At 67.7% G+C, this 57671-nt stretch carries 47 protein-coding genes and 1 tRNA gene (2 of these 48 cut by a window edge); 4 read left to right on the forward strand and 44 right to left on the reverse strand.

The window, feature by feature from the left end; all coding sequences use genetic code 11:
- The 12 genes from gap to polA all read right to left on the reverse strand — a co-directional run.
- Nucleotides 1–141 carry the beginning of a type I glyceraldehyde-3-phosphate dehydrogenase gene (gene gap, locus E3O60_RS13625; RefSeq protein WP_088456248.1) on the reverse strand. Its footprint begins 864 nt before the window's first position, so 141 of the gene's 1005 nt are visible here — the first part of the coding sequence; it begins with the start codon at nt 139–141; the stop codon falls past the left edge of the window.
- A 78-nt stretch (nt 142–219) separates the two neighbouring features.
- Nucleotides 220–846 (reverse strand): superoxide dismutase, encoded by a 627-nt coding sequence (locus E3O60_RS13630; protein WP_088456249.1) that lies wholly within the window; start codon nt 844–846, stop codon nt 220–222.
- A gap of 139 nt (nt 847–985) precedes the next feature.
- Complete coding sequence (whiA, locus tag E3O60_RS13635) at nt 986–1966, reverse strand: DNA-binding protein WhiA (protein ID WP_088456250.1); 981 nt, start codon at nt 1964–1966, stop codon at nt 986–988.
- Between the two features lie 58 nt (nt 1967–2024).
- A complete protein-coding gene (gene rapZ, locus E3O60_RS13640; protein ID WP_088456251.1) occupies nt 2025–2900 on the reverse strand; it encodes an RNase adapter RapZ in 876 nt (291 codons plus the stop codon).
- 60 nt (nt 2901–2960) lie between these two features.
- Nucleotides 2961–4919 carry an excinuclease ABC subunit UvrC gene (gene uvrC / locus E3O60_RS13645; protein ID WP_134498394.1) on the reverse strand — a complete coding sequence of 653 codons (1959 nt, stop codon included), beginning with the start codon at nt 4917–4919 and terminating at the stop codon, nt 2961–2963.
- A 12-nt stretch (nt 4920–4931) separates the two neighbouring features.
- A complete protein-coding gene (uvrA, locus tag E3O60_RS13650) occupies nt 4932–7799 on the reverse strand; it encodes an excinuclease ABC subunit UvrA (RefSeq protein ID WP_241993277.1) in 2868 nt (955 codons plus the stop codon).
- 65 nt (nt 7800–7864) lie between these two features.
- Nucleotides 7865–9928 (reverse strand): excinuclease ABC subunit UvrB, encoded by a 2064-nt coding sequence (gene uvrB, locus E3O60_RS13655; protein ID WP_134498396.1) that lies wholly within the window; start codon nt 9926–9928, stop codon nt 7865–7867.
- A gap of 9 nt (nt 9929–9937) precedes the next feature.
- Nucleotides 9938–10582, reverse strand: coding sequence for a dephospho-CoA kinase (coaE, locus tag E3O60_RS13660; protein WP_088456255.1), 645 nt, complete (start codon nt 10580–10582; stop codon nt 9938–9940).
- Between the two features lie 121 nt (nt 10583–10703).
- Complete coding sequence (rpsA, locus tag E3O60_RS13665) at nt 10704–12161, reverse strand: 30S ribosomal protein S1 (protein ID WP_088456256.1); 1458 nt, start codon at nt 12159–12161, stop codon at nt 10704–10706.
- 168 nt (nt 12162–12329) lie between these two features.
- Nucleotides 12330–12929 carry a DUF4166 domain-containing protein gene (locus tag E3O60_RS13670; protein ID WP_134498398.1) on the reverse strand — a complete coding sequence of 200 codons (600 nt, stop codon included), beginning with the start codon at nt 12927–12929 and terminating at the stop codon, nt 12330–12332.
- A gap of 10 nt (nt 12930–12939) precedes the next feature.
- Nucleotides 12940–14616: a DUF885 domain-containing protein gene (locus tag E3O60_RS13675; protein WP_134408251.1), complete on the reverse strand. Its 1677-nt coding sequence runs from the start codon at nt 14614–14616 to the stop codon at nt 12940–12942.
- Between the two features lie 26 nt (nt 14617–14642).
- Nucleotides 14643–17339: a DNA polymerase I gene (gene polA / locus E3O60_RS13680; RefSeq protein WP_088456259.1), complete on the reverse strand. Its 2697-nt coding sequence runs from the start codon at nt 17337–17339 to the stop codon at nt 14643–14645.
- A 54-nt stretch (nt 17340–17393) separates the two neighbouring features.
- On the opposite strand from polA, the gene E3O60_RS13685 reads away from it, so the two are divergent.
- Nucleotides 17394–17834, forward strand: a complete 441-nt coding sequence (locus tag E3O60_RS13685; RefSeq protein ID WP_088456260.1) for a PaaI family thioesterase — start codon at nt 17394–17396, stop codon at nt 17832–17834.
- A 90-nt stretch (nt 17835–17924) separates the two neighbouring features.
- Here the strand turns inward: E3O60_RS13685 and E3O60_RS13690 are convergent, their stop codons facing one another.
- Entirely contained in the window at nt 17925–18530 is a 606-nt protein-coding gene (locus tag E3O60_RS13690; protein WP_066595563.1) for an ANTAR domain-containing response regulator, read from the reverse strand.
- Nucleotides 18531–18568: 38 nt separating this feature from the next.
- On the opposite strand from E3O60_RS13690, the gene E3O60_RS13695 reads away from it, so the two are divergent.
- Nucleotides 18569–18654 (forward strand) — tRNA-Leu (locus E3O60_RS13695).
- Between the two features lie 261 nt (nt 18655–18915).
- On the opposite strand, the gene pyk is transcribed toward E3O60_RS13695, so the two are convergent.
- From pyk to pyrR, 29 genes are all read right to left on the reverse strand, one after another.
- Entirely contained in the window at nt 18916–20361 is a 1446-nt protein-coding gene (gene pyk, locus E3O60_RS13700; RefSeq protein ID WP_088456261.1) for a pyruvate kinase, read from the reverse strand.
- Nucleotides 20362–20450: 89 nt separating this feature from the next.
- Entirely contained in the window at nt 20451–21908 is a 1458-nt protein-coding gene (locus tag E3O60_RS13705; protein WP_088456262.1) for a glutamate synthase subunit beta, read from the reverse strand.
- Nucleotides 21901–26478: a glutamate synthase large subunit gene (gltB, locus tag E3O60_RS13710; RefSeq protein ID WP_088456263.1), complete on the reverse strand. Its 4578-nt coding sequence runs from the start codon at nt 26476–26478 to the stop codon at nt 21901–21903. The genes E3O60_RS13705 and gltB overlap by 8 nt, the downstream gene beginning before the upstream one ends.
- Before the next feature lie 117 nt (nt 26479–26595).
- Nucleotides 26596–27570: a prolipoprotein diacylglyceryl transferase gene (gene lgt, locus E3O60_RS13715; protein WP_370448654.1), complete on the reverse strand. Its 975-nt coding sequence runs from the start codon at nt 27568–27570 to the stop codon at nt 26596–26598.
- Between the two features lie 146 nt (nt 27571–27716).
- Nucleotides 27717–28538: a tryptophan synthase subunit alpha gene (trpA, locus tag E3O60_RS13720; RefSeq protein WP_088456264.1), complete on the reverse strand. Its 822-nt coding sequence runs from the start codon at nt 28536–28538 to the stop codon at nt 27717–27719.
- A complete protein-coding gene (gene trpB, locus E3O60_RS13725) occupies nt 28535–29761 on the reverse strand; it encodes a tryptophan synthase subunit beta (protein WP_088456265.1) in 1227 nt (408 codons plus the stop codon). The genes trpA and trpB overlap by 4 nt, the downstream gene beginning before the upstream one ends.
- Nucleotides 29762–30544, reverse strand: coding sequence for an indole-3-glycerol phosphate synthase TrpC (gene trpC / locus E3O60_RS13730; protein WP_088456266.1), 783 nt, complete (start codon nt 30542–30544; stop codon nt 29762–29764). It abuts the gene before it with no gap.
- A 4-nt stretch (nt 30545–30548) separates the two neighbouring features.
- Nucleotides 30549–30770 carry a DUF6704 family protein gene (locus E3O60_RS13735; RefSeq protein ID WP_134498402.1) on the reverse strand — a complete coding sequence of 74 codons (222 nt, stop codon included), beginning with the start codon at nt 30768–30770 and terminating at the stop codon, nt 30549–30551.
- A 58-nt stretch (nt 30771–30828) separates the two neighbouring features.
- Nucleotides 30829–31440: a Trp biosynthesis-associated membrane protein gene (locus tag E3O60_RS13740; protein WP_134498404.1), complete on the reverse strand. Its 612-nt coding sequence runs from the start codon at nt 31438–31440 to the stop codon at nt 30829–30831.
- Nucleotides 31441–32964: an anthranilate synthase component I gene (locus tag E3O60_RS13745; RefSeq protein WP_103431878.1), complete on the reverse strand. Its 1524-nt coding sequence runs from the start codon at nt 32962–32964 to the stop codon at nt 31441–31443.
- Nucleotides 32961–33323 (reverse strand): phosphoribosyl-AMP cyclohydrolase, encoded by a 363-nt coding sequence (gene hisI, locus E3O60_RS13750; RefSeq protein ID WP_088456270.1) that lies wholly within the window; start codon nt 33321–33323, stop codon nt 32961–32963. The genes E3O60_RS13745 and hisI overlap by 4 nt, the downstream gene beginning before the upstream one ends.
- Nucleotides 33320–34084, reverse strand: coding sequence for an imidazole glycerol phosphate synthase subunit HisF (gene hisF / locus E3O60_RS13755; RefSeq protein ID WP_088456271.1), 765 nt, complete (start codon nt 34082–34084; stop codon nt 33320–33322). The genes hisI and hisF overlap by 4 nt, the downstream gene beginning before the upstream one ends.
- Nucleotides 34085–34086: 2 nt before the next feature.
- A complete protein-coding gene (gene hisG, locus E3O60_RS13760; RefSeq protein WP_088456272.1) occupies nt 34087–34926 on the reverse strand; it encodes an ATP phosphoribosyltransferase in 840 nt (279 codons plus the stop codon).
- Nucleotides 34927–34985: 59 nt separating this feature from the next.
- On the reverse strand, nt 34986–35249 hold the full coding sequence (locus E3O60_RS13765) for a phosphoribosyl-ATP diphosphatase (RefSeq protein WP_088456273.1): 264 nt from the start codon (nt 35247–35249) through the stop codon (nt 34986–34988).
- A gap of 25 nt (nt 35250–35274) precedes the next feature.
- Nucleotides 35275–35940 (reverse strand): ribulose-phosphate 3-epimerase, encoded by a 666-nt coding sequence (rpe, locus tag E3O60_RS13770; RefSeq protein ID WP_088456274.1) that lies wholly within the window; start codon nt 35938–35940, stop codon nt 35275–35277.
- Nucleotides 35941–36001: 61 nt separating this feature from the next.
- On the reverse strand, nt 36002–37462 hold the full coding sequence (locus E3O60_RS13775; protein ID WP_134408255.1) for an RsmB/NOP family class I SAM-dependent RNA methyltransferase: 1461 nt from the start codon (nt 37460–37462) through the stop codon (nt 36002–36004).
- Nucleotides 37459–38376: a methionyl-tRNA formyltransferase gene (gene fmt, locus E3O60_RS13780; protein WP_088456276.1), complete on the reverse strand. Its 918-nt coding sequence runs from the start codon at nt 38374–38376 to the stop codon at nt 37459–37461. The genes E3O60_RS13775 and fmt overlap by 4 nt, the downstream gene beginning before the upstream one ends.
- Complete coding sequence (locus E3O60_RS13785) at nt 38377–40467, reverse strand: primosomal protein N' (protein WP_134408256.1); 2091 nt, start codon at nt 40465–40467, stop codon at nt 38377–38379. It abuts the gene before it with no gap.
- A 16-nt stretch (nt 40468–40483) separates the two neighbouring features.
- Complete coding sequence (gene metK, locus E3O60_RS13790) at nt 40484–41677, reverse strand: methionine adenosyltransferase (protein WP_088456278.1); 1194 nt, start codon at nt 41675–41677, stop codon at nt 40484–40486.
- Nucleotides 41678–41786: 109 nt separating this feature from the next.
- Nucleotides 41787–43052: a bifunctional phosphopantothenoylcysteine decarboxylase/phosphopantothenate--cysteine ligase CoaBC gene (gene coaBC, locus E3O60_RS13795; protein WP_088456279.1), complete on the reverse strand. Its 1266-nt coding sequence runs from the start codon at nt 43050–43052 to the stop codon at nt 41787–41789.
- 30 nt (nt 43053–43082) lie between these two features.
- Nucleotides 43083–43358: a DNA-directed RNA polymerase subunit omega gene (gene rpoZ / locus E3O60_RS13800; RefSeq protein ID WP_174776231.1), complete on the reverse strand. Its 276-nt coding sequence runs from the start codon at nt 43356–43358 to the stop codon at nt 43083–43085.
- A gap of 118 nt (nt 43359–43476) precedes the next feature.
- Nucleotides 43477–44397, reverse strand: coding sequence for a guanylate kinase (gmk, locus tag E3O60_RS13805; protein WP_103431888.1), 921 nt, complete (start codon nt 44395–44397; stop codon nt 43477–43479).
- On the reverse strand, nt 44390–45298 hold the full coding sequence (gene pyrF, locus E3O60_RS13810) for an orotidine-5'-phosphate decarboxylase (protein WP_241993278.1): 909 nt from the start codon (nt 45296–45298) through the stop codon (nt 44390–44392). Before pyrF ends, gmk begins: the two co-directional genes overlap by 8 nt.
- Nucleotides 45295–48582, reverse strand: a complete 3288-nt coding sequence (carB, locus tag E3O60_RS13815; protein ID WP_088456281.1) for a carbamoyl-phosphate synthase large subunit — start codon at nt 48580–48582, stop codon at nt 45295–45297. Before carB ends, pyrF begins: the two co-directional genes overlap by 4 nt.
- The gene (gene carA / locus E3O60_RS13820; RefSeq protein WP_088456282.1) at nt 48582–49748 is read right to left on the reverse strand and encodes a glutamine-hydrolyzing carbamoyl-phosphate synthase small subunit; all 1167 of its coding nucleotides are present in this window, start codon (nt 49746–49748) and stop codon (nt 48582–48584) included. Before carA ends, carB begins: the two co-directional genes overlap by 1 nt.
- Nucleotides 49749–49751: 3 nt before the next feature.
- Nucleotides 49752–50360 carry a hypothetical protein gene (locus E3O60_RS13825; RefSeq protein ID WP_134498405.1) on the reverse strand — a complete coding sequence of 203 codons (609 nt, stop codon included), beginning with the start codon at nt 50358–50360 and terminating at the stop codon, nt 49752–49754.
- A complete protein-coding gene (locus tag E3O60_RS13830; RefSeq protein ID WP_134498407.1) occupies nt 50353–51699 on the reverse strand; it encodes a dihydroorotase in 1347 nt (448 codons plus the stop codon). The genes E3O60_RS13825 and E3O60_RS13830 overlap by 8 nt, the downstream gene beginning before the upstream one ends.
- Before the next feature lies 1 nt (nt 51700).
- Nucleotides 51701–52651, reverse strand: a complete 951-nt coding sequence (locus tag E3O60_RS13835) for an aspartate carbamoyltransferase catalytic subunit (RefSeq protein ID WP_088456285.1) — start codon at nt 52649–52651, stop codon at nt 51701–51703.
- On the reverse strand, nt 52648–53193 hold the full coding sequence (pyrR, locus tag E3O60_RS13840; RefSeq protein WP_088456286.1) for a bifunctional pyr operon transcriptional regulator/uracil phosphoribosyltransferase PyrR: 546 nt from the start codon (nt 53191–53193) through the stop codon (nt 52648–52650). Before pyrR ends, E3O60_RS13835 begins: the two co-directional genes overlap by 4 nt.
- 120 nt (nt 53194–53313) lie before the next feature.
- Here pyrR and E3O60_RS13845 point away from each other — a divergent pair, with 120 nt between their 5' ends.
- Nucleotides 53314–54933, forward strand: coding sequence for an HNH endonuclease signature motif containing protein (locus E3O60_RS13845; protein WP_134498409.1), 1620 nt, complete (start codon nt 53314–53316; stop codon nt 54931–54933).
- Nucleotides 54934–55075: 142 nt separating this feature from the next.
- Entirely contained in the window at nt 55076–56167 is a 1092-nt protein-coding gene (locus E3O60_RS13850; protein ID WP_088456288.1) for a hypothetical protein, read from the forward strand.
- Between the two features lie 8 nt (nt 56168–56175).
- Here the strand turns inward: E3O60_RS13850 and E3O60_RS13855 are convergent, their stop codons facing one another.
- Nucleotides 56176–57174, reverse strand: coding sequence for a DUF4190 domain-containing protein (locus E3O60_RS13855; RefSeq protein ID WP_134498411.1), 999 nt, complete (start codon nt 57172–57174; stop codon nt 56176–56178).
- Between the two features lie 82 nt (nt 57175–57256).
- Nucleotides 57257–57671 carry the 3' portion of a transcription antitermination factor NusB gene (gene nusB / locus E3O60_RS13860; protein WP_088456290.1) on the reverse strand. Its footprint extends 5 nt past the window's final position, so 415 of the gene's 420 nt are visible here — the last part of the coding sequence; its start codon lies beyond the right edge, outside the window — the gene reads right to left on this strand; the stop codon is at nt 57257–57259.

Genomic DNA, 57671 nt, shown 5'->3' on the forward strand with positions numbered 1-57671 from the left:
TTTGAGGAGGTGCGCCAGGGTCTTGGTGTCGGTGAGGTCGTTGACGGCGACAATTTCGATGTCGCTGCCCTGGGCCAGTGCGGCGCGCAGGTAGTTGCGGCCAATGCGGCCAAATCCGTTAATGCCAATCTTTACAGACAAAATAGCTCCTGTTATTGATGACGCGTGTGGCGCCGGGTGGTGGGAAGGAAAAGAACTGAAGGTGTGAGTGGGGAGACTCTAGGAGAGCAGCAGGAGTCCGCTGGTCTTCTCGCGAGCGGCGACGAATCGCGCCTGGACGTTCTCCCAGTCGACGATGTTCCAGAACGCCTTGACGTAGTCGGCGCGCACGTTCTGGTAGTCGAGGTAGTAGGCGTGCTCCCAGACATCGAGCATGAGGATCGGTACCGTGCCGGCCGCGAAGTTGGCCTGCTGGTCGAAGAACTGCTGGATGATCAGGCGCTGACCGACGGAGTCCCAGGCCAGCACTGACCAGCCGGAACCCTGCACGCCCATCGCGGTGGCCGCGAAGTGCGCCTGGAACTTATCAAAGGAACCGAAGAAGTCATCGATTGCGCTGGCGAGTTCACCGACCGGCTTGTCGCCACCGTTCGGGGACATGTTGGTCCAGAAGATCGAGTGGTTGACGTGGCCGCCGAGGTTGAACGCGAGGTCCTTCTCGAGCTTGTTGACGTACACGAGACTGCCTGAGTCGCGAGCCTCCGCCAGCTGGGCGAGGGCGGTGTTGGCGCCGGTCACGTAGGCCTGGTGGTGCTTGCTGTGGTGGAGTTCCATAATGGTGCCGCTGATACTCGGCGCGAGCGCAGAGTAGTCGTAAGCCAGTTCAGGCAGGGTGTATTCGGCCATAGCTCGTATCTCCTCATTGTGTGGCAGCGACGCGATTTCTCTCGTCATCTGCACTGTAAGTGACCTTTTTAGTCTACTCAGGTGAATAGGGGACGTTAGTCCCCTCTTACCGGTGTGCAGGCCGTCAGCAGAGGGGTGATCAGACGTCGTCGAGATCGGCCGGCAGGTTGGCGTCGGTGCCGGGGATGCCCAGGTCGACGGCCTTCTTGTCTGCCATCGCCAGGAGGCGCCGGATCCGGCCGGCCACCGCGTCCTTGGTCATGGGCGGGTCGGCGTGGTGGCCGAGTTCGTCGAGGCTGGAGTCCCGGAAGGACAGGCGCAGCTCCCCCGCATATCGCAGGTGTTCCGGGATGTCGTCGCCGAGGATCTCCATCGCCCTGTCGACCCGGGCGCACGCCGCGACCGCGGCCTGGGCGGAGCGGCGCAGGTTGGCGTCGTCGAAGTTCACCAGGCGGTTGGCCGTGGCACGCACCTCGCGGCGTTGGCGCAGCGCTTCCCAGTTGAGCACGGTTTCCGCGGCGCCCATCTGCACGAGCATCGCGCCGATGGCGTCACCGTCACGGATGACGACGCGGTGGACGCCGCGTACCTCGCGGGCCTTCGCGACGATGCCGAGGCGCCCGGCGGCACCCACGATGGCCATGGCGGCCTCGTTGCCCGGGCAGACGACTTCGAGGGCGGCGGAGCGACCGGGGTCGGTCAGCGAGCCGGCCGCGAGGAACGCACCACGCCAGACCGCGGCGATCTCTTCCTTCGAACCCGTCGTCAGACGGTTGGGCAGTCCACGGATGGGGCGGCGGCGGGCGTCGAGCAGTCCCGTCTGCCTGGCCAGTGTTTCGCCGCCGTCGAGCACCCGCACGAGGTAGTGGTTGGTGCGGCGGAGCCCGGACGCCGTGATCACAGACACGTCGCTGCGCACGCCGTACAGTTCGGCGAGGTCCTTCCGCACCCGGCGGGCCAACAGCGGGGTATCGAGTTCCGACTCGATGGCGATTCGACCGGAGATCATGTGCAGACCGCCGGAGAAACGCAGGATCGTCGCCAGTTCGGCCGCGCGAACCGTGGTCTTCGAAACCTCGACGCGGGATAGTTCATCTTTGACGTCGATGGTGAGTGCCAATCGTCATTTCCATTCTGTTGTTCGGGCCGGCCGTCACGTTGGACGGCAGACCGTGTCGTTATTCTCGTCCGAGGTCGCGGTGCTTGAGGCTTACCGCGACGCCGGGAAATTCTTGGAGCAGGCCGGCGAGTTCCCTCGCCATGGCCACCGAGCGGTGCTTGCCTCCGGTGCAGCCGATGGCGATGGTGGCGTGACGCTTGTTCTCGCGCTGGTAGCCGGCGAGCACCGGTCGGACGGCGGCCGCGTAGCTGGTGATGAACTCACGCGCACCGTCCTGGCCGAGCACGTATTCGCTGACCTCGGGGTCGAGGCCGGTGTGCGAGCGAAGTTCGGGGATCCAAAACGGATTCGGCAGGAACCGGGCGTCGGCGACCATGTCGACATCGGTGGGTAACCCGTACTTGAACCCGAAACTCATCACGGTGAGGTGCAGCCCGGCCGCGTTCTCCGCAGCGAAGCGCTCGGTGATCGTGGTGGCGAGCTGGTGGATGTTGAGATCCGACGTGTCGATGACGATGTCGCAGGATTCCCGCACGACGGCCAGCCGGGTGCGCTCGGCGGAGATGCCGTCCAGGATCGTCCCCTCACCCTGTAGCGGGTGGGGGCGCCGAACCGCTTCGAATCGGCGGACGAGCACATCGTCACGCGCTTCGAGGAAGATCACCCGGACCTGGGTGCCGCTGCGGAGCGCCTGGACGAGTTCCTGGAAATCGCCGAAGAAGTCCCGGCCACGGATGTCGACGACGGCCGCGATCTTGGGCAGGCTGGTGCCCGCCCGTCCGACGAGCTCGACCAGTGGGCGCAGCATCTGCGGCGGCAGGTTGTCGACCACGTACCAGCCGAGGTCCTCCAGCGCGTTGGCGACGGTCGATCGACCGGCGCCGGACATGCCGGTAACGATCAGCATTTCCTGCTTTTCGGTGTCCGTGCTCATGCTGGATTACGCCTTCGGTCGAAGTTAGTGAATGTCCAGCCTACCGACCGGGGGGCGTCTCTAGGCGCGCAGGTGCCGGTGAATGCCCTCGGCGAGGGCAGGTCCGATCCCCCGGATCTCGGCGATCGAGTCGACCGACGCCTCTCTGAGGCGGGCGACCGACCCGAAGTGCACCAACAGCACTTTGATGCGGGCGGGGCCCAAGCCGGGAATTTCGCCGAGGATGGTGTTGATGTCCCGCTTGCGTCTGGCGCGCTGATGAGTGATGGCGAAGCGGTGCGCTTCGTCGCGGATGCGTTGGATGAGGAACAAGGCGTCGCTGTTGCGCGGCAGGATCACCGGGTACTCGGAATCCGGCAGCCAGATTTCCTCCAGCCGTTTCGCGATGCCGCACAGGGTGATGCCCTGGACTCCGGACTCCCGCAGGGCGCGTGCCGCTGCCGCGACCTGCGGTTGCCCGCCGTCGACGATGAGCAGGTTCGGTTGGTAGCGGAATTTCGCTCGTTTCGCTGTTGGGTCCGCCTGGTCCGCGGCGGGCTCGTCCGCGCCGGAGGCCTCCGCGACGATCATGCCGTCAAGCGGGTTGGCCGGCACCGCGATGACGCCGCCCTTCGGTAGAGCCTCCGGGGTGGCGTCGTCGGGAACCAGGTAGGCCAGCCGCCGGGTGAGGACCCGATACAGGGAATCGGTGTCGTCGGTGGACTCCGGGACACCGAACCGGCGGTACTCGTCCTTCCGCGGCAGCCCGTCCTCGAAGACCACCATGGAGGCCACGATGTTGGTCCCGCCGAGATGCGACACGTCGTAGCACTCCATCCGGAGCGGGGCGGATTCCATGCCCAGTGCCTCCTGGAGGTCCTCGAGGGCCTTCGATCTGGCGACGAAGTCGGAGCTGCGCCGGGTCTTGTAGAGCATCAGCGCCTGCTTGGCGTTCTGGGTGGCCGTGACCAGCAGGGCGGCCTTCTCGCCGCGCTGGGCCGCGACGAGCCGCACCTTGCGGTGCGCGATCTCGCCGAGCCAGCCTTCGAGGGCGTCGGCGTCGTCCGGCAGCTCCGGCAGCACGATTTCCCGGGGCGGCACGGCGTCGCCGGTGTACGCGGTCTGCATGATCGAGTCGATCAGTTCACTGATGCTCAGGTCGAGTTCCTTGTCGACGACCCAGCCGCGCACACCGCGGATGCGCCCGCCGCGGACGATGAACAGCTGAACGGCCGCGGCGAGCTCGTCCTGTTCGATCGCGAACAGGTCGATGTCGACGTTGTCGCGCAGCACGACGGCGCTCTTCTCCAGCACGGCGTTGAGCGCCTTCACCTGGTCGCGCCGCCTGGCGGCGGTTTCGTAGTCCTGCGCCAGAGCGGCGTCCTTCATCTGGGCCGTGAGGCTGTTGATGAGCTTGCGATCCTGGCTGCCCATGAAACTGACGAATTCGTTGACGATCTTGCGATGTTCCTCGATGCCCACCTTGCCGGAGCAGGGCCCGAAGCAGCGACCGATCTGGCCGGCGAAGCAGGGCTTGCCCGACTGCATGGCACGCTTGTAGTTGGCGTTGTTGCAGGTGCGGATCGGGAAGGCCTTGAGCATCAGGTCGATGGTCTCGTGCACGGCCCACACCTTGGGGTACGGCCCGAAGTAGCGGGCGCCCTTGATGCCGGACGTGCGGGTCACGAGCGCCCGCGGTGCCTCGTCCGCCAGGGTCACCGCGAGGTACGGGTACGACTTGTCGTCCTTGAACTGCACGTTGAACGGCGGGTCGAATTCGTTGATCCAGGTCCACTCGAGCTGCAGCGCCTCGATCTCTGTGCCCACGGTCGTCCATTCGACGCTGGCCGCCGTCGTCACCATCCGCCGGGTGCGTTCGTGCAGGCTGCTCAGCGGCGCGAAGTAGTTACTCAACCGGGCACGCAGGTTCTTGGCCTTGCCCACGTACAGCACCCGTCGGGAGGCGTCGCGAAACCTGTAGACACCGGGTTGGGTGGGGATCTCCCCGGGCTTGGGGCGATAGCTCAGAGCGTCAGACATGTTCTCCTGCGCCTACCGTGTGGCGAGGACCTCCTTCAGGAATGTTCCGGTGTGGCTCTTCTTCACTGCCGCGACGTGCTCGGGCGTTCCGGTGGCGAGCACCTTGCCCCCGCCGGAACCGCCCTCCGGACCCAGGTCGATGACCCAGTCGGCCGACTTGATCACGTCGAGGTTGTGCTCGATGACGATGACGGTGTTGCCCTTGTCGACGAGGCTGTTCAGCACCAGCAGGAGCTTCCGTACGTCCTCGAAGTGCAGGCCGGTGGTCGGCTCGTCGAGAACGTACACGCTGCGCCCGTTGGAACGGCGCTGCAGTTCGGTGGCCAGCTTGACCCGCTGCGCCTCACCGCCGGAGAGGGTCGTGGCGCTCTGCCCCAGGCGCACATACCCGAGCCCCACCTCGACGAGGGTTTTGAGGAACCGGTGGATCGCCGAGATCGGTTCGAAGAACTCGGCGGCCTCGCTGATCGGCATGTCGAGGACCTCGGCGATGTTCTTGCCCTTGTAGTGCACGGTGAGGGTGTCGCGGTTGTACCGCGCTCCCCCGCAGACCTCACAGGCCACGTACACGTCGGGCAGGAAGTTCATCTCGATCTTGATGGTGCCGTCGCCGGAGCATGCCTCGCAGCGGCCGCCCTTGACGTTGAAGCTGAACCTGCCGGGCAGGTAGCCGCGGGCCTTGGCCTCCATGGTCTCGGCGAACAGGTTGCGGATTTTGTCGAACACGCCGGTGTAGGTGGCCGGGTTCGAGCGCGGGGTGCGTCCGATGGGGGCCTGGTCCACGTGGATCACCTTGTCGAGCTGGTCGAGGCCGGTGACCTTCGTGTGCCGGCCGGGCAGCTTCCGGGCGCCGTTGAGCCGGTTGGCGAGGACCCTGTACAGCACGTCGTTGACGAGGGATGATTTGCCGGACCCGCTGACGCCGGTGACGGCGGTGAAGACGCCCAGCGGGAACTTGACCGTGACTTTCCGCAGGTTGTTCGCCTCGGCACCCACCACGGTGATCTCACGGTCGGGGTCCAGCGGCCGACGTGTCGCCGGGGTGGCGATCGACTTCCGGCCGGAGAGGTAGTCCGCGGTGAGGGACTTCGTGTTGGTGAGCAGGTCAGCGTACGACCCCGAGTGCACGACGTGTCCGCCGTTGACGCCGGCGCCCGGTCCGATGTCGACCACCCAGTCAGCGGTCTTGATGGTGTCCTCGTCGTGTTCCACGACGATGAGGGTGTTGCCCAGGTCGCGGAGCGCGACCAGCGTCTCGATGAGGCGCCGGTTGTCGCGCTGGTGCAGCCCGATGCTGGGCTCGTCGAGGACGTAGAGCACCCCGGTCAGTCCCGAACCGATCTGGGTGGCCAGCCGGATGCGTTGGGCCTCGCCGCCGGACAGGGTCGCGGCCGCGCGGGCCAGGCTGAGGTAGTTCAGGCCCACCCGAAGCAGGAAGTCCAGTCGCACCTTGATCTCGCGCAGCACCTGGGCGGCAATGGTCTTCTCGCGTTCGGTGAGTTCGAGCTTGTCCATGAAGTCCCGGGCATCGGCGAGGCTGAGTCGGCAGATATCGGCGATGCTCATCTCGTGCACGAGAACGGCGAGTACCTCAGGCTTGAGCCGGGTGCCGTCGCAAACCGGGCAGTCCACCTCGCGCAGGTATTCCCCCCAGCGCTGGCGCTGGGTGTCGGTTTCGGCCTGCAGGAACTGGCGCTCGATGTAGGGCACAACACCTTCGAAACCGGAGGTGTAGCTCATCTCCCGGCCGTAACGGTTCTTCCATTTGACCTTGACCTCGAAGTTGTCGCCGCGCATGACAGCGGTGCGCACCTCGGCCGGGAGCTTCTTCCACGGTGTGTCGAGCGAGAACTTGAGGTCGCGGGCAAGCCCGTCCAGGAGCTTCTCGTAGTACTGGAAGAGTCCCTTGCCCTGGGTGGTCCAGGGCAGTACGACACCCTCAGCGATGCTCAGGTCCGGGTCGCCGAGAAGTAGGTCCTCGTCGACGGACATACGGGTTCCCAGGCCGGAGCATTCGGGGCAGGCACCGAACGGTGCGTTGAACGAGAAGGTGCGCGGTTCGATCTCGGTGAGCTGCACGGGGTGGTTGTTCGGGCAGGAGAGCTTTTCTGAATAGCTCTGCCAGGCCTCGTCGCCGGTGAGGTCGACGAAGTTGACCTGCACGAGGCCGTCGGTGAGCTTGAGCGCCGTCTCCAGGGAGTCGGTGAGCCGGCTGAGCAGGTCGGGCCCGGCGACGAGGCGGTCGACGACCACGGAGATGTCGTGCTTGAGCTGCTTCTTCAGCGTGGGTGGTTCGTTCAACTGGATCTGGACGCCGTCGACCATTGCGCGGGAATACCCGCCGGCGGCGAGCTCCTTGAACAGGTCGACGAACTCGCCCTTTTTCTGCGACACGATCGGGCTCAGGATCTGGTACCGCACGCCGGTTTCCATTTCCATGAGCTGATCGGCGATCTGCTGCACGGTCTGCGACTGGATGATCTCCCCGCAGACGGCACAGTGCGGCACCCCGATACGTGCCCAGAGCAGGCGCATGTAATCGTAGATCTCGGTGATGGTGCCCACGGTGGACCGCGGGTTGCGGTTGGTGGATTTCTGGTCGATGGACACGGCGGGGCTGAGCCCCTCGATGAAGTCGACGTCGGGCCTGTCGACCTGCCCGAGGAACTGGCGCGCATAGGCCGACAGGGATTCGACGTACCGCCGTTGGCCCTCCGCGAAAATCGTATCGAAGGCGAGCGATGATTTGCCCGACCCGGAGAGACCTGTGAACACCACGAGCGAATCGCGGGGGATGTCGAGGTTGACGTTGTGCAAGTTGTGCACGCGTGCACCACGGACGCTGAGTTGAGAGCCCTGCTCTACCTTGGAAATTGACACCATTCGAGTCTATGCAGTACCACCGACACCGCAGTGCCACCGACAGCGCAGTGCCGCCCGACCCGCTAGCTCAGGTGGCCGGCCTTCTCCATCTGACGAAGCTCCCGCTTGAGCTCGGACACTTCGTCGCGCAGCCTGCCGGCCAATTCGAACTTGAGTTCGCCGGCGGCCTCGAGCATCTGGGCGTTGAGGTCGGCGATGATCGATTCGAGGTCGTTGGCGCCGTTGGCCGCGAGGCCCTTGCGCACCGACGGTGTGGGGCTGCGGCGGCGGGCGTCACGGCCGGCCAGCAGCTCGGCGGTGTCAGCCTCCTCGCGGGAGAGCGCGTCGGTGATGTCGGCGATGCGCTTGCGGAGCGGGGTGGGATCGATGCCGTGCAGGGTGTTGTACTCCACCTGCTTCTCCCGGCGCCGGTCGGTCTCGTCGATGGCCCTGGCCATCGAGTCGGTCATCCTGTCGGCATACATATGCACCTCGCCGGAGACGTTGCGCGCGGCGCGACCGATGGTCTGGATCAGCGAGGTGGACGAGCGCAGGAACCCTTCCTTGTCGGCGTCGAGGATGGCCACCAGGGACACCTCGGGCAGGTCGAGGCCCTCCCGGAGCAGGTTGATGCCCACTAGCACGTCGTACAGGCCCTGGCGCAGCTCGGTGAGCAGCTCCACCCGGCGCAGGGTGTCGACGTCTGAGTGCAGGTACCGCACCCGAACGCCGGCCTCGGTGAGGAAGTCGGTGAGTTCCTCGGCCATCTTCTTGGTCAGGGTGGTCACCAGCACCCGCTCGTTGAGTTCGACGCGCAGACGGATCTGCTCGAGCAGGTCATCGATCTGACCGGCGGACGGCTTGACGATGATCTGCGGGTCGATCAGACCGGTCGGGCGGATGATCTGCTCGACGATGCCGTCGGCGATGCCCATCTCATACTTGCCGGGGGTGGCGGAGAGGTACACGGTCTGGCCGACCCGGCCCTTGAACTCGTTCCACTTGAGCGGGCGGTTGTCCAGCGCGCTGGGCAACCGGAACCCGTGCTCGACCAGGGTGCGCTTGCGTGACGAGTCGCCCTCGAACATGGCGCCGATCTGCGGCACCGTCACATGGGACTCGTCGATGACCACAAGGAAGTCGTCGGGGAAGTAATCGAGCAGGCAGTGCCCGGGCTCCCCCGCGCTTCTCCCGTCGATGTGCCGGGAGTAGTTCTCGATGCCGGAGCAGAATCCGATCTGTTCCATCATCTCCAGGTCGAAGGTGGTCCGCATCCGCAGGCGTTGTGCTTCCAGCAGCTTGCCCTCGCGTTCCAACTGGCCCAGCCGTTCCTCCAGTTCTTCCTTGATCGTCGCCATCGCCCGCTGCATGACGTCGGTGCTGGCCACGTAGTGGGAACCGGGGAATACCGACACGGCATCGAGCTTTCGCACGACATCGCCGGTGAGCGGATGCAGGCTGTAGAGCGCCTCGATTTCGTCACCGAACATCTCGATGCGGATGGCGAGTTCTTCGTACATCGGGATGATCTCGATGGTGTCGCCGCGCACCCTGAAGTGGCCGCGGGAGAAGTCGACGTCGTTGCGCTGGTACTGCATGGCCACGAACTTGCGGATCAGCCAGTCCCGGTCAACCTTCTGGCCGACCTGCAGCGCCACCATGGCTTCCAGGTAACCCTCGGGGGTGCCCAGGCCGTAGATGCAGGACACCGTGGAGACGACGATGACGTCGCGTCGGCTGAGCAGCGAGTTGGTGGTGGAGTGCCGGAGCCGTTCGACTTCCTCGTTGATCGAGGAGTCCTTCTCGATGAAGGTGTCGGTCTGCGGCACGTACGCCTCTGGCTGGTAGTAGTCGTAGTACGACACGAAGTACTCGACGGCGTTGTTGGGCATCAGTTCGCGGAACTCGTTCACAAGCTGCGCGGCCAGGGTCTTGTTGTGGGCGAGGACCAGGGTGGGGCGTTGTACCTGCTCGATCAGCCAGGCTGTCGTCGCGGACTTGCCGGTTCCGGTGGCGCCGAGCAGCACGATGTCGGTTTCACCGGCGTTGATCCGGCCGGTGAGTTCGGCGATGGCGCCGGGCTGGTCGCCGCTGGGCGTGTACTCGCTCACGACCTCGAAGGGATGAACGGCGCGGGTGGGTTCCATGCTTCCAGTCTAAGGAGCGCCACCGACACTGGAGTCGGAGTGGGCGGGCCGGTGGTTTGCGCGAAGCTTCGAATCCCACAGCCGGTCGACCTGGGCCAGGGTCTCGTCGAGGGAGCCCATCGAGTCGATCACGACGTCGGCGACGGCGAGGCGGTCGGCGTCGCCGGCCTGGGCGCTGATCCGGCGGCGGGCGTCGTCTTCCGGCATGCCGCGCAGCTCGACCATGCGGCGCACCCGAGTCTCTGCTTCGGCGTGGACGACCACGATCAGGTCGAAGGGGTGACCGACGGACGCCTCAACCAACAGGGGAACGTCGTAGACGACGACGGCCTCAGGGTCGGCGCGCTCGGCGGCGGCGATGGCCGCGCTGGAGAGCGCACGCACGGCGGGGTGGACCACGTTGTTGAGGACGCTGAGGGCGGTGGGGTTGCCGAATACTATCGAGCCCAGGCGGGCGCGGTTGAGGCTGCCGTCCTCGGCGATGACTTCGGGGCCGAAGATGTCGGCGATATGGGCCAGCGCATCGGTGCCCGGCGCCACGGCCGCCCGGGCGAGCTGATCGGCGTCGATCACCGCGGCTCCGTGCTCGGCGAATCGCTTCGCCACGGTGCTCTTGCCCGATGCGATCCCGCCGGTCAACCCAATCAAGTACACCGCCCCATGCTAACGGAGGGGCGCTGCTTAACCGGTACAGGCCGGACCCCGAAGGGCCCGGCCTGTGCTGGTCCCGGCATGCGCCGGGCAGGTGATGCTAGTTGCTAGTTGTTGCCAGCTTCTAGTTGTTGCTGGACAGCTTCTCGCGCAGTGCGGCAAGCGCCTCGTCGTCGGCGAGGGTGCCGGCTCCGGCAGCCTCACTGGTGAACGAGTTACCGGCTGCGGACGCGACATCGCCGGGGGCGATGATCTCGTCGTTCGCGGATGCGACCTGCTTCTTGTGTGCTTCCCAGCGAGCCTGGGCTGCAGCGTAGTCCTGCTCCCACTTCTCGCGCTGGGAGTCGAAGCCTTCGCGCCACTCGTTGGTCTCCGGGTCGAAGCCCTCGGGGTACTTGTAGTTGCCCTGGTCGTCGTACTCGGTGAGCATTCCGTAGAGTGCCGGGTCGAACTCGGTGCCCTCGGGGTCGACACCATCGTTGGCCTGCTTGAGGCTCAGCGAGATGCGGCGACGCTCCAGGTCGATGTCGATGACCTTGACGAACACCTCGTCGCCGACAGAGACAACCTGCTCGGCGAGTTCGACGTGCTTGCCGGACAGCTCGGAGATGTGGACCAGGCCCTCGATGCCCTCTGCAACGCGAACGAACGCGCCGAAGGGGACGAGCTTGGTGACCTTACCCGGTGCAACCTGGCCGATGGCGTGGGTGCGGGCGAAGACCTGCCACGGGTCTTCCTGCGTGGCCTTGAGCGACAGGGAAACGCGCTCGCGGTCCAGGTCGACCTCGAGGATCTCGACGGTGACTTCCTGACCGACCTCGACGACCTCGCTGGCGTGCTCAATGTGCTTCCAGCTGAGCTCGGAGACGTGTACCAGACCGTCAACGCCACCCAGGTCGACGAACGCACCGAAGTTGACGATCGACGAGACGACGCCCTTGCGGACCTGTCCCTTCTGTAGGTTGTTGAGGAACGTGGTGCGGCTCTCGGACTGCGTCTGCTCGAGCAGGGCGCGGCGCGACAGGACGACGTTGTTGCGGTTCTTGTCGAGTTCGAGGATCTTGGCCTCGATCTCCTGGCCCAGGTACGGGGTCAGGTCGCGAACACGGCGAAGCTCGATGAGCGACGCCGGCAGGAAGCCGCGCAGGCCGATGTCGACGATGAGCCCGCCCTTGACGACCTCAATGACCGAACCGGTGACGACTCCGTCGGATTCCTTGATCTTCTCGACGTCGCCCCATGCACGCTCGTACTGAGCGCGCTTCTTCGACAGGATGAGACGGCCTTCTTTGTCTTCCTTCTGAAGAACGAGTGCCTCGACCAGGTCGCCGACCTTGACGACCTCAGAGGGGTCGACGTCGTGCTTGATGGAGAGCTCGCGGGAGGGGATGACACCCTCGGTCTTGTAGCCGACGTCGAGGAGGACCTCGTCGCGGTCGATCTTCACAACGGTGCCCTCGATGAGGTCGCCATCGTTGAAGAATTTCAGAGTCTTTTCGACCGCGGCAAGGAAGTCTTCAGCAGATCCGATGTCGTTGATGGCGACCTGCTTGGGTGCCCGTTCGGTCGTTGCGATTGTCATGTAGTAGTTGCTCCAGGATGGACATATTCGGGCCAGAAGGGAAGGTCGTGCGATACGTGTTCAAGATCCGCGACTGGCAGCGGCTAATTCGTCACAAGCGTGACAGTAAAGCTTAGCTGTTTCGGGAGCGCCCCGGCAACCCGTTCTCGGCGGCGGCGGCAACGCATCTCACGCGTCTTCGATCGAGTACCGAAAGGACCCCGAGTATTCGTATACCCGCCCGACGAACGGCAGGCTCACGGTGACCTGCACGTGCTGCCGCTGGTCACCGTCGTCGAAGCGTTCCGTCAGGTGAACCAGGGGCGCGCACAGCCGTGGGACCGGAACCCGGCGACCGGCGAGGTGCACGTGGACACCTGCGGAATCCAGGTGCAGGGCACCGTCGACAATGCGGGCGTCAAGGCGGGTTTCCAGGCGTCCGCTCCGGCCGAGGCGGTCGGCGAGGCCGCCGGCATCCGCGCCGATGACATCGATCATGTCGCGGGACCCGGCCGGAAAATCAAAGCGGCGCACAGCATGCACCCGATCGGGTCCCGGCCGGTTCACGACCAGGAAGGGCACGTCGTGTTCCCAAACCGGGAACAGCACAGCGTCGCGGGCCAGCAGCGCCAGAACCGGCCACAGCCAGCGCCGCGGGGTGCCGACCCTGTCGAAGGTCCCCCGGCCGAGGCCGTGCCGACCGGCCGGGATAGCCGTGAAGTAGGCGCGCAGCTGTGGGTGCAGTCCCGTCAGGTCACCGCCGAGGGCGGCCTCGTACGGCGACGGCATCGGCACCGGGTCAGTTCTGCAACGCCGACCGGAGGGTGTCGAGGCCGACCCCGCCGAGGTCGAGGGCGCGGCGGTGGAACTCCTTGATGTCGAAGCCGGTTCCCTCGCGGGCCTTGGCGTCATCGCGCAGTTGCTCCCAGATGCGTTGGCCCACCTTGTACGACGGTGCCTGGCCGGGCCAGCCGAGGTACCGGTTCACCTCGAACTTCACGAAGCCGTCGTTCATGTTCACGTTTCCGGCCAGGAAGTCGAAGGCGTAGTCGGCGGTCCAGGTCTGCGACCCGTCCGGCACCTTCTTGCCCAGGTGCACTCCGATGTCGAGCACGACCCTGGCAGCGCGCATCCGCTGCCCGTCGAGCATGCCGAGCCTGTCGGCGGGATCGTCCAGGTAGCCCAACTGCTCCATCAGCCGCTCGGCGTAGAGCGCCCAGCCCTCCGCGTGGCCAGACGTGCCGGCCAGCTGGCGGCGCCAGGTGTTCAGGGACGCCCGGTTGTAAACCGCCTGGCCGATCTGCAGGTGATGGCCGGGGATTCCCTCGTGATAGACCGTGGTGAGTTCGCGCCAGGTGTCGAATTCGGTGACGCCGACGGGCACCGACCACCACATCCGGCCGGGGCGGGAGAAATCATCGGTGGGTCCGGTGTAGTAGATGCCGCCCTCCTGGGTGGGGGCGATCAGGCACTCCAGACGGCGGATCTCCTCGGGAATGTCGAACTGGGTGGCGCCGAGTTCGGCGACGGCCCGGTCGCTGGTCTCCTGCATCCAGCGTTGCAGGGCGTCGGTGCCGTGCAACTTCCGGGCCGGGTCGGTGTCCAGGAACGCGATCGCCTCGAGAACGGTGGCGCCGGGCTTGATCTGCCTGGCCACGCTCTCCTGTTCCTCTGTCATGCGGGCGAGTTCCTGGATGCCCCACTCGTACGTTTCGTCGAGGTCGATGGTGGCGCCGAGGAAGTGCCGCGACCTCAACGCGTAGAGGTCCCGGCCGACGGCATCCTGCTCGGTGGCACGGGGCTCGAGCTCGTCGGCGAGGAACGTCGCCAGCCGCTCGTAGGCGGTGGCCGCCGCGTGGGCTCCGGCACCGAGGTCGGTGGCCAGGGAGGCCGGCAGCGAACCGTGCTCGAGGCCGGCGTCGGCGACGAAGTGGTTGAAGAACCCGTCGTTGGCGGCGTTGCGTCTGGCCTGGTCGAGCACCTCGCGCACCTGCCGCCGGGCCGGCGTGGTGCCCTGCTCGATGCCGAGGCGCAGGGTTTCGATGTAGCCCGTGATGGCCGCCGGCACGGCGCCCAGGCGCGCGGAGATGTTGCGCCAATCCTCGACCGTGGCGGTGGGCATGAGGTCGAAGACCTCGCGGATGCCCTGCGCGGGTGACGCGATGACGTTGAGGTCGCGCAGCTGCAGGCAGGCGGCGGAGCTCTCCAGGTCCAGCGCGAGGCTGCTGCGCAGATCGGTGCGGGTGACCCTGTCAACGTCGTCGACCGGGACGCTGTCGTCCAGCAGCCGGATGGTGGCGGCCGCGGCCTGCACGTAGGCGGCGTGGCCGTCCGGCGAATAGTCCGCAAAGCCCGAACCGTCCGCCGACCGGCCGATATAGGTGCCCACAGTGGGATCGAGCGACACCAGGGTGTCGACCCACCCCTCGGCGATCTGGTCGACGGGGGTGGGTGTCCGGCCTTCGTTCAGAGTCATCCCCCGAGCCTAGGACATGGCCCAGGTCAGTGCGCTGCGGCGTCCCAGTTGGCCCCGCGGCCCACCTGCACGTCCAGCGGCACCAGCAGGTCGGCCGCGGACTCCATCCGCTGGGTGACGACGTGCTGCAGAGCGTCCCACTCCCCCGGGGCGACCTCGAAGATCAGTTCGTCGTGAACCTGAAGCATCATGCGGCTCTGCAGGTCCTGTTCGCGCAGGTCGAGCGCGATGTTGTTCATCGCGATCTTCATCAGGTCGGCGGCAGAACCCTGGATGGGTGCGTTCAGAGCGGCCCGTTCGGCGTTGTCCCGCAGCACCCGGTTGGGGCTGTTCAACTCGGGGAACGGCCGGCGGCGGCCGAAGATCGTCGTGGTGTAGCCGTCGACCTTGGCCTGCTCGACCACCCGGCGCAGGTAGTCGCGTACGGCGCCGAACCTGGCGAAGTAGTCGGCGATGAGCTGCTTGGCCTCGCGCGATTCGATGCGCAGCTGCTTGGACAGGCCGAAGGCGCTGAGCCCGTAGGCAAGCCCGTACGACATGGCCTTGACCTTGTTGCGCATCTCCCCGGTCACGTCCTCAGGTGCGACACCGAAGACCCTGGCGCCGACGAACCTGTGCAGGTCTTCGCCGGCGTTGAACGCCTCGATGAGGCCGGCGTCCTCGGAGAGGTGCGCCATGATGCGCATCTCGATCTGCGAGTAGTCGGCGGTGAGGAGGCTTTCGGAGCCGGACCCGGCATGGAACGCGGCCCGGATGCGGCGGCCTTCCTCGGTGCGGACGGGGATGTTCTGCAGGTTCGGGTCGGTGGAGGAGATCCGGCCGGTGGCGGTGCCGATCTGCACGTAGGTGGTGTGGATGCGGCCGGTGTCGTCGATGGCCCGGTCCAGGGTTTCCACGATCTGGCGCAGCTTCGTGGCGTCCCGGTGCTTCAGGAGCAGGTCGAGGAACGGGTGCGGGTTGCTGGCCTGCAGATCGGCGAGGGCGCCGGCATCCGTGGTGAAGCCGGTCTTGTTGGCCCGGGTGCGCGGCATGCCCAGCTGATCGAAGAGCACCTCCTGCAGCTGCTTGGGAGAACCGAGATTGACCTCGCGGCCGATCTGGGCGTAGGCGCCGGCCGCGAGCTCCGCTGCGGTGTCGCCCAGCTGTACGGACAGGGCCGCGAGTTCGGTGTGATTGACCGCGACGCCGGTCAGTTCCATGGCTGCCAGTGTCATCAGGGTGGGCATCTCGATGTCGGTCAGAACGGTTCGCGAACCCGAGTCGAGCAACGCGGTCACGGCGGCGGCGAGGCGCACCGTGTACCAGGAGTCCACGGCGACGCCGCCGGCGACGCTCTCATCCGGCACCAGCTGGTTGGGGTCGACGACGGGCACGGTCTCGTCGAGGTAGCGCTTGACGAGGTCGGCGAGAGTCTTGTCAGGGCCGCCCGGGCGCAGCAGCCAACCGGCCACCAGGGTGTCGATGGCCAATCCGTTCAGCACCAGGCCGGCGCGGGTGAGGGCCTTCACCTGCGGCTTGGCGTCGTGCATGACCTTGGGGCTCGGGCCCGCGAGCCATTCCTCGAGCGGCCGGTAATCGGCCCGACCGGGCTGCCAGGCCACCGTCGCGGTCTCGGTGGCCGTGGCCAGGCCGAAGCCGATCGGCAGGCCGTTGAGGAGCTCAACGGTGACGGAAAGGGCGGTTCCGGTCGTGGTCACCCGGTCCAGCCAGGTGGCGAGTTCCTCGTCGAGCAGTTCGCGCTGCACCGGTGCCTTCGCCGCCGCGGGGACCTCGGTGACCGGAGCCGCGCCGGCGGCGTCACCGGTGGCGGTCCCGTTGCCATTGCCGTTGGCGTTGGCCTCGAGCTTGATCACCCTGTCCAGCAGGGTGCGGAACTCCAGGCGCCCGAAGACCTCACGCACGGCGTCCTCGTCGATCGGTCCGCGCACCAGGTCGCGCAGCTCGACGGGCAGGTCGAGGTCGGTGACCAGCCGGTTGAGGCGGCGGTTGCGGATCGCATTGTCCTTCTGCTCGCGCAGGTTGGCGCCGACAACGCCGGTGATCTCGTCGGCGTGCTCGAGGATCGCGTCGAGGCTGCCGAACCTCTCAAGCCACTTCACGGCCGTCTTCTCGCCGACCTTGCTGATGCCGATCAGGTTGTCGCTGGTCTCGCCGACCAACGCGGCGATGTCCGGGTACTGTTCGGGGGCGATGCCGTACTTCTCGCGCACCTTGGCCGGGTCATACCTGGTCAGCGCCGAAACGCCCTGGCTGGCCGGGTAGAGCAGGGTGACGGTGTCGTTGACCAACTGGATCGTGTCCCGGTCGCCGGACACCACGAAGACGTCGTAGCCCTCGGCGGTGCCGCGGACCGACAGCGTCGCGAGGATATCGTCTGCCTCGTAGTCGTCCTTGGTCAGGGTGGTGATATTCAGGGCCTTGAGGGCTTCCTGGAGCAGGGGCACCTGGCCCTTGAACTCCGACGGAGTGATCGCCCTGGTGCCCTTGTATTCGGGGTAGTCGCGGGTGCGGAAGGAATACCGGGAGATATCGAATGCCACGGCGATGTGGCTCGGATTCTCGGTGCGGAGCAGGCTCAGCAGCATCGACAGGAACCCGTGGATGGCGTTGGTGTGCTGCCCGTCCTGGGTTTGGAAGCTGTCGATGGGCAGGGCGTGGAACGCCCGGTACGCCAGCGAGTGGCCATCGATGATCATCAGGGTAGGCTTTTTTGATTCCGACACAGTCCCAGCCTACAAGCCGCCTCCGGTGGGGCTGAGCCGAGCCACGAGGTGACCATGACCGAGCAGAACCCGCCCGAGAGCACCACCGACTTCCTCGCCTGGACGAAGGCACGCGGCGCCGGCGACCTGGCCGACAAGATGGGCATCGAGTTCACCGAGTTCTCACTCGAGAGGGCCGTGGCGCGGATGCCCGTCGAGGGCAACACCCAGCCGGCAATGCTGCTGCACGGCGGCGCCTACGTGGTGATGGGCGAGTCGCTCGGGTCGATGTCGGCCAATCTGCACGCCGGCCCCGGCAAGCTCGCCGTGGGCATCGAGATCAACGCCAGCCATACCGGCTCGGCCACCTCCGGGTATGTCACCGCCGTGTGCACCCCGATCCACCTGGGGCGCACGCTCACCACCCACGAGATCGTGGTGACCGACGATGCGGGCCGTCGCTGTTCGACGATCCGCATCACCAACCTGATCCTGGACCAGCCGGCAGCACGCTGATCCGCTCTGCGAGCACGAAAAAGCGGGCCCCTCACCGGAGGGACCCGCTTTTTTCGTGACGGTGGTGCCGGCTGCTTTGTGGCTGGCCGACTATTTCTTGGCGGAGAGCTGTTCGATGATCGCCTGTGCGACATCGTGCATGGTCAGACGGCGGTCCATGGACGCCTTCTGGATCCATCGGAACGCCTCCGGCTCGGTCAGGCCCATCTTCTCGTTGAGCAGGCCCTTGGCCCGGTCGACGAGCTTGCGGGTCTCGAAACGTTCGACCAGGTCGGCGACCTCGGCCTCGAGGGTGATGATCTGGCTGTACCGCGAGAGGGCGATCTCGATCGCGGGCAGCAGGTCGTTCGGGGTGAACGGCTTCACGACGTACGCCAGGGCGCCGGCCTCGCTCGCGCGCTCGACCAGTTCCTTCTGGCTGAACGCAGTGAGCAGTACGACCGGGGCGATGTGGGCCTTGGTGATGCGTTCCGCGGCGGAGATCCCGTCGAGGTGCGGCATCTTGACGTCCATGATCACCAGGTCGGGGCGGAGCTCGGTGGCCAGGGCCACAGCGGTCTCACCGTCGCCGGCTTCGCCCACCACTTCGAATCCGTTGTCTCGGAGGATCTCGACGATGTCGAGCCTGATGAGGGATTCATCCTCCGCTACAACGACGCGGCGGGGGGGTACTGGAGTTGTCTCTTGGTCGGTCACAGCCAAAAGCCTACGGTATTCTGGTGCAGGTGTTGTGAGCCGGTGTGGCGGAATGGCAGACGCGGAGCACTCAAAATGCTTTGTTCGCAAGGACGTGTGGGTTCGAGTCCCACCACCGGTACCACTTCACCGCATGCCCGTTGCCCGGTTCCACCGGCGGCGGGCATGCGGTGTTTCTGTCCCTGATCGGCGTCCTCCTCACCCGCAGCCGGGCCTCCGCGCCCGCACACGCCCGTCTCAGCGATCGGTCGCCGCATCCGCCCGTTGGTCCGTCGGTCGACCGCACAGTCGTCCATCGACCGTGCACGGCCGCCCAGAGGGTCTTCGCCACGGATACGACAACAGCCCCGCGGATTTCTCCGCGGGGCTGTTGTCGTACTGCTGGTTACTGCTGGGCGTACGCCGGAGCGACACCGTTGTGGGCGTCACCGATGCGGTGAACCCGGATGTCGTTCGTCGAACCCGCGATTCCGGGAGGGGATCCGGAGATCACCACGACCTTGTCGCCGATCTCAGCCAGGCCCTGGCCGAGCAGGATGTCGTCGACCTGACCGAACATCGAGTCGGTGTGGGTCACCCGGTCGACCAGGTACGTCTGCACGCCCCAGGTCAACGCGAGGCGACGACGGATGCTCGCCTCGGGGGTGAAGGCCAGCATCGGGATCGAGGAGCGCAGGCGCGACATACGACGCGCGGAGTCTCCTGACTCGGTGAAGATGCAGAGGTACTTGGCCTCGACGAATTCAGCGACCTCGATGGCGGCCAGCGTGATGGCGCCGCCCTGGGTGCGCGGCTTGTTGGTGAGCGGTGCGATCCGCTCCAGGCCGTGCTCCTCGGTGGAGGCCACGATGCGCGCCATCGTCTGAACGGTGACCACCGGGTATTCGCCGACGCTGGTCTCGCCGCTGAGCATGACCGCGTCAGCACCGTCGAGCACGGCGTTGGCGACGTCGGACGTCTCCGCGCGCGTGGGAACGGGGCTGTGGATCATCGATTCGAGCATCTGCGTTGCGACGATGACCGGCTTCGCCATGCGGCGGGCCAGTTCGACGGCGTGCTTCTGCACGATCGGGACGGCCTCGAGCGGAAGCTCGACGCCCAGGTCGCCACGGGCCACCATGATCGCGTCGAACGCGTCGACGATGCCCTCGAGGGCCTCGACGGCCTGCGGCTTCTCGATCTTGGCGATGACGGGAACCTTGCGGCCCTCTTCGGCCATGATCTCGTGCACCCGGTCGATGTCGGCCGCGTTGCGCACGAAGGACAGCGCGATGAGGTCGGTGCCGAGGCGCAGGCCCCAACGCAGGTCGGCCTCGTCCTTGACGGACAGGGCAGGCACGTTGACGGCAACACCGGGCAGGTTGATGCCCTTGTTGTTCGACACCGGGCCGGCGACGATGACCTTCGTGGTCACGACGGTGCCGTCGGTCTCGACGACCTCGACCTTGACCTTGCCGTCGTCGATCAGGAGGAAGTCCCCCTGCTTGACGTCGTTCGGCAGGCCCTTGTAGGTCGTGCCGGACAGTTCCTTGGTGCCGAGGATGTCCTCGGTGGTGATCTTGAAGATGTCGCCGACGGCGAGGTCGTACGGTCCGCCCTCGAACTTGCCCAGACGGATCTTCGGGCCCTGCAGGTCGACCATCACGGCGACGGCACGGCCGGAGTCGTTGGCTGCCTTCCGGATGTTGGCGTAAACGCCTTCGTGCACGGTGTAGTCACCGTGGCTCAGGTTCATACGGCAGACGTCAACGCCGGCGTCGATAATGGCGCGGATCTGTTCGTAGCTGGATGCTGCCGGCCCGAGGGTGGCGACGATTTTCGCGCGTCTCATACTGGTGGATCTCCGGTTTCCGCGCCGGTGTGGCGCATTGGTGCGTTCGGTTGGTTGGAGAGAATGGGCAGCGGAATCAGTTCGTACGCTCAGATGGCAAACGAATGATCCGTCGGCTTCACCGGGGCGGGCAGTTGAGTCTCGCCTTCGAGATACCGATCGACGGCTGCCGCAGCAGCGCGTCCTTCGGCGATCGCCCATACGATGAGCGACTGACCTCGGCCTGCATCTCCGGCAACGAATACACCCTCGTGGCTGGTCTGGTAATCACTATCACGGACGACATTACTCCGGTCGTCGAGCGGCAGATGCAGATCATGGGTCAGTTCGGCGCTGTCCGGACCGGTGAAGCCCAGTGCCAGCAACACCAGATCAGCGGGAATCTCCCGTTCGGTTCCGGCTTTGGGCACCCGTCGGCCATCGAGATATTCGGTTTCGGCGACCCGGATGGCACGCACCTCACCGGCGTCGTTGGCCAGGAACTCGATGGTGGACGCGAGGTATTCCCGGGTGCCGCCCTCTTCGTGGGCACTGGATACCTCGAACAGGGTCGGCGACATCGGCCAGGGCTGGTGTTCCGGGCGGCTGTCACCGGGCTGCTTGCCGATGGCCAGGTTGGTCACCGAGGCGGCCAGCTGACGGTTCGCGGTGCCGATGCAGTCCGCACCGGTGTCACCGCCGCCGAGCACGACGACATGCTTGCCTTCGGCGAGGATCTGGTTGTCGACGGTGTCGCCGGCGCCAACCTTGTTTTGCTGCACGAGGTATTCCATCGCGAAATGCACCCCGGGCAAGTCGCGCCCCGGAATCGGCAGGTCGCGGGGCACCATGGCGCCGGTCGCGATGACGACAGCGTCGTACCTGGCCCGCAGATCGGTCCAGGTGATGTCCACCCCGATGTTGACGCCGGCGCGGAAGCGGGTGCCCTCTGCGGTCATCTGGGACAGACGCAGGTCGAGGTGCTTCTTCTCCATTTTGAAGTCCGGGATGCCGTAGCGCAGCAGGCCGCCGATGCGGTCGTCGCGTTCGAACACGGCCACGGTGTGCCCGGCCCTGGTCAGCTGCTGGGCGGCGGCGAGTCCGGCCGGTCCGGAGCCGACGACGGCGATGGTCTTGCCGGTGAGTCGGCCGGGCGGCTGGGGGGTGACCCAGCCCTCGGCGAAGGCCTGGTCGATGATCGAGACCTCGACCTGCTTGATGGTCACCGCCGGCTGGTTGATGCCGAGGACGCAGGCGGACTCGCACGGTGCCGGGCAGAGCCGGCCGGTGAACTCGGGGAAGTTGTTCGTCGCGTGCAGACGCTCGATGGCCTGTCGGCCCTCGTCACGCCAGGTGAGGTCGTTCCACTCCGGGATCAGGTTGCCCAGCGGGCAGCCCTGGTGGCAGAACGGAACACCGCAGTCCATGCAGCGGCCGGCCTGGCGCTTGAGCACGGCGGAGTCGCCGGCCTCGTAGACCTCTTTCCAGTCCATCAGACGGATGGAGACCGGACGACGGGCGGGAAGTTCCCGGTCCGTGGTCTTCAGGAATCCCTTCGGGTCAGCCATTGGTTACCTCCAAGATGCGGTTCCAGACCACGTCGCCGTCGGGGTCGAGCCCCTCGGCCACGGCGCTCTGCCTCGTCGCCAGGACGGCTGCGTAGTCACGCGGCAGCACCTTGACGAAGTTCTTCATTGTCGTGTCGCGGTCGGCGAGGAGCCGCGCGGCCAGAACAGAATCGGTCTGTTCCAGGTGCTGTTCCAGCAGGTCCCCGACGATTTCGATGTCGGCGCTGCCGAGCGGCAGCAGGGTGAGTTCGCCGGAGTCCAGCGAGTCACGGTTGACGAGCTCCGAGCGCAGCCGGTAGATGTATGCGGTTCCGCCGGACATGCCCGCGCCGAGGTTACGGCCGGTCTCGCCGAGAATCACGGCGAGTCCACCGGTCATGTACTCGAGGGCGTGGTCGCCCACCCCCTCGACGACGGCGGTCGCACCGGAGTTGCGCACCAGGAATCGTTCACCGACGATGCCGCGGATGAACATGCTGCCCAGGGTCGCGCCGTAGCCGATCACGTTTCCGGCGATCACGTTCTCCTCGGCAGCGAAGACGCTGCCGCGGTCGGGGCGCACGATGATCTGCCCGCCGGAGAGGCCCTTGCCGACGTAGTCGTTGGAATCCCCCTCGAGGCGCAGGGTGATGCCGCTGGGCAGGAAAGCGCCGAGGGACTGCCCCGCCGACCCGGTCAGGGTGACGTCGATGGAGCCGGCCGGCAGGCCGTTCTCGCCGTGCCGCAGGGTCACCTGGTGGCCCAGCATGGTGCCGACGGCGCGTTCGGTGTTCCGGATCGGCAGCGCGATCGTGACCTGGCCGCCGTGCTCGAGCACATTGGCGCTCTGCCTGATCAGCTCGACGTCGAAGTGCTCGTCGAGTTCGTGCTCCTGCTCCCGGCTGGAACGTCGCGGTTCGCCGGCGGAGAAGTCGGGGCCGACCAGGATCGGCGCCAGGTTGAGCCCGGATGCCTTCCAGTGGTTGAGGGCGCCGTTCACGTTCAACAGTTCCTTGCGGCCGGTGGCCTCGTCGAGGCTCCGGAAGCCGAGCTCGGCGAGGTACTCGCGCACCTCCTGCGCGATGAACTCGAAGAAGTTCACCACGTAGTCGGCCTTGCCGCTGAACCGCTTGCGGAGCTCGGGGTTCTGGGTTGCGACGCCGACCGGGCAGGTGTCCAGGTGGCAGACCCGCATCATGATGCAGCCCTCGACGATTAGAGGGGCGGTGGCGAAACCGAACTCCTCAGCTCCGAGCAGGGCGCCGATGACGACGTCACGGCCGGTCTTGAGCTGGCCGTCGACCTGGAGCACGACCCTGTCGCGCATCCCGTTCAGCATCAGGGTCTGCTGGGTCTCGGCCAGGCCGAGCTCCCAGGGGGTGCCGGCGTGCTTGAGCGAGTTGAGCGGACTCGCGCCGGTGCCGCCGTCGTGTCCTGATACCAGGATCACGTCGGAGAGCGCCTTGGCGACGCCGGCCGCGACGGCACCGATACCGGACTGGCTGACCAGTTTGGTGTGGATGCGCGCGGTCGGGTTGGCTCGCTTGAGGTCGAAGATCAGCTGCTTGAGGTCTTCGATCGAGTAGATGTCGTGGTGCGGGGGTGGCGAGATCAGGCCGACGCCCGCGGTGGCGTGCCGGGTGCGGGCGACCCACGGGTAAACCTTGGTGGGCGGCAACTGGCCGCCCTCCCCCGGCTTGGCACCCTGGGCGAGCTTGATCTGGATGTCGTCGGCGTGGGTGAGGTACATGCTCGTGACGCCGAACCGGCCGGACGCGACCTGCTTGACCGCGCTCCGCCGTGTCGGGTCGAGCAGACGGTCGAGGTCCTCGCCGCCCTCACCGGTGTTGGACTTGCCGCCGAGCCGGTTCATCGCGATGGCGAGGGTCTCGTGAGCCTCCTGCGAGATGGAGCCGTAACTCATCGCGCCGGTGGAGAACTTCTTCACGATCGATGCGACCGACTCGACCTCGTCGATCGGGATGGGCTTTCGCTGCCCGATGTTGAAGGCGAACATGCCACGCAGCGTCATCAGGCTCTCCGACTGGTCGTCGACGAGCTTGGTGTACTCCTTGAAGATGTCGTAGCGGCGGGTGCGGGTGGAGTGCTGCAACCTGAAGATGGTCTCGGGGTTGAACAGGTGCGGGGAACCGTCGCGACGCCACTGGTATTCGCCGCCGGTGGCGAGACGCTCGTGCACGGTGACGGCGGCATCCGGCGGGTAGGCGCCGGTGTGGCGTTCGAGGTTCTCGGCCGCGATCACGTCGATCCCGACGCCACCGAGCTTGCTCGTGGTGCCGGTGAAGTACTGGTCGATGAAGACCTGGCTCAGGCCGACGGCCTCGAAGGTCTGCGCGCCGGCGTAGGACGACACCGTGGAGATGCCCATCTTGGACATGATCTTGAGTACGCCCTTGCCGAGCGCCTTGATCACGTTCTTCACGGCCTTCTCGGGCGTGACGGTGGTGATGAAGCCGCTGCGCACGAGGTCCTCGCAGGTCTCCATGGCCAGGTACGGGTTGACGGCGCTGGCGCCGTACCCGATGAGGAGCGCCACGTGGTGCACCTCGCGCACGTCACCGGCTTCCACGACGATGCCGACCTTGAGCCGGTTCTCGGTGCGGATGAGGTGGTGGTGCACGGCCGCGATCATCAGCAGCGACGGGATGGGCGCGAGGTCCTTGGTGCTGTCCCGGTCGGACAGCACGATGAAGAGAGCGCCGTCCTCGATGGCCGCGTCGACCTCGTGGCACATTTCCTCGATCCGGTTGGAGAGTGCGCTGGGACCCTCGTCGAATCTGTAGAGGCCACGGATGGTGGTGGTGGTGCGGCTGCCGGGGGACGTGTCGATGTGCTGGATCTTGGCCAGCTCGTCGTTGTCGATGACCGGGAAGTCGAGCACCACCTGGCGAGCGTGCTCCGGGCCCGCCGCGAGCAGGTTGAGCTCGGGGCCGAGGCCCAGCTTGAGGCTGGTGACGACCTCTTCCCGGATCGAGTCCAGCGGCGGGTTCGTCACCTGCGCGAACTGCTGGGTGAAGTAGTCGAAGAGCAGCCGGGGGCGCTCGCTGAGCACCGCGATGGGCGTGTCGCTGCCCATCGCACCGAGGGGCTCCGCGCCGTTGCGGGCCATCGGGGCCAGCAGAATGCGTACCTCTTCTTCGGTGTAGCCGAAGGTGCGCTGGCGACGGACCACGGATGCCGGCGGGTGCACGATGTGCTCCCGTTCCGGCAGGTCCTTGAGGTTGATCCGGCCGGCGTCGAGCCAGGAGCCCCAGGGCTCGCTGGCGGCGAGGTCGCCCTTGATCTCCTCATCTTCGATGATGCGGCCGGCCTCGGTGTCGACGAGGAACATCTTGCCGGGCTGCAGGCGCCCCTTGCGGACCACCCGGGCGGGGTCGACGTCGATGACGCCGATCTCGCTGGCGAGCACGACGAGTCCGTCGTCGGTGATCACGTAGCGGCCGGGCCGCAGACCGTTGCGGTCCAGGGTGGCGCCGACGAGGGTGCCGTCGGTGAAGACGATGGCGGCGGGGCCGTCCCACGGTTCCATCAACATGGAGTGGTACTCGTAGAACGCTCGGCGGTCACGGTCCAGGTCGGGCTGGTTCTCCCAGGCCTCCGGCACCATCATCATCACGGCGTGCGGCAGCGACCGGCCGGACAGGCTCAGCAGTTCGACGACCTCATCGAAGGACGCCGAGTCGCTGGCGCCGGGGGTGACGATCGGGAACAACGGGTTCAGGTCGCCGAGCAACTCCGATTCGAGCTGCGACTGGCGGGCGCGCATCCAGTTGCGGTTGCCCTGCACCGTGTTGATCTCGCCGTTGTGCGCGATCATCCGGAACGGCTGCGCGAGAGGCCAGGACGGGAAGGTGTTGGTGGAGTACCGCGAGTGCACCAGCGCCAGCTTCGAGGTGAAGCGCTCGTCGGACAGGTCGGGGTAGAACGGCTCCAGCTGAAGGGTCGTGACCATGCCCTTGTACACGATGGTGCGACAGGACAACGACGCGAAGTAGGTCTCCACCTCGCGTTCGGAGCGTTTCCGCAACCGGACGGCCTGGCGGTCCAGGTTGATGCCGGCCAGGGGCAGGCCGTCCTCGGTGGTGCGGCTGCTGGAGACGTACAGCTGCTGGATGGCGGGCATCGCGGCCCGCGCCAGGTTGCCGACCTCGTCGGGGCGAACCGGGACCTCGCGCCAGCCGAGAACGTGGAGGTTCTCCTCCTTGGCGATGGCCTCGATGGCGCTCTTGACCGCGCTGCGGGCGGTCGGTTCTGTGGGCAGGAAGACGTTGCCGACGGCGTACCGTCCGGCGTCGGGCAGGTCGAACGTGGACACCGCACGGAAGAACTCATCCGGGATCTGGGTGACGATACCGGCGCCGTCGCCCGTTCCGGCGTCGGAACCGACCGCACCGCGATGTTCGAGGTTGCGCAGTGCGTCGAGCGCTCGCGTGATGATGTCGTGTCCGGCCGTTCCCCGCAGGGTGGCGACCATGGCGAGACCGCAGGCATCACGTTCGTCGTGCGGGTTGTAGAGCCCCTGGGCTGAGGGAACACTACTGAACCTGGAGAAGAGGGGTTGCTGCGTCATTAGACCGTCCTCACAAAATGACTGGCAGGTGGGGACGACGTTGGCCCGCGGGAAGAAGAGAAGCCACTCCGCCCGAAATGGAGGGCGAAAACCGTGGACCGGGTGGGATGACCGCGGTTAGGGGCGGGAGTCGGTTGTGCTTGTGGCGTCGACGTCGCGTGATTCAACGGGTTCATCAGCCTCATTGCCGTGATCCTCGAAAACGGAATCGGTTTCACCAGATTGTACCTCAGGGTCGACCGGCTTCCACTCGCGCCCGGGCAGGTACGGGCTCAGTTCGATTCCGGTGTGCCGTCTGCTCTGCACAATGATGATGATCAGGCCGACCAGGATGGCCAACAGGGCGGCCCACACGTTGGTGCGGAGGCCGAAGAAGATCTCGCTCGGGTCGACGCGGATCGATTCGAACACGCTGCGTCCCGCGCCGTACCAGATCAGGTAGACACCGAACGCGGTGCCCCAGCGCAGCCGGAACTTGCGTTCGAGGATGAGGATCACGGCGACACCGACCAGATTCCAGACGATCTCGTACAGGAAGGTGGGGTGGAAGAGGGTGCCGACGGGCAGGCCGACGGGGTACGCGGGGTTGTCGGTGGAGATCTCCAGGCCCCACGGGAGCGTGGTGGGCAGGCCGAACAGCTCGTGGTTGAACCAGTTGCCGAGTCGCCCCATGGCCTGGGCGAGGAGCATTCCCGGGGCCAGGGCGTCGGCGAACGACCAGAACCGGATGCCGGCGCGTCGGGTGCCGATGTACGCGCCGACGGCGCCGCCGAGCAGGGCGCCGAAGATGGCGATGCCGCCCTTCCACACCGCGAAGACGTCCCAGAGGTTCGCTCCGTCGTAGAAGTAGTCGTTGGGGTGGGTGAGCACGTGGAAGATCCGGGCTCCGACGATGCCCAGCGGCACAGCCCAGAGGATGATATCCAGCACCACGCCCGGCTCGCCGCCGCGCTTCGTCAGCCGCCGCGAGGTCATCGCGGTGGCCAGGAAGATACCGATCAGGATGCAGATCGCATACGCGTGGATGCGGAACGGCCCCAGGTCGAAGAAGCTCCACTCAGGGCTCGGAATGCTCAAGGGCAACGACACCACAACAACCTTTCATCGTGACACTCTGGTCACTGGGAGCCGGTCGATCGACCGCCTCGGACAATTTACCCTAAACGGGATGGCATAAACGCAGGGACCTGACGGCGAGATCGGCCGACGGGGTCAGGAAACAGGGTTGGATGGCAAGGCTAGACGGCGGCGCGGATGTCGCGGGCGCCGGCGGCCAGTTCCGCCGCGAGGGTTGCGACGGCGTCGATTCCCCCGACGGACAGTGCCTTCACCAGCGCGGACCCGACGATGGCGCCGTCGGCGTACTCCAGCACCTCGCGCACCTGGGCGGGGGTGGAGATTCCCAGGCCGACACAGGCGTTGACGGAGCCGGCTTCCCGCAGGCGGGTGACGAGTACCCGGGCCGCCGAGTCCACATCGGACCGGGCTCCGGTGATACCCATGGTGGAGACCGCGTAGACGAATCCGCGGCTTCGGGTGACGGCCTGCAGCAGTCGCTCGTCCGAGGACGACGGGGCGGCCAGGAAGACCCTGTCGAGGCCGGCGCGCTCACTGGCATCCAGCCAGGTCTGAGCATCGTCGGGAATCAGGTCCGGCGTGATCAGCCCGGCTCCCCCGGCGGCGGCCAGATCGTCGGCGAACCTGTCGACGCCGTACTGCAGCACGGGGTTCCAGTAGGTCATCATCAGCACCGGGGTGTCGACCTGGCCCGTGATCGCAGCGACGGCCTCGAAGCCGTGCCGCAGACGGAAACCGTTGGCCAGGGCCTGCTGGGTGGCCGCCTGGATGACCGGGCCGTCCATGACGGGGTCGGAATACGGCAGACCGAGTTCGAGGATATCGACCCCGCTGGTGGCGATCGCGACGGCGGCGTCGATGCTCTCGGTCAGGGTGGGGAAGCCGACCGGCAGGTAGCCGATCAGGGCGCCGCCCCCGGCGGCCCGACGCGCGGCGATCGTGGTCTCGACGGTGCTTGTGTAACCGGTGCTTGCGTTCGTCACAGTTGCTGCGCTCCAGCGTCGAGAAGGTCGAAGTAGCGGCCGGCGGTTTCCATGTCCTTGTCGCCGCGACCCGAAAGGTTGACCAGGATGATCGAATCCGGGCCGAGCTGTTTGCCCAGCTCCAAGGTCCCTGCCAGGGCGTGCGCCGATTCGATGGCGGGAATGATGCCCTCGGTGCGGCTGAGCAGGCGCAGTGAGTCCATGGCCTCGGCGTCGGTGACGGGCAGGTAGCTGGCCCGGCCGATGCTGGCCAACCAGGCGTGCTCGGGACCGACGCCCGGGTAGTCGAGTCCAGCGGAGATCGAGTGGGACTCGACGGTCTGACCGTCTTCGTCCTGCAGCATCATGCTGCGCGCGCCGTGCAACACGCCGGGGCGGCCTTTGGTGAGTGTCGCGGCGTGCCGCAGGCCCTCGATGCCTTCGCCGCCGGCCTCGTAGCCGTACAGTGCCACCTCAGGGTCGTCGAGGAACGCGTGGAAGATGCCCATGGCGTTGGAACCGCCCCCGACGCAGGCGGTGACGGCGTCGGGCAGCCGCCCGGTGAGGTCGAGCACCTGCTGCCTGGCCTCTTCACCGATGATCTTCTGGAAGTCCCGCACCATGGCGGGGAACGGGTGCGGGCCGGCAACGGTGCCGAAGACGTAGTTGGTGGTCTCCACGTTGGTGACCCAGTCACGCATCGCGTCGTTGATGGCATCCTTGAGGGTGCGGGAGCCTGTCTTCACCGAGACGACCTCGGCGCCGAGCAGACGCATCCGGGCGACGTTGAGCGCCTGGCGCTCCGTGTCGACCTCACCCATGTAGACCACGCAGTCCAACCCGAAGAGGGCGGCGGCGGTCGCCGTGGCGACGCCGTGCTGACCGGCGCCGGTCTCGGCGATCACCCGCTTCTTGCCGATGCGCTTGGTGAGCAGCACCTGGCCGAGAACGTTGTTGATCTTGTGGGAGCCGGTGTGGTTGAGGTCTTCGCGCTTGAGGATGATGCGGGCACCGCCGCCGTGTGCGGCGAATCGGGGCACCTCGGTGATCAGCGACGGCCGGCCGGTGTAGCTGCGGTGCAGCTCGGACAACTCGGCGGCGAAGGCCGGGTCGGCCTTGGCGAGGGCGTACTCGGCCGAGAGCTCATCGAGGGCGGCCACCAGGGACTCCGGAACGAACCTGCCGCCGAAATCGCCGAAGTAGGGGCCGGACTGGGCGCGGAGGGAAGGATTTGCGCTGGACATCTATACCGCCAGGAATTCGTTGAGGGTGAGAATGGGATCGCTGGTGACGAGGGCTTCACCGACCAGAACGACGTCGGCGCCCGCGGCGCGGTAGTGCGCCACGTCGGCGGCGGTCTTGACCGCGGACTCCGCCACGCGGACGACGCCGGCGGGGATGCGGTCGGCCAGGCTCGCGAAGAGGTTCTGGTCGAGTTCGAAGGTGCTGAGGTTTCTGGCGTTCACGCCGACGAGGTTGGCGCCGACATCCAACGCCCGCTCGACCTCGTCCGCGCTGTGCGTCTCGACCAGCGGGGTCATGCCCAGTTCGAGTACCAGGCTGTGCAGGGCGCCCAGGGTGGTCTGGTCCAGGGCTGCGACGATGAGCAGCACGAGGTCAGCTCCCGCCGCGCGCGCTTCGAGAACCTGGTACGCGGTGCCGATGAAGTCCTTGCGCAGCACGGGAATCGACACGGACGCCTTGACCTGTTCCAGGTCGGCCAACGAGCCGAGGAACCGGCGACCCTCGGTGAGCACGCTGATGGCGCTGGCGCCACCGAACTCATAGGACACGGCCAGTGCGGCCGGGTCGGTGATCTCGGCCAGGGGGCCGCGGGACGGGCTGGCGCGCTTGACCTCGGCGATGATCTTCACCCGGTCGGACGGTGCGAGAGCGTGTAACGCGTCGAGGGCCGGGGCCTGGGCGAGCGCCTCGGCCTCTACGGTCGCCAGAGGGCGGTCCAGCCTGCGGGTCTCGGCGTCGGCGAGCGAACCGGTGAGAAGTTCTGCGAGGAGGTCGGAGGGCACTGTGTCAGTGGCTTCCGTCGACCGGCGCCGCGCCGTAGCCCGCCTTGGCCATGATCCAGCCGGCGACGAGGCCGAGGAGTAGGAGGACGGCCGATGCCCAGACGAGCCAGACGACCTCGAAGAAGAACGCGACGGTGCCGATGGCGAACGCGATCAGCATGATGGTGACTGCGGTCCAGGCCGCCGTCGAATGGCCGTGGCCGGGGTCTGCCGACTCGAAGCTCATGGTTCTCCTAAAGGTCAGTGGGCGTGCGGGACAATTCTAGCTTGCCGGGTTAGTCAGGTCAGACGGTGGGGTCGTCGCCCCTGGTGAGGCCGTCCCAGTCGTCGACGGCGTCACGGGGGCGCCCCTGGCCGGTCGTGGCATCCGTCGCCGGTTCCAGGCGGGTGCTCTCGTAGCGCGTGGTCGGGCCGGGCCAACGCCGGGCGGTGGCGCACACGACGAGGCCGACGATGAGCATCAGGATGCCGGCGGCGAGGGCCAGGAACGGCCAGAAGGTCAGCTCGGCGCTGCTCACCGCCGAGCGGGTGGAGTCGACGCCGGCGAGGCCCGTGGCGGTGGTGACAGCGGCGGCGCTCGCGCCGATCGGGTCGGCCAGGGCCAGCGCGGCGGAGAGGATGACGCTGACTCCGAGGAGCGCTTCGAGCAGGCCCAGGATGGTGCGGATGACCACGCCGGCGATGGTGAGCGCCCCGGCCAGGGCGAGCCCGGCCAGGGCAAGGGCCGTCAGGCCCGGCGCCGCGATGTTGCCGGTGACGTCGAGGACCTGCTGAGCGGTGCCGTCCGCGGCGAGCCGCACGGTCGCCCAGACCTGGGTCCAGGCCAGCAGGGCGAGCCCGCTCGCGGCTATCACGGCCAGGATCAGGGTCGGCTTGATGCGGCGCGGTGTGATCATTCAGTACACCCGGGTCATCGCGTTGGCCACGGCGACGGCGCGGAGCGGGGCCGCGGCCTTGTTCTGGGACTCCTGGAACTCCGACGCCGGATCGGAGTCGGCGACGAGCCCACCACCGGCCTGCACGTACGCGACACCGTTCATGATCGTCGCGGTGCGGATGGCGATGGCCAGGTCGGCGTCGCCGGCGAAACCGAAGTAGCCCACCACCCCGCCGTACACGCCGCGCTGGGCCGGTTCGAGGGAGTCGATGATCTCCAGCGCCCGTGGCTTCGGCGCACCGGAGAGGGTGCCGGCCGGGAAGGTGGCCCTGAAGACGTCGATCGCGGTCATCTCCGGCAGCAGGTCCCCCTCGACCGAGGAGACCAGGTGCATGATGTGGCTGAACCGTTCGATGCGCATGAACTCCGTCACCTCCACCGATCCGGCGCGGCAGACCTTGAGCAGGTCGTTGCGCGCCAGATCGACGAGCATGAGGTGCTCGGCGCGCTCCTTGGGGTCGCCGGCGAGCTCGGTTTCGAAGTCGGCGTCGGCCTCCGGTGTCGCGCCGCGGGGCTTGGACCCGGCGATGGGATGGGTGAAGACCCGGGTGTTCGCGACCTTCACCAGCGCCTCGGGTGAGGACCCGACGATCGAATACGGTTGGCCGCTGGTGGACTCGAGGCTGAGCAGGTACATGTACGGGCTGGGGTTGAGGCTGCGGAGCACCCTGTAGACGTCGATCGGGTCGGCGGTGCATTCCTGATCGAAGCGCTGCGAGATGACGACCTGGAACACGTCGCCGTCGACGATGTGCTGTTTGGACGTGCCGACAGCGGCGAGGAAATCTGCTCGCTCGGTGCGGTGCTGCGGGGCCGCCGGGGTGGACAGGTCGACCTCGGACACGAAGACCTCGGCCGGTTGGGTGAGCCGGGTCTGCAGGGCGTCCAGGCGCGCCTGGGCGGCCGGCCACAGGGTGTCCGTGGGGTCCGTGCCGTCGTTGAGCACGTTGGCGATGAGCTGCACGGTTCCGTACTTGTGGTCGATCACGACGAGGTCGGCCACGAAGCTGAACGCCTGGCCGGGCACGTCGTAGTCCGCGGGCGGACGGTTGGGCAGTCGCTCGATCTGGCGGATGGCCTCCCAGCCGATGAAGCCGACCAGGCCGCCGGTCAGCGGCGGGTGCTCGGGCAGCCGTGGGGTCTGCCAGCGCTCGTAGAGGTAGGCGAGCGCGTTGAGCGGCGCCAGGTCGGTGGCGCCACCGAAGGCCCGCTCGGCGGAGACACCGTAGTCGAGCCAGGCGGTGTCGTCGCCGGACTGGGTGAGCACGCCGAAGGAGGACACCCCGACGAACGAGAACCGCGACCAGATGCCGCCCTGTTCGGCGGATTCGAGCAGGAAACTGCCCGCGGTGCCGTTGGCGAGTTTGCGGTAGATGCCCACCGGCGTCTCGCCGTCGGCGAAGAGCTCCCGGATCACCGGGATCACCCGGTGCTCGCCGAGCAGGCCGGTGAAGGTCTCCAGCGTGGTCGAGCCGGCGCTCATCGCTGAGCCTCGGGGAGGATCCCGGTCACGTCGATGCCACGGCCGTCGAAGCAGGTGTGCGTGCCGGTGTGGCAGGCCGCGCCGATCTGCTCGACCTGCACGACGAGGGTGTCGGCGTCGCAGTCCAGGGCCGCTGACCGCACGAACTGGGCGTGGCCGGAGGTGTCGCCCTTGCGCCAGTACTCCTGCCGGCTGCGGGACCAGAAGGTGACGCGTCCCTCGGTGAGGGTGCGTCGGAGGGCCTCACGGTCCATCCAGCCCAGCATCAGCACCTCGGCGCTGTCCCACTGCTGGATGACGGCGGGCAGCAGCCCGGTGGCGTCGAAGCGGGCGGAGTCCAGAGCGGCGTCGACGTTCATCGGCGCACCACCATTCCGGCGTCGGCAAGCTCACGCTTGACGTCGCCAATCGTCAGGTCTCCGCTGTGGAAGACGGAGGCGGCCAGCACGGCGTCGGCTCCCGCCGTGATCGCCGGCGGGAAGTGCTCGAGAAGGCCCGCTCCCCCGGACGCGATCACGGGGACGGTGCTGAGCTCGCGCATGATCGTGATCAGTTCGAGGTCGAAGCCGGCCTTGGTGCCGTCGGCGTCGATGCTGTTCACCAGCAGTTCGCCGGCTCCCAGTTCGATCGCCTGGCGGGCCCAGGCGAGGGCGTCCAGGTCGGTTTCGGTGCGGCCGCCGTGGGTGGTGACCACAAAACCGGAGGGCATGCGCTGGCTGCGTTTGACGTCGAGGGAGAGCACCAGCACCTGGGCGCCGTACCTGTCGGCGATCTCGGAGATCAGCGCCGGCCGCAGGATGGCGGCGCTGTTCACGCCCACCTTGTCTGCGCCGCTGGCCTGCAGCCTGGACACGTCGTCGACGCTGCGGATGCCGCCGCCGACGGTGAGCGGGATGAAGACCTGCTCGGCGGTGGCCCGCACCACGTCGTAGGTCGTCGAGCGGTCGTCGACGGTGGCTGTCACGTCGAGGAAGGTGAGTTCGTCCGCGCCCTGCTCGTAGTACCGCTTGGCGAGTTCGACGGGGTCACCGGCATCGCGCAGGTTCTGGAAGTTGACACCCTTGACGACGCGGCCGTTGGCCACGTCGAGGCACGGGATCACTCGAACGGCGAGGCCCATGGTTACAACCGGGCGTTGTGGATCGAGGTGACGAGGATGGCGCGGGCGCCGAGCTCGTAGAGCCGGTCCATCACGCTGTTGGTGTCCAGCCGCGGGATCATCACCCGTACGGCCACCCAATTCGGGTCGCGCAGTGACGAGATCGTGGGCGACTCGATTCCGGACGCGGCCTGGCAGGCGGCGTCGAGGTTGTCCACGTGCACGTCGTAGTCCACGAGGACGTACTGGCGGGCCACGAGCACGCCCTGCAGGCGACGCAGCAGGGTGTTGATGCCCGCGTGCTCGTTCTCGGAGGTGATGAGCACCGCGGTCGACTCGAGGATGACCGGGCCGAAGATCTGAAGGCCGGCTTTCCGCAGGGTGGAGCCGGTGGAGACGACGTCGGCGACGGCATCCGCCACGCCGAGCTGGACGGCGGATTCGACGGCGCCGTCGAGGGTGACCAGGTCGACGGTGACGCCGTGACCGGCCAGGAAGGTGCCGACCAGGCCGGGGTAACTCGTCGCTACCCTGAGGCCCTCGAGGTCGGTGAGCTCGCTGAAGCGGCCGGCGGGCCCGGCGAAGCGGAAGGTGGAATCACCGAAGTCGAGGCTGGCGATTTCGCCGGCGGTCGAACGGGAGTCCAGCAGCAGGTCACGGCCGGTGATGCCGACGTCCAGCGCGCCGCTGCCGACGTAGGTGGCGATGTCCCGGGGACGCAGGTAGAAGAACTCCACGTCGTTGTGCGGGTCGGCCACGACCAGGTCGCGCGGGTCGCGGCGGCCGTTGTAGCCGGCCTCCGACAGCATCTGGGCGGCGGTCTCGGCGAGCGAGCCCTTGTTGGGCACAGCGATTCTCAACATGTCAATCTTTCCAAAGGTGGGTCTTGCCAAAGGCGGGTGGGTTTCGCGAGGTGACGACATCACAGATGTCGGTAGACGTCCTCGGGGGAAAGCCCCTTCGCCACCATCAGGACCTGCAGGTGGTAGATCAGCTGCGATATCTCTTCAGCGGTTTCGGTGTCGCTCTGGTACTCGGCGGCCATCCAGACTTCTGCGGCCTCTTCGACGATCTTCTTGCCGATGGCATGCACCCCGGCGTCGAGTTCACGGACGGTACCGGACCCAATCGGGCGGTCAAGAGCCTTCTGGCTCAGCTCAGCGAACAGGTCGTCGAATGTTTTCACCTCTACAGGTTACCGGTCCGGCACCCTAGTGCGCGTGCGCGTGCAGCTCGGCGGCCGAGCGGAGCCGGGCGATCTGCCCGGCCGGGTCGCCGTTGAAGACGCTGGATCCGGCCACGAAGGTGTTGGCGCCGGCCGCGGCGGCCTGTGCGATGGTGTCCTCGGTGATGCCACCGTCGACCTGCAGCCAGACGTCGAGGCCCCGCTGCCGCACGGCGTCGGCCAGGAGGCTGACCTTGGGCATCGTCGAGGCCATGAAGCTCTGCCCGCCGAAGCCCGGCTCGACCGTCATGACCAGGACCTGGTCGAACTCGTCGAGCAGGTCGAGGTAGGGCTCGACCGGGGTGCCGGGCTTGAGGGCGATGCCGGCCCTGGCGCCGATCGCGCGCAGGCGCCGGGCCAGGGCGACGGCATCCGTGGCCGCTTCGGCGTGGAAGGTCACCGAGTAGGCGCCGGCCTCTGCGTATGCGGGCGCCCAGCGGTCGGGGTCGTCGATCATCAGGTGGATGTCCAACGGGATCGGGGACACCTGCAGGAGGCGTTCCACGACGGGCAGGCCGAGGGTGAGGTTCGGCACGAAGTGGTTGTCCATGACGTCGACGTGGGCGAGGTCGGCGGTGCTGATGCGGCCGAATTCCCTTTCCAGGTTGGCGAAGTCTGCAGCGAGAATGCTCGGGTTGATCCGGGTAACCATGGTTTCACCCTACCGAATCGTCGCCGGCGGGCCGCTCAATGCCGCTGCGCAGTCCGGCTGCTCAGTCCGGCTGCCGCTGCAGCAGGGTGATGAACATCGCGTCGGTGCCGTGCCGGTGCGGCCAGAGCTGCACGCTGCCGGGGTCGCCGGCCAGGTCCAGCGGCTGCACGGCCAGGCCCTGCAACACCGCGGCCGTGTCCATCGGCGCGATCTTGTCGCCCCAGGCCTTGCGGGCGGTCGCCACGATCCCCCGGGTCTCGGCGATGTGCGGCGAGCAGGTGACGTAGGCCAGGATGCCGCCGGGCTTGAGGGCGCCGAGCGCCGCGTGGATCAGGGCGGACTGCAGGTCGGAGAGCTCCGCGACGTCCTTGGGCTGCTTCCGCCAGCGGGCCTCGGGGCGCCGGCGCAGGGCGCCGAGCCCGGTGCAGGGGGCGTCGAGCAGGATCCGGTCGAAGACCTGCGGCTGGTCCTCGCCGACCCAGGTGCCGTCCATCTCCCACACGGGCACGTCGGCGGGAACAGCGGCCAGCGCCGCCCGCACCAACTGTGCCCTGGCCGGGACGACCTCGTTGGCGACGAGGCTGGCGCCGCCGTTCAGGGCCTCCGCGGCGAGCAGGGCAGCCTTGCCGCCGGGTCCGGCGCACAGGTCGAGCCAGCGCTCGCCCTCCACAACCGGGCGGGCGCGGCTGAGGGCGAGGGCGGCGAGCTGGGAGCCCTCGTCCTGCACCCGCAGGCGACCGTTGCTGTCCTTCATCAGGTGGTGCGGGTCTCCCCCGGCGAGCACGAAGCCCGTGGGCGAGAAGGCGTTGGGGTCACCCAGCTCGGCGGTGTCCCCGGCGAGGCCGGGTAGCGCCACCATGTTGACCCGCGGTGCGGCGTTGTCGGCGGCGAGGAGCTCTTCGAGTTCTGCTTCGCGACCCTCTTGGCGCAGGGACTGCCGGAACGCCCGCACCACCCAGACCGGGTGCGAATACAGGGCCGCGAGGGTGTCGTCCGGCGACGTGGTGTCGGCGAGGATGCGTTCGCGCCACTCGTCGGCGCTGACCCGGGCGATCGCGCGCAGCACACCGTTGGTGAAGCCCGTCGCGGAGCGTGAGCCCACCTGGCGGGCGAGTTCGACGGATTCGTTGACGGCGGCGTGGGTGGCGACGCGGGTGGCCAGCAGTTGGTGCGCGCCGAGCCTGAGCACGTCGAGGATGGCCGGGTCGATGGCCGTGACGGGCCGGCCGGCGGCCTCGGCGATGACCCTGTCGTAGAAGCCCTGCATGCGCAGGGTGCCGTAGGTGAGCTCGGTGGCCAGCGCGGCGTCCGCCGTGTTGAGCGCCGCCCGCTGGATGCGGGTGGGCAGCAACAGGTTCGCGTACGCGTCGGATTCGCGGACGGCCGCGATCACCTCGTAGGCGACCCGGCGGGCGGGCTGCACGACGTAACTTGGACGTGCAGCGCTCGTGCGGGCAGCGTTCGTGTGGGCGGCGTTCGTGTGGGCGGCGTTCGGGCGGGAGTCGCCCCGGTGGTCGCTCATGAGGCGATCACCTCGGATGCTGCCACTCCGCGCCACCAGTCAAGTGCTTTCATTGGGGTTTTTCCTGCCGGTTGTACGGTGATGAGTTCGAGCGGCTCCGTGCCGGTGCCGATCAGAACGCGTTTGTCGTGGAGGGTGATGTGTCCGGGGCTGAGGCCGGGTTGGCCGTGTGCCGGGGCCACGTCGTGGAGTTTGAGTCTGGCGCCGTCGATCTCGGTGAATGCGCCGGGTTCGGGGGTGACGCCGCGGATGATGGCGTGGACCGTCTCACCGGGCAGCGTCCAGTCCACCCGCGCGTCGGCGAGGCTGAGCTTGGGGGCGAGGGTGACCTCGCCGCTCTGTTCGACGGCCCGGATGCTGTCGGCTGCGAGGTCGTCGACGACGCGTCGGAGCAGTTCGGCACCGCTGTGGCTGAGGCTCTCCAGCAGGGTGCCCGCGGTGGCGTGCCGGCCGATGGGGACCCTGAGCTCGGCGAAGACGGCTCCGGCGTCGAGGTCGGCGACGAGCTGGAACACGGCGGCGCCGGTCTCGGCGTCTCCGGCCATGATCGCGCGTTGCACGGGCGCCGCACCGCGCCAGCGGGGCAACAGGGAGAAGTGCAGGTTGATCCAGCCCAGGCGGGGCGCGGAGAGCAGGGGCTCGCGCACCAGGCCGCCGTAGGCCACGATGACGCCGAGGTCGGCGTTCAGGGCGGTGATGGCCGCGGTCGCGTCGGCGTCGAGCCGGTTGGCCTTGATGACGGTCAGGCCGAGGCTTTCAGCGGCAGCGGCCACCGGTGACGGTGTGAGCACGCGTTTGCGACCGAGGGCGGCATCCGGGCGGGTCACCACGGCGGCGATCTCATGGTCAGAGGAGGCCAGGAGGGTCAGGCTGGGCACGGCAACCTGTGGGGTCCCGGCGAAGACGAGTTTCATTTACAGCAGCTCCGGGTCGTCGAATCGTACTTTGAGTGTAGGTGCAGGGCGGAACGCGGCGCCCTTGGGCTTGCGTCGGCCGGCCGCGTTGCGCACGATGGCGGCTTTGAGGGTGCGGGCGACCTCGTCGCCGAGCGGGTAGCCGAACCGCACGATGGCGCGCACGAGCGCGGGCCCGCCGGTCTTCTGGGCGGGGCCGGCGGGGTCGTGGCTGACCGGGCCGAGCACGTCGAGACCGGGCAGCTCGGCCAGCGACTCGATGGCCGTGTCGACCTCCGCGGTGGTTCCGGTGACGGAGGCCACCCGCACCGCCGGCGGGAAGCGTAGCTGGCGGCGGTCGGCGAGTTCGGCGGCGGCGTAGGGACCTGGCTGCCAGGTGTTCAGGGCGTGGGCGAGGGCCCCGCCCACTCCGGCGAGCATCACTGAGGCGCCGGGAGCGGCCAGCGCTGCGGCGTTGGCCCACCAGCGCAGGCAGTCCTCCCCCACCCGCAGCGACTCGCGGGCGAGCATCCGTTCGCCGTCGAGTAGCAGGATGGCGCTGTAGCCGTTGCGGGGTATCGGCTCGGCGCCGCGGGTGGCGATCACCAGGGCGGGCTCGGGCCCGATGGTCTGCACGGTGTGCTCGCCGTCGGCGACGATAACCCGGGAGCCCGGGAAGGCCCGGCCGAGCTCCTCGGCGGTGCGGCCGGTGCCGACGGTGACCACGCGCAGGGTGGTGGCCTCGCAGTGCGAGCAGTGCCAGCCGGCGGCGAGGTGGCCGCACCAGCGGCAGGCGGGTGTCGCGTTGGCATTGGCGAGGGCCAGCGGTCCCTGGCACTGAGTGCATCGGGCGGCTTTTCCGCAGGAGCGGCAGGCCAGCATCGGTGCGTAGCCGGGACTGGCGACCTGCACCAGCACGGGTCCGTTCCGCACGGCCTCCTTCGCGGCGAGCCACGCCGCTGACGGGATGCGGGCGGCCCTGGCCTGTGCGTCGGGTTCGGACTGGAAGGTGGTGGGGATCACCCTGGGGTGGCTGTCACGGGTGGGGTGCACGGCGCGCAACCAACCGATCTCGACCAGTCGTTCGGTCTCCACGCTGCGCGAGTGGCCGATGAAGACCAGCGCGCAGTCGGCGGCCTCCCGGCGGATCAGGGCGGCGTCGCGGGCGTGCACGTAGGGACTGAGCTGTTCGCCGTAGAGCGGGTCGCCGTCGTCCCACAGCACGATCAGCCCGAGGTCGTGCGCGGGGGCATACACCGCGGACCGGTTGCCGAGGATGATCCGCGGCCGGCCCTCGAGGAGGGTGAGGAAACCGCGGTAGCGGTCCGGATTGCTCTGCCTGGCGTCGACGCGGACGACGTCGTCCGCGGGCGCCAGCGTCGTCAGGGCGGCCTGAAGCTGGTCCTGGTCGCGGTAGTCCGGCACCACCAGGATGCTGCTCTTGCCCTGGCGCAGCGCCGATACGGCGAGTTCGGCCATGGTGATCGCCCAGGTACCCACGGTGCTGCCGCCGTCGTCCGGGCCGGGCAGACGCACCAGGCTGGGCACCGCGGCGACGCAGACGCGCAGCCGGTCGGCCACGATGGTGCCGAGTGTTTCCGGCGGGTATTCGGCGAAACCGGGTTCGGCCAGCGGGTCGGCCGGATTCGTGGCCGGCGCATCGGGTGTGGCGTCCCGTGCGGCGAGCCAGGCCTTTTCCACCCGCACGGCGCGGGGCGGCACGGCCAGGCGCACGATGTCGCTCGCGTTGCCGGCCGCCCGGTCGGCCAGGCGCCGGGCGAGCTGCCAGACGGGCTCGGTGAGCACGGGTACGGCGGACACTATCGAGTCGACCGGGCTGAGCTTGCCGCTGTAGCCGGTGTCGGCGCCGCCGATGCCGTCCAGGGTCGCCCCCTCGGTCGGAGCGACCGTCGCCGCGGCCTGCTTAGGGTCGATCAGCTCGATCAGGTAGCCGTCGGCCACTCGGTTCGCCGAGCGCAACGGAACCCGCACCCGCACCCCGGGCTGGGCGAGGTGCGCCAGCTCGTCGGGAATGGCGTAATCAAAGAGATGGTCCAGCTGCGGCAGGGGCGAGTCGATCAGCACCCTCGCGATGAGGCCGGTGCGGGTCATCTGCGGCCTCCAGGCTTCAGAGTCCGGCTGCGCTTCTCAGGTCATCAACCCTGTCGAGTCGTTCCCAGGTGAAGTCGGGCAGTTCGCGGCCGAAGTGGCCGTAGGTCGCGGTCTGGGCGTAGATCGGCCGCAGCAGGTCCAGGTCGTGGATGATCGCGGCGGGTCGCAGGTCGAAGACCTCGCGGATGGCGGCGGTGATGTCCTTGTCCGGCAGGGCGCCGGTGCCGAAGGTTTCCACGTAGAGGCCCACCGGGGAGGCGGTGCCGATGGCGTATGCCACCTGGATCTCGAGTCGCTCGGCCAGTCCGGCGGCGACGGCGTTCTTGGCGACCCAGCGCATGGCGTATGCGGCCGAGCGGTCGACCTTGGACGGGTCCTTGCCGCTGAACGCACCGCCACCGTGCCGGCTGGATCCGCCGTAGGTGTCGATGATGATCTTGCGTCCCGTGAGTCCGGCGTCGCCCTGGGGGCCGCCGATCTCGAACCGGCCGGTGGGGTTCACCAGGGTGCGCAGATTGCTCGCGTCGAGGTCGACGCGCTCGAGCACGGGCTTGATGACGAGTTCGGCGATCTCGGCGCGCAGCTGCTCGGTGCGCACTGACGGGGAGTGCTGGGTGGAGAGCACGACGGTTTCGACGGTGCGGGGAACGATACCGTCGTAGCCGATGGTGACCTGGGTCTTGCCGTCGGGCCGGAGGTAACTCAGTTCTCCGGACTTGCGGACCTCGGCGAGGCGTTCGGCCATGCGGTGCGCGATCCAGATCGGGATCGGCATCAGCTCGGGGGTCTCGCGGGTGGCATAACCGAACATGATGCCCTGGTCGCCGGCGCCCTGGCGGTCGTAGTCGTCCAGGCTGTCCTGCTCCCGGCTTTCGTAGGCGTCGTCGACACCCTGGGCGATGTCGGGAGACTGCCCGCCGATGGAGATCTCGACACCGCAGGAGCGGCCGTCGAACCAGACGTCGGAGGAGTCGTAGCCGATGTCGGTGATGCACTTGCGCACGATCGACGGGATCTCGACGTAGCCCGCCGTGGTGACCTCACCGGCCACGTGAACGAGGCCGGTGGTGACGAGAGTCTCCACCGCGACCCGGCTGTGCGGGTCTTCGGTGAGGAGGGCGTCGAGGATGCTGTCGGAGATCTGGTCGCAGATCTTGTCCGGGTGGCCTTCGGTGACCGACTCCGAGGTGAAGAGGCGAAGATCGCTCATCGGGGCTCGTCTCAATTCTTGGATAAATGTGCTGCGGTTGATTGGTGTGCGGGTGCGAGCATGCCTGAACGCTCAGGGCCCGGGTGACGTCGGCCCAGGCGACACCGACTCAAGAGACGGGTGCGTCCGCTCGAATGGCGTCGATGCTGCTGCCCAGGATGCTGTCGAGAATACGGTGGGCCACCGACAATTTCGTTCCGTCGGCCTCCATCACTATATCTCCGGCGCCGTCCAGGACCTCGATTTGATTACGTTCGGTGGCGAACCCCTGCGTCCAACCGACCCTGTTGAGTACCAGGAGGTCGCAGCCCTTGCGGAGGATCTTGGTGCGGCCGAGTTCGCGGCGCGCCGTGTCGTCGGCTTCGGTTTCGGCGGCGAACCCCACGATGACCTGACCGGGGCGCCGGTCCTGCACGAGGCCGACGAGCACGTCGGGGTTGCGCACCAGGTCGAGGGTGACCCGGTCTCCCGCCACATCCTTCTTGATCTTGCCGTCCTGCACCTCCGCGGGCCGGTAGTCCGCGACGGCGGCGGCCATGATGACGATGTCGGCGGCTGCGGCGGCGTCCCGCATCGCCTGCTGCAGTTCCAGGGTGGTGCTGACGCTGTGCACGGAAGCGCCGGTCGGTGCAGCGACCTCTAGGTGCGCGGCGACCAGGGTCACGACGGCTCCCCTGGCCAGGGCCGCTTCGGCCAATGCGACGCCCTGGCGCCCGCTGGACCGGTTGCCGAGGAAGCGTACGGGGTCGAGGGGTTCTCGGGTGCCGCCGGCGCTGATCAGCACGTGCCGGCCGGCCAGGTCCGGAACCTGAACACTCGCGGGCGTGTCCGCGCGGTGGGCGGCGAGGGCGGCGAGGGCGGCGTCCACGATGGCGTCGGGTTCTTCCATCCGGCCCTGCCCGGAATCGGAGCCGGTCAACCGGCCGATGCCCGGCCCGACGATGGTGACGCCCCGACGGCGGAGCGTGGCGATGTTGGCCACCGTGGCGGGGTTGTTCCACATCTCGGTGTGCATCGCGGGGGCGATCACGAGCGGGGCGGTGCTGGCGAGGATGGTGTTGCCCAGCAGGTCGTCGGCCAGGCCGAGGGCAATCTTGGCGATGCTGTTGGCGGTGGCAGGGGCGATCACGATGAGGTCGGCGGACTGGCCGATGGCCACGTGACGCACCTCGGCAACGCCCTCGTAGAGGTCGGTGTGCACGGGGTTGCGGGAGATCGCCTCGAGCGTCGGCTTGCCGACGAACCGCAGTGCAGCCTCCGTGGCGACGACGTGGACGTCGTCCCCGAGCAGCACAAAAGCGCGCACGACGTTGACGGCCTTATAGGCAGCGATGCCGCCGGTTACCCCGACGACTATCGTGCGACCAGTCGACATCCTGCGCGCTTACGTGAGAGCTGCGTCGAGTTATTCGACGATGGGCTTCGAGGTGAGCTTGTCCTCGTTGATTTCGCGCAGTGCCACGGAGAGCGGCTTGTCGTCGACGGTGGAGTCGACGAGCGGTCCGACGTTGTCGAACAGGCTGCCTTCGTGAAGGTCTGCGTAGTAGTCGTTGATCTGGCGGGCGCGCTTGGAGGCGAAGATCACCAGGGCGTACTTGGAATCGACCTTGGTGAGCAGGTCGTCGATGGGCGGGTCAATGATGCCAGTGGGCTTGTTGGGCACGCTGTCACACTCCTTCATGCTGTTCAAGCAAAATGTACGGGCTGCGCGGTCATTTCATTGGTTTCCGTGGTCGGAAACCGGACATTGACCACGTTGATGCGCCTGGTCGACGCGAGGAATTCAAGTACAGCGGGCGCTACGACGGCGCCGATGCCTTGCGAATCTGCATCAAGTCTACGACTTCTTCGGCCGCTTCGGCCACGTCGCTGTTTACGACGCGGTAATCGAACTCGCCCTGGGCGGCCAATTCGAGCTTCGCGGTCTCCAGCCGGCGGGCTTGTTCGGCCGAATCCTCGGTGCCGCGCCCGATCAGGCGGCGCACCAGTTCGTCCCAGGTGGGTGGCAGCAGAAAGACCAGACGGGCCTCCGGCATCGCCCGGCGCACCGAGCGGGCACCCTGGATGTCGATCTCGAGCAGAACGCTGTTGCCGTCGGCGATGGCCGCCTCAACGGGGCCGCGCGGGGTGCCGTAGCGGTAGGCATTGTGCACGGTGGCATATTCCAGGAGTTCGCCGGCCTCGATCATCCGGTCGAACTCGGCGTCGTCGACGAAGAAGTAGCTGACGCCCTCGACCTCGCCGGCACGCGGGGCCCTGGTGGTCGCGGATACCGACAGGTGCACCTCGGGGTGGTGCTCACGAATGTGCGCGGCGACGGTTCCTTTGCCGACCGCGGTCGGTCCGGCGAGGACCACGAGCCTGGAGTCCGGCGCACCCCTGCGGGCGGTGGGCCGGGCGGCGAGGAAATCGCGCAGCCGGTCGCGCTGGTGCTTGCCGAGGCCGCCCAGGCGCTTGGACGGCGAGATCTCGAGCCGGGTCATGATGCGCTGCATCTTGGTCACCCCGATTGCGGGGATGCTCACGAGAAGCTCGGTCACCCTCAGCCGGCCCTCCACGCCGTTCGGTTCCTTGACGGCGGCGGCGAGCACGTCGAGGGAGGTACGTTCACCGGCCGCGACCTGTGCTTTCACGGCTGCGCGGGCTCGTCGGGCTGCGACGGCGGCGCGGGAGGCCGCGACGCGGTCGACGTCGGGTGGGGTAGGGCGATTATCAGCCACGGGTCGCTCCAGCTTCGGTTGATCGGCGGGTTATCTCATCGGCCACACGGGCGGGACCGGCGGATATAACGCTGCGCGATTCACTCACGATAACGCCTTGAGCGTATCCGCCAAACAAACCGGCCAGATCGGCGGGATTCGCACCCTGGTGGCCGAAGCCCGGGGCGAGCACCGGGGTGATGACCGGGGCGGCCGGGGCGTGGATGTCGATGCCGAAGTCGGCCAGTGAAACCGTGGCCCCGAGGACCACGCCGATCGACCCGAACGAGCCCGCCGGCACGAGGTCGGCGTTGATGGCGGCAACCTGGTCGAGCACCGACGCCGCCACGGAACGGCCCGCGTGGGCTCCGTCCGTGAGCACGGCCTGCTGCAGGTGGGCGGCCTCCGGATTGGAGGTCGCGGCGAGCAGGAACAGTCCCTTGTGATTGTCCGCGGCGAGGTCAACGGTGCTGTTCAGCGAGCCGACCCCCATGTACGGGTTCACGGTGATGGCGTCGACCTCGAGCGGAGAGCCCTGGCTCAGCCAGGCCTGGCCGTAGGCTTCGACACTGGTGCCCAGGTCGCCGCGTTTGACGTCGGCGATGACCAGGAGGCCCGCCGCTCGCGCGTCGGCGAGCACTCGTTCCAGTGCCAGGTAGCCGGCGGAGCCGAACCGCTCGTAGAACGCCACCTGGGGCTTGACGATGCCCACCCGTCCCGCGGCGGCGGCCACGACAGCCCGGCCGAAGCTTTCGGCCCCTGCGGCGGTGTCCGGCAGGCCCCAATCGGTCAGCAACCAGGAGTGCGGGTCGATGCCGACGCAGAGCCGGCCGAATCGGGCGAAGGCACCGTGCAGCCGTGCACCGAAGGCTTCGGCGCTGGCTACGGGTTCGGCTGGGATCTCTGCGCCGGCTGGAGTCACAGTGCCGCCGCCCGTTTCGCCGCGTACTCCTGCAGGCTGGTGACCTCGAAGCCGGTACGGATCGAGTCGATCGACGCGACGGCGGCGCTCAGCTCCGCGATGGTGGTGAACAGGGGCAGGTCGCCGGCGACGGCGGCGGCGCGGATCTCGTAGCCGTCGGCGCGTGCGGTGCGACCGTTCGGTGTGTTGATCACGATCTGCACCTCCTCGCGCCGGATCAGGTCGACGACGGTGTCCACGGACTCATCGGCCTTTTCGCTGAACTTTGCCACCACTGTGGCCCCGATTCCGTTCCGCTGCAAAACTTCGGCGGTTCCCTCGGTGGCCATGATCGTGTAGCCCAGCTGCGAGAGGCGCAGCATCGGCAGGATCACAGCGCGCTTGTCCCGGTCGGAGACCGACACGAAGACCGTTCCGGTGAGCGGGATTCCGCCGTAGGCGGCGAGCTGGCTTTTGGCGAACGCCCGCGGGAAGTCGCGGTCGATACCCATGACCTCTCCGGTGGAACGCATCTCCGGGCCGAGCACCGAGTCGACGATGAGGCCTTCCTTGGTGCGGAACCTGTTGAATGGCAGCACCGCTTCCTTCACGGCGACCGGCGAGTCCATCGGCACTCGGGAACCGTCGATCAGCGGCAGTTGGCCGTTGGCCTTGAGCTCGGCGATGGTGGTGCCGACCATGATCAGCGAGGCGGCCTTGGCCAGCGTGATACCGAGCGCCTTGGCGACGAACGGGACGGTGCGGGACGCGCGCGGGTTGGCTTCGAGCACGTAGAGCACCCCGGCGCCGATGGCGAACTGCACGTTCAGCAGTCCGCGCACGCCGATGCCCTGGGCGATGGCCAGGGTCGCGTCGCGGACCCTGTCGATCTCGGCGCGGCCGAGGGTGACCGGCGGCAGGGTGCAGCTGGAGTCACCGGAGTGCACGCCGGCCTCTTCGATGTGTTCCATCACGCCGCCGATGTAGAGCTCGTGGCCGTCGTAGATGGCGTCGACGTCGATCTCGATGGCGTCGTCGAGGAAGCGGTCCACCAGCAACGGGTGCGACGGGCCGATGATGCCCTGGCCTTGCATGCGTGTGAAGTAGTCGGCCAGGGAGGCACTGTCGTAGATGATCTCCATGCCGCGGCCGCCGAGCACGTAGCTGGGGCGCACGAGCACCGGGTAGCCGATCTCCTCGGCCACGACGACGGCGCCGCTGTAGTCGGTGGCCACCCCGTTGCGGGGCGCGAGCAGGCCGGCGTCGGCGAGGATGCCGCTGAACAGGCCACGTTCCTCGGCCAGGTCGATCGCCGTCGGGGAGGTGCCCAGGATCGGGATGCCTGCGGCTTCCAGTCCCTTGGCCAGGCCCAGCGCGGTCTGGCCGCCGAGCTGCACGACCACGCCGACGAGTTCGCCGCTCTGGCTTTCGGCGTGGATGATCTCCAGCACGTCTTCCAGGGTGAGCGGCTCGAAGTAGAGCCTGTCGCTGGTGTCGTAGTCGGTGGAGACCGTCTCCGGGTTGCAGTTGATCATGATGGTTTCGTAACCGGCCTCGGAGAGGGCGAACGAGGCGTGCACGCAGGAGTAGTCGAACTCGACGCCCTGGCCGATCCGGTTCGGGCCGGACCCGAGGATGACGACCTTCCTGCGGTCGGACGGGACGACCTCGGTCTCCTGGTCGTAGCTCGAGTAGTGGTACGGGGTGAGGGCGGGGAATTCGCCGGCGCAGGTGTCGACGGTCTTGAACACCGGGCGTACGCCGAGGATGTGCCGGACCTTGCGCACATCCGCTTCGCCGAAGCCGCGGAGCTCGCCGATCTGGGCGTCGGAGAAGCCGTGGTCCTTGGCGGTGCGCAAGATCTCGGTGTCGAGGGTGTCCGAGGCGGCGACGGCATCGGCGATCTCGTTGATGAGCACGATCTGGTCGAGGAACCACGGGTCGATCTTGGTGGCTGCGAAGAGCTGCTCGATGGTGGCGCCCTTGCGCAGCGCTTGCTGCACGGTGACGATGCGCCCGTCGGTGGGAACCTCGGCGATTTCGAGGAGCTCCTCGACCGTGCGGGTCTCCGCACCCCAGTGGAAGGAGGAGCCGCGCTTTTCGAGCGAGCGGAGCGCCTTCTGCAGGGCTGAGGCGTAGTTGCGGCCGATGGCCATGGCCTCACCGACCGACTTCATGGTGGTGGTCAGGCGCTGGTCGGCCTTGGGGAATTTCTCGAACGCGAACCTGGGCACCTTGACGACGACGTAGTCCAGGGTGGGTTCGAAGCTGGCCGGGGTCACCTTGGTGATGTCGTTGGGGATCTCGTCGAGGCGGTAGCCGAGGGCCAGCTTCGCGGCGATCTTGGCGATCGGGAATCCGGTGGCCTTGCTGGCCAGTGCCGAGGAGCGGGACACCCGCGGGTTCATCTCGATCACGATGATGCGGCCGTTGGCCGGGTCGATGGCGAACTGGATGTTGCAGCCGCCGGTGTCGACGCCGACGGCGCGGATGATGTCGATGCCGATGTCGCGCAGCTTCTGGTACTCGCGGTCGGTGAGGGTGAGCGCCGGCGCGACGGTGATGGAGTCGCCGGTGTGCACGCCGACGGGGTCGACGTTTTCGATCGAGCAGACGACCACCGTGTTGTCGGCGGTGTCGCGCATCATCTCGAGCTCGTATTCCTTCCAGCCGAGGATGGACTCCTCCAGGAGCACCTCGGTGGTCGGGCTCTGGTGCAGGCCGTCGCCGACGATGCGGCGGAGCTCGGCTTCGGTGTACGCGAAGCCGGAGCCCAGGCCGCCCATGGTGAAGGACGGGCGCACCACGAGTGGGTAGCCGAGGTCCTCGGCGAAGCCGACGGCCTCTTCCACGGTGTGCGCGATGTAGGACTTGGCTACGTCAGCGCCGGCGTCGAGCACCAGCTGCTTGAAGATCTGGCGGTCTTCACCCTTGTTGATCGCTTCGAAGCTGGCGCCGATGAGCTCGACGTTGTACTTGGTGAGGATCCCGCGCTCGTGTAGGGCGATGGCCGCGTTGAGGGCCGTCTGGCCGCCCAGGGTCGGCAGGATCGCATCCGGACGCTCCTTGGCGATGATGGTCTCGAGGATCTCCGGGGTGATCGGCTCGATGTACGTCGCGTCGGCGAAGTCGGGGTCGGTCATGATGGTGGCCGGGTTGGAGTTGACCAGGATGACCCGGACGCCCTCCTCGCGGAGGACCCGGCAGGCCTGGGTGCCCGAGTAGTCGAACTCGCAGGCCTGACCGATGACGATCGGGCCGCTTCCGATGACGAGGACGCTGTTGATATCGTCGCGCTTGGGCATTACTTGGCGTCTCCTGCTCCGGCGGCCGCGTGCGCGACCACCACATCCCTGAACCTGTCGAAAAGATAGTTGGCGTCGTGCGGGCCGGCCGCGGACTCCGGGTGGTACTGCACCGAGAAGGCCGGGATGTCCAGGCACCTGATGCCCTCGACGACCTGGTCGTTGAGGCTGTAGTGGCTGACCTCCACGCGGCCGAATCCGGTGGAGGATTCGCTGATGCCCTCGATGGGCATGTCCACGGCGAAGCCGTGGTTCTGCGAGGTGATCTCGACCCGGCCGGTGGCCTTGTCGAGCACCGGCTGGTTGATGCCGCGGTGGCCGAACGGCAGCTTGTAGGTGCCGAAGCCGAGGGCACGGCCCAGCAGCTGGTTGCCGAAGCAGATGCCGAAGTACGGCACGCCGGCGCGCATCACTTCCTGCAGCAGGGTCACGTGGGCGTCGCTGGCGGCGGGGTCACCGGGGCCGTTCGAGAAGAACAGGGCGGTCGGGTTCAGCGAGAGCACGTGCTCCGCGGTGATCGACTGCGGGAGCACCAGGACCTCGAAGCCGCGCTCGGCGAGGTAGTTGAGGGTAGAGGTCTTGACGCCGAGGTCAAGCACGGCGACAGAGCCGATGCGTTCGCCCTGCGCCGGAATCGAGTACGGCTCGACGGTGGAGACAGCGTCGGACAGGTTTCGGCCGCGCATGCTGGCCCCGCCGCGGACGAGTTCGAGCTGTTCGCCCTCGGAGAGCTCATAGCCGTCGCCGGAGAAGATGCCGCTGCGCATGGAACCGAGCGAGCGGATGTGCCGGGTGACGGCGCGGGTGTCGATGCCGCTGATGCCCACGACCCCGTTCGACTCGAGGTCGGCGTCGAGGGTGCGCTGGGAACGGAAGTTCGACGGTATTCTGGCGGGCTCGCGCACCACAAAACCGGAGACCCAGATGCGGGAGGATTCCATGTCGTCGTCGTTGGCGCCGGTGTTACCGATGTGCGGCGCGGTCATCAGCACGATCTGGCCGGCGTAGGAGGGGTCGGTGAGAGTCTCCTGGTAGCCGGTCATGCCGGTGGCGAAGACGATCTCGCCGAGGGTCTGGCCGAGGCTGCCGTAGGCGCGTCCCACGTATCGGCTGCCGTCTTCGAGGACGAGTACGGCCGGGGCCGGTGTGGTTGTTGGGTAGCTCACGGGCTACACCTCACTTTCTTCGGTGCCGAATTCTGTCTTGCCAGGTTCTGTTGTGGCGGGTTCTGTCGTGCCGGGTTCTGTCGTGCCGGGTTCTGCAGTGATGGATCTGATCGCTTCGGTGATGGCCCGCCGGTCGACGGGGTCGCTGAAACGGAAGTAGCTGTCGACACCGGTGGGGGTGTCGGGGTCCGTGGTGTCAACGCCGACAGAGTTCAGCCGCCAGCCGAGCAGCAGTAGGCCGCCGGGCTCGACCACCCGGTCGATGGCGACGGTGGCGTCGGCGACGAGCTGCACGGCATCCGCCGGGATGAACAGGGCGGGCGAGCCGGCGAGTTCGATCAGCACGCCCTTCTCGGTGACGGTCACGCCGCCGCGGGCACGGAAGCCGAGCCCGGGGATGTTCAGGCGTTCCAACGGTGTGTCGCGGGGGGTGGTGGCGACGTACAGGGCTGCGGCGGAGGCCAGTTCACGGCCGCGATCGGCGGGCTGCGGGTAGCCGGCGGGCAGCGCGGCATCCCGCTTGGTGCGCCGGCGCCAGGAGCGCAACATCAGGGCGAGGACGGCGAGGAGGACCAGCGCCGTGATGATCGTCGCGATCGTGCGGCTACTCATGGGCGCCCCGTACCAACCGACCCCGGGAGGCTTCGATCTGGGCCGTGCTCTGCAGCACGCCGTCGAGCACGGTGGCATAACCGCGGTGGAAGGTGGCCAGCACCTGGCCGGGCAGCGTCATCTGAAGGTAGGGAGAGTTGACGCCCTTGCCGATCAGATTCTCACGGGCGAACACCCGGCGGGCGCTCGGGTCGTAGAGGGTGAGTTCGGCGGGGGCGCCGACAGTGAGCTGTTGGCCCTGGCCCTGGATGCGCCCGATCCGGGCCGGGGTCGTCGACATCACCCTGACGAGGTCGCTCCAGCCGAGGAACCCGGTCTCCACCACGGCGGCGTGGGCCACCGACAGGGCGGATTCGAGGCCGACCATGCCGTTGGCGGCGGCGTCCCATTCACAGTCCTTGGACTCGACGGGGTGCGGGGCGTGGTCGGTGGCGATGATGTCGATGGTGCCGTCGGCCAGACCCTGGCGCAGGGCTTCGACGTCTTCGCGGCGGCGGAGCGGCGGGTTCACCTTGTAGCGGGCGTCGTAACCGGCCACGAGTTCCTCGGTGAGCAGCAGGTGGTGCGGGGTGACCTCCGCGGTCACATTGATGCCGCGGGCCTTGGCCCAACGCACCACGTCGACGGCACCGGCGGTGGAGAGGTGGCAGACGTGCAGGCGCGAACCCACGTGTTCGGCCAGCAGTACGTCGCGGGCGATGATCGATTCCTCGGCGACGGCGGGCCAGCCGGTGAGGCCGAGCTCGCTGGAGAGGGCGCCCTCGTTCATCTGTGCGCCAACCGTGAGGCGCGGTTCCTGGGAGTGCTGGGCGACGACACCGTCGAAGGCCTTGACGTACTCGAGGGCCCGGCGCATCAGGAGCGGGTCGGAGACGCAGAAGCCGTCGTCGGAGAACACTCGCACATTGGCGCGGCTTGTGGCCATGGCGCCGAGTTCGGCGAGGCGTTCACCGGCCAGGCCGACGGTGACGGCACCGATCGGCTGCACCGTCACGTAGCCGGCGCTCTCCCCCAGCGCGAGCACCTGCTCGACGACGCCGGCGGTGTCCTGAACGGGTGAGGTGTTCGCCATGGCGAATACCGTGGTGAACCCGCCGATGGCTGCCGCCTGGCTGCCGGTGAGTACGGTTTCGCTCTGCTCGTAGCCGGGTTCGCGGAGGTGCGTGTGCAGGTCGACCAGGCCGGGCAGTGCGAGGAGCCCGTCGGCGTCGATCACGGTCGCGCCGGCATCCGACAGCTGGGTGCCGGTCGCGGTGATGACACCGTCGGCCAGCAGCAGGTCGGTGGTGGTTCCGTCGCTCAGCTGTGCTCCACGCACAAGGTAGCGTTCGCTCGACATTTCAGTGATCCTCTCGGTCGCCCGATAACAACAGGTACAGCGCGGCCATGCGCACTGATACCCCGTTTGCGACCTGTTCGCGCACGGTGGACCGGTCGGAGTCGGCCGCGGCGGAGGAGATCTCCAGGCCGCGATTCATCGGTCCGGGGTGCATGACAATGCTATGCGACGACAGCCGGGCGAATCGCTCGTCGTCCAGGCCCCAGCGGCGGGAGTACTCGCGGCTGTTCGGGAAGAACGCGGCGTTCATCCGCTCGGCCTGGATGCGCAGCATCATCACCACATCGGGGCCGGCGTCGATGGCCGCGTCGAGGTCGTAGCCGATAGCGGCCGGCCAGGCCGACGTGTCGGCGGGCACCAGGGTGGGCGGTGCGATGAAGGTGACGTGTGCGCCGAGGGTGTTCAGCAGCCACAGGTTGGAGCGGGCGACCCTGGAGTGCAGGATGTCGCCGACGATGGTGACGGTGACGCCGTCGAGCCCGCGGCCGCGGGAGGCCCCATCGTGGAGGCGGCGGCGGATGGTGAATGCGTCGAGCAAGGCCTGGGTGGGATGTTCGTGGGTACCGTCGCCGGCGTTGATGATGCCGGCGTCGATCCAGCCGCTGCCGGCCAGCACCTGCGGGGCTCCTGACGCGGGGTGCCGGATGACGACGCCGTCAGCGCCCATGGCGGCGAGGGTCTGGGCGGTGTCCTTGAGGCTTTCGCCCTTGGAGACGCTGGAGCCCTTGGCGCTGAAGTTGATCACGTCGGCGCTGAGTCGCTTGGCGGCGGCCTCGAAGGAGATGCGGGTGCGGGTGGAGTCCTCGAAGAAGAGGTTCACCACGGTCTTGCCGCGCAGGGTCGGGAGTTTCTTGACCTCCCGGTTGGCCACATCGGCCATGTCTTCGGCGATGTCGAGCAGGCTGATGGCCTCGTCGCGGCTCAGCGCCTTGGTGGAGAGCAGGTGTCTCATGACTCCATTCCTCCCTCAATGCTGACGAACTCATCGCCGTCGACCTCGGTGACGTGCACGTTGATGCGTTCGTGCGTGGCGCTGGGCAGGTTCTTGCCCACGAAGTCGGCGCGGATCGGCAGCTCGCGGTGGCCGCGGTCCACCAGGACGGCCAGCCGCACGACGCTGGGGCGGCCGTGGTCGCCGAGGGCGTCCAGGGCGGCGCGGATGGTGCGGCCGGAGTAGAGCACGTCGTCGACCAGGACCACGGTGGCACCGTCGATGCTGCCCGGCACCTGGGTGGGCGCGGGGGTACGGGTGCGGGTGTGCGCGAGGTCGTCACGGTACATGGTCACGTCGAGAGAGCCGACGCGCACGGCGGCGGATGCCGGTTCGATGCGCTGGATGATCTCGGCTATCCGCTGGGCGAGGGCTACTCCCCTGGTGGGGATGCCCAGAATGACCAGGTTCTCGCTTCCACGATTGGACTCCAGGATCTCGTGCGAGATCCGAGTCAACGCTCGGGTGATGTCAGCCTGGGTGAGCACGGTGCGCTCCGTCAAACCGACCTCCTTTCCCGTCTCACAGGACGGCTCTTAAAGTAGGTCATTAGTACCTTTAGACCCTAGCATCCCCGTCCCGGAACCTTCTGCAGTGTCGGTGGTAGGTGAGACGATCTCATCATGAGTAACCCCGACCAGGCAGTACCGCCCGCTCCGGATGCTGACGACCGCTCTCCGGAGTCCGCTCCACCTGGCTCCACCCCCTGCCCTGTCGACCCGACCGCTTTCGGGCCGGACGTCCCCAACCCGGCCCTGGACGAGTTGGTCTGCTCGGAGCTGGCCCGCCGCACTGAGCTGATCGCGGTCGAGGCCCGCGCCATCGCCATCGCGCAGGCCCGGCAGGCCGAGTTCCTCGTCGCTCTGCAGGGCTGGAGTGAGGACCCGCTCGTTTCCTCGCGCCTGCACGGCAACCCGGAGAGCATCCGGCTGGCCGACGTGAACGCGGCCACCCTGACCGAGGACCAAGCCCGCGCGGCCGCCTATAGCCGGTGGGAGGACCGGGACGTGGCCCGCCGCACGATTGTGAGTGAGACCGCCTGCCTGCTGCGCCTGTCTGAACGCACCGTGGAGCACCTGATGGATCAGTCCCTCTGGCTCCTGGCCGCCCCGGCGACCTTCGAGGCCCTCTCGACCGGAGAGATCAGTTACCGGCACGCCACCGCGCTCGTCGATCAGATGCGCACCCTGCCGATGGAGGACCAGGCGGCGTTCGAAGAGAAGGTGCTGCCCGAGGCCAAGCGCCTGCCGGTGGGCCGGTTCATCGACAAGGCCCGCCGGTTGCGGGAGCGGCTGCACCCGGAGTCGATCGTGACCCGCAGCACGAACGCCCTGACCGAACGGCACAGCCGGTGGGAGGCCGCCCCGGACGGGATGGGCTGGTTGCATTGGTACGGCACCGCCCACGACACCAAGGCCGCCTACGACCGGATCAACACGATGGCCGTGAAGCTCAAGCACCTCGGCGACCCGAGCCCGGCCGACCAAACGGATGACGCCAGCAGCAACGGTGCCGCCTTCGGCATCGCGCAGGACCCGGCCGACGACTCCCCGACCCGCACCCTCGACCAGCTCCGCGCCGACATCACCGCCGCCCTGCTGCTGGACGGAATCACGCCCGACGGGATGGGCGCCGGCATCCGCGGCACCGTCATGGTCACCGTGCCCGTGCTCACCCTGCTGGGGTTGGACGAGGAACCCGGCGCCCTCGAAGGGTACGGGCCCATCTCACCGGAGGCCGCGCGGGAGATCGCCGGGCACGCACCGAGCTTCACCCGGCTGCTGACCCACCCGGAGACCGGGGTGGTGCTCTCGCTGGGCAAAACCCAGCACAAGAACACCAAGGCCATGAAGATGTACCTGCGGGTGCGCGATGAAACCTGCCGGTTCCCGGGCTGCTCCCGACCCGCGGTGACCAGCGACGTCGATCACACCGACCCCTGGGCCGGCGGCGGCAACACCGACAGTGACAACCTTGCCCACCTCTGCGAACCCCACCACCGACTCAAACACCTCTCCCAGTGGCGGGTCACGCAGGAACCAGGTGGGATCCTGCACTGGACCTCACCGGGCAAACGCAGCTACCGCACCGACCCCGCCAACCCAGTCGGACCACCCCGACCCCGACCACCGGTCGTGGGGCCGAAGACCCGGAGGCGGCCCGCCGACGAGAGTTACCTGATGCCCCGGCAGCGGCCGAGTCGGAAGCCGACCCCACCGGCACCCGAGAACCCACCGTTCTAAGGCCCACAAGCCCGCGCTCGTTGAAGCGGATGTCTCGATGCGTCGCAGACCTCGCGCAACCACCTCGGGGTGACTACCCTGCCTTGCGACACAACTCCGCGATCTGCGATGCAGCGCGCCCGTGGCGCCAGGAGGTGATCTGATGAGCCCCGCTGACAACGACCGTCCTCAGGACCGGCACGGTGACCCACCCGACGACCAGCGTCCGGTTCCGGCTGACGACCCGGCGAACGATGTACCCGTCGACCCGATGGTGGACGCAGCCGCTGACGTCCCAACCGCCGAGCCTGAACCTGCCGGCACCCACCGTCAGAACCGGCGCGAAGCCACCGGGCATGCATCGACGGCCAGGTCCGAGTCGCGGGAACCCTCGAACGTCGACTCGGAGGTCGGCGCGCCGGCCGGACCCATCAGCTTCGTGCGGCGACGCGAGATCGAGGCCGTGCACGATGAGATCGAGCTCACCACGGGCGACGCGGTCCGCACCCTCGTCGGCGTGAAGAAATATCGTGAGGCCCTGTTCGCGAACTATTTCCGTGCGCGTGCGCCCTTCGTCGTCACCTGGCCGGATAACCTCTACATCCCTGCCGACGCCGACTATCGCACCTATTGGAGTTCACCGGCCCCCGACGATCATCGCTTTCGGTATCGGTGGGCGAACGGCCGCGACGGGCAGCCGGATGGCAGCGACGCGTCGGAGAAGACCGGACGACTGTTCAGCTGGGTGAACGTCTCCGCGATGGACTCCGGTGACATCGGATTCGCCGGAACCGGGGTGACGCTCGTGCCCCGGGCCAGCCTCTCGTCGGTGACGGTCACGGCCTCGGTAGACCTGGTCGCCGAGAGCCGGTGGTGGTTCCTGCCGGCCGGACCGATCGGGTTCGCGGCCTTCTCGTACCGGGGCACCGCGTATGTCGCCGGTTGGGAGATCGACCCGATCACCGGGGCCTGGGAGCTGCTGAGCCCGTTCGGCTCTCGGACCCTCTTTGCTTTCGACGAGAGCGGCAAGGGTGGTTCGGCGATCAGTTCACAACGGCATGCTTTCACCGACCTCTCGGTGACCCTCCAGCTGCGCGGGTCCCGGACCTACGCGATCGGCGTGGCCCTGGAGGCGCAGATCTCGTTGGAGTGCCGCGACAAATCGGGGACGCCCTATCGGCCCCAGCCCGCCGACGACGTGAAGCTCTGGGCGTCGATCGCCGGTATGGTTCCGAGCATAACCCTGGCCACCTGAACGGCAGGCTAGCTGGTGACGCCCAGGATGGCGTCGGCGAGAGCCTGCGGGTCGCCGATCGGGCCGTCGTACTGAACTCCGTCGATCAGGACGGTGGGCGTGCCCTGGATCGACGCGATCTCAGCGCCGGGGATCGGGCCGGTCAGCGCGGCATCCGTGTTCTGCTGCGACCAGGCGTGATACTGCTCGCCCGTGACGCACTCGGCGATGGACGAGGCGCCGTCGGACAACGCCACGAGTTCATCGTCGCTGAGGCCGGTGGTGCCCTCGGTCGGCTGATTCGCGAACAGCGCGGCCAGGTAGTCGAGGGTGGACTCGGGGTTGATCGAGGCTTCGCAGGTCAGCGCGGCGGACGCCCGCGTGGAGTACTCGCTGCCCTGCGAGGCTTCGTCGAGGAAGGTCAGCGAGTGCAGTCGCAGGGTGATGCTGCCGTCCTCGACCAGGGCAGCCAGGGTGTCACCGTTGGCGATGTCGAACTGGCCGCAGTACGGGCACATCGGATCGATGTACAGGTCGACCACAGTGCTTCCGGTGCCGACGAGGAGGTAACCCTCGTCGAAATAGGCGGCACCGATCTGACCGGTCGGCCCCGAGGTCGACTCGGATGTCACCGACGAGGTGGCGCCGGCGACAGCGGTGACGAACGCACCCATCGCCGCCGTGAAGAACACGAGCACCACGAGCAGGACCGCCGTGAGGCCGATGCTCGCGTAACCGAGTACGAGCCCGGCGATGGCGAGACCCTTGCCGGCCTCGCCGGTGCGCTTGATCTGGCTGAGCGCGATGTGCCCGGTGATCACGGCTGCGATGTTGCAGCAGAATCCGGTCACCAACGCCACGATCGCGAGGGTGTTCGTGCGCGGCGCAACGGGTCCGGCGTACGGGGTGGTGGGCGCGATGGAGGGCGAAGCCTTGTACGGCGCAGGCGCCGCCGGCTGGTCTCCCGGGTTACCGGCGGGGTACTCGCCAGTGTTTGCGTCGGTGGTCCCGTCGGTGCGTTCCGTCATGTTCTCCCCCTCGTGAATCCGGTCCCGAGCGATGCGCCCGGGACCGGTACTACGTGCTGCTCAAGCCGACGATGCGGTCGGCTTAGGCGGATGGCGCCGTCTGGGCGATGCGCCCGAGAAGTCCATTGACGAACCCGGCCGAGTCATCGGTCGAGAGCACCTTGGCGGCCTCGACGGCCTCGTCGATCGCGACGGCGTGCGGCACGGCGTCGTTGTACAGGATCTCCCAAATGCCGATGCGCAGGATGGCCCGGTCGATCGTGGGCATCCGCGAGAGCGTCCAGCCCTGCGAGTACGTCTCGATCAATTCGTCGATCTCCTCGCGGTGGTCGACGACGCCGTCCACGATGTCCCGGGCGTAGAGCCAGGACACCATGCGGGCCGGTTCGTTGGCGGCGCGCTCGGCCTCCATGGCCAGCGACTGCGGGATCGTGGTCTGACGGATGTCGGCGGCGTACAGGATATCGATGGCGCGCTTGCGCGCCTTGGTGCGGGCG

It is taken from the genome of Cryobacterium sp. TMB1-7, assembly GCF_004402435.1.
In the GTDB taxonomy this organism is placed as follows: domain Bacteria; phylum Actinomycetota; class Actinomycetes; order Actinomycetales; family Microbacteriaceae; genus Cryobacterium; species Cryobacterium zongtaii.

Coding starts and splice junctions, on each gene's coding strand:
- metK (WP_088456278.1), bottom strand. CDS start 41,677: ATGAGCGATCTTCGCCTCTTCACCTCGGAGTCGGTCACCGAAGGCCAC.
- E3O60_RS13830 (WP_134498407.1), bottom strand. CDS start 51,699: ATGTCGAGCGAACGCTACCTTGTGCGTGGAGCACAGCTGAGCGACGGA.
- E3O60_RS13845 (WP_134498409.1), top strand. CDS start 53,314: ATGAGTAACCCCGACCAGGCAGTACCGCCCGCTCCGGATGCTGACGAC.
- E3O60_RS13735 (WP_134498402.1), bottom strand. CDS start 30,770: ATGAGCTTCGAGTCGGCAGACCCCGGCCACGGCCATTCGACGGCGGCC.
- E3O60_RS13675 (WP_134408251.1), bottom strand. CDS start 14,616: ATGACTCTGAACGAAGGCCGGACACCCACCCCCGTCGACCAGATCGCC.
- E3O60_RS13835 (WP_088456285.1), bottom strand. CDS start 52,651: ATGAGACACCTGCTCTCCACCAAGGCGCTGAGCCGCGACGAGGCCATC.
- E3O60_RS13775 (WP_134408255.1), bottom strand. CDS start 37,462: ATGAGCGACCACCGGGGCGACTCCCGCCCGAACGCCGCCCACACGAAC.
- E3O60_RS13630 (WP_088456249.1), bottom strand. CDS start 846: ATGGCCGAATACACCCTGCCTGAACTGGCTTACGACTACTCTGCGCTC.
- E3O60_RS13740 (WP_134498404.1), bottom strand. CDS start 31,440: ATGATCACACCGCGCCGCATCAAGCCGACCCTGATCCTGGCCGTGATA.
- rpe (WP_088456274.1), bottom strand. CDS start 35,940: ATGGTTACCCGGATCAACCCGAGCATTCTCGCTGCAGACTTCGCCAAC.
- E3O60_RS13850 (WP_088456288.1), top strand. CDS start 55,076: ATGAGCCCCGCTGACAACGACCGTCCTCAGGACCGGCACGGTGACCCA.
- E3O60_RS13670 (WP_134498398.1), bottom strand. CDS start 12,929: ATGCCGTCGCCGTACGAGGCCGCCCTCGGCGGTGACCTGACGGGACTG.
- E3O60_RS13745 (WP_103431878.1), bottom strand. CDS start 32,964: ATGAGCGCCGGCTCGACCACGCTGGAGACCTTCACCGGCCTGCTCGGC.
- rpoZ (WP_174776231.1), bottom strand. CDS start 43,358: ATGAAGGAGTGTGACAGCGTGCCCAACAAGCCCACTGGCATCATTGAC.
- hisI (WP_088456270.1), bottom strand. CDS start 33,323: ATGAACGTCGACGCCGCTCTGGACTCCGCCCGCTTCGACGCCACCGGG.
- pyk (WP_088456261.1), bottom strand. CDS start 20,361: ATGAGACGCGCGAAAATCGTCGCCACCCTCGGGCCGGCAGCATCCAGC.
- gltB (WP_088456263.1), bottom strand. CDS start 26,478: ATGACGCAGCAACCCCTCTTCTCCAGGTTCAGTAGTGTTCCCTCAGCC.
- uvrC (WP_134498394.1), bottom strand. CDS start 4,919: ATGTCTGACGCTCTGAGCTATCGCCCCAAGCCCGGGGAGATCCCCACC.
- hisF (WP_088456271.1), bottom strand. CDS start 34,084: ATGGGCCTCGCCGTTCGAGTGATCCCGTGCCTCGACGTGGCCAACGGC.
- rpsA (WP_088456256.1), bottom strand. CDS start 12,161: ATGACAATCGCAACGACCGAACGGGCACCCAAGCAGGTCGCCATCAAC.
- fmt (WP_088456276.1), bottom strand. CDS start 38,376: ATGAAACTCGTCTTCGCCGGGACCCCACAGGTTGCCGTGCCCAGCCTG.
- carB (WP_088456281.1), bottom strand. CDS start 48,582: ATGCCCAAGCGCGACGATATCAACAGCGTCCTCGTCATCGGAAGCGGC.
- trpB (WP_088456265.1), bottom strand. CDS start 29,761: ATGTCCAGCGCAAATCCTTCCCTCCGCGCCCAGTCCGGCCCCTACTTC.
- E3O60_RS13855 (WP_134498411.1), bottom strand. CDS start 57,174: ATGACGGAACGCACCGACGGGACCACCGACGCAAACACTGGCGAGTAC.
- E3O60_RS13825 (WP_134498405.1), bottom strand. CDS start 50,360: ATGAGTAGCCGCACGATCGCGACGATCATCACGGCGCTGGTCCTCCTC.
- rapZ (WP_088456251.1), bottom strand. CDS start 2,900: ATGAGCACGGACACCGAAAAGCAGGAAATGCTGATCGTTACCGGCATG.
- hisG (WP_088456272.1), bottom strand. CDS start 34,926: ATGTTGAGAATCGCTGTGCCCAACAAGGGCTCGCTCGCCGAGACCGCC.
- E3O60_RS13705 (WP_088456262.1), bottom strand. CDS start 21,908: ATGGCTGACCCGAAGGGATTCCTGAAGACCACGGACCGGGAACTTCCC.
- coaBC (WP_088456279.1), bottom strand. CDS start 43,052: ATGTCGACTGGTCGCACGATAGTCGTCGGGGTAACCGGCGGCATCGCT.
- E3O60_RS13685 (WP_088456260.1), top strand. CDS start 17,394: ATGACCGAGCAGAACCCGCCCGAGAGCACCACCGACTTCCTCGCCTGG.
- E3O60_RS13785 (WP_134408256.1), bottom strand. CDS start 40,467: ATGACCCGCACCGGCCTCATCGCGAGGGTGCTGATCGACTCGCCCCTG.
- uvrB (WP_134498396.1), bottom strand. CDS start 9,928: ATGGAACCCACCCGCGCCGTTCATCCCTTCGAGGTCGTGAGCGAGTAC.